The sequence below is a fragment of the Streptomyces sp. BRA346 genome (genome assembly GCF_052851135.1).
In genome coordinates this window covers 1-56218 of sequence record NZ_JAIWIH010000036.1, presented here as the reverse complement: position 1 = coordinate 56218, position 56218 = coordinate 1, and the positions used below count along the sequence as shown (strand labels likewise).

General features: G+C 71.6%; 55 protein-coding genes and 1 tRNA gene (1 of these 56 cut by a window edge). 16 read left to right on the top strand and 40 right to left on the bottom strand.

The window, feature by feature from the left end; translation table 11 throughout:
• The 8 genes from LCH29_RS33765 to clpS form a co-directional block, all read right to left on the bottom strand.
• On the bottom strand, window positions 1-277 hold the 5' portion of the coding sequence (locus LCH29_RS33765; protein WP_123104917.1) for a PLP-dependent cysteine synthase family protein. It extends 674 nt beyond the left edge of the window; only the first 277 of its 951 coding nucleotides appear in the window; its start codon is at window positions 275-277; the stop codon falls past the left edge of the window.
• Window positions 277-555: a MoaD/ThiS family protein gene (locus LCH29_RS33760; protein ID WP_446465500.1), complete on the bottom strand. Its 279-nt coding sequence runs from the start codon at window positions 553-555 to the stop codon at window positions 277-279. The genes LCH29_RS33765 and LCH29_RS33760 overlap by 1 nt, the downstream gene beginning before the upstream one ends.
• A 119-nt stretch (window positions 556-674) precedes the next feature.
• Window positions 675-791: a putative leader peptide gene (locus LCH29_RS33755; protein ID WP_342778345.1), complete on the bottom strand. Its 117-nt coding sequence runs from the start codon at window positions 789-791 to the stop codon at window positions 675-677.
• 91 nt (window positions 792-882) lie between these two features.
• The gene (locus LCH29_RS33750; protein ID WP_446465499.1) at window positions 883-1305 is read right to left on the bottom strand and encodes a Mov34/MPN/PAD-1 family protein; all 423 of its coding nucleotides are present in this window, start codon (window positions 1303-1305) and stop codon (window positions 883-885) included.
• Between the two features lie 134 nt (window positions 1306-1439).
• Window positions 1440-2957 carry an alanine/glycine:cation symporter family protein gene (locus LCH29_RS33745; RefSeq protein ID WP_446465498.1) on the bottom strand — a complete coding sequence of 506 codons (1518 nt, stop codon included), beginning with the start codon at window positions 2955-2957 and terminating at the stop codon, window positions 1440-1442.
• 367 nt (window positions 2958-3324) lie between these two features.
• Window positions 3325-4731, bottom strand: coding sequence for an amino acid permease (locus LCH29_RS33740; protein WP_446465497.1), 1407 nt, complete (start codon window positions 4729-4731; stop codon window positions 3325-3327).
• Between the two features lie 209 nt (window positions 4732-4940).
• A complete protein-coding gene (locus LCH29_RS33735; RefSeq protein ID WP_446465496.1) occupies window positions 4941-5558 on the bottom strand; it encodes a DUF2017 domain-containing protein in 618 nt (205 codons plus the stop codon).
• Entirely contained in the window at window positions 5558-5869 is a 312-nt protein-coding gene (gene clpS, locus LCH29_RS33730; protein WP_063735273.1) for an ATP-dependent Clp protease adapter ClpS, read from the bottom strand. Before clpS ends, LCH29_RS33735 begins: the two co-directional genes overlap by 1 nt.
• An 82-nt stretch (window positions 5870-5951) precedes the next feature.
• On the opposite strand from clpS, the gene LCH29_RS33725 reads away from it, so the two are divergent.
• Together LCH29_RS33725 and LCH29_RS33720 are read left to right on the top strand one after the other, a co-directional pair.
• A complete protein-coding gene (locus tag LCH29_RS33725; protein WP_446465495.1) occupies window positions 5952-7286 on the top strand; it encodes a nicotinate phosphoribosyltransferase in 1335 nt (444 codons plus the stop codon).
• Between the two features lie 121 nt (window positions 7287-7407).
• Window positions 7408-7992 carry an isochorismatase family protein gene (locus tag LCH29_RS33720; RefSeq protein ID WP_446465494.1) on the top strand — a complete coding sequence of 195 codons (585 nt, stop codon included), beginning with the start codon at window positions 7408-7410 and terminating at the stop codon, window positions 7990-7992.
• A gap of 113 nt (window positions 7993-8105) precedes the next feature.
• Here the strand turns inward: LCH29_RS33720 and LCH29_RS33715 are convergent, their stop codons facing one another.
• Window positions 8106-8417, bottom strand: a complete 312-nt coding sequence (locus LCH29_RS33715; RefSeq protein ID WP_179934716.1) for a hypothetical protein — start codon at window positions 8415-8417, stop codon at window positions 8106-8108.
• 112 nt (window positions 8418-8529) lie between these two features.
• Window positions 8530-10917, bottom strand: a complete 2388-nt coding sequence (locus LCH29_RS33710; RefSeq protein WP_446465493.1) for an immune inhibitor A domain-containing protein — start codon at window positions 10915-10917, stop codon at window positions 8530-8532.
• 340 nt (window positions 10918-11257) lie between these two features.
• Here LCH29_RS33710 and LCH29_RS33705 point away from each other — a divergent pair, with 340 nt between their 5' ends.
• Window positions 11258-11524 (top strand): hypothetical protein, encoded by a 267-nt coding sequence (locus tag LCH29_RS33705; RefSeq protein ID WP_446465492.1) that lies wholly within the window; start codon window positions 11258-11260, stop codon window positions 11522-11524.
• Here LCH29_RS33705 and LCH29_RS33700 read toward each other — a convergent pair.
• The 5 genes from LCH29_RS33700 to LCH29_RS33680 all read right to left on the bottom strand — a co-directional run bounded on the left by LCH29_RS33700 (window position 11510) and on the right by LCH29_RS33680 (window position 17036).
• Window positions 11510-12016 (bottom strand): RDD family protein, encoded by a 507-nt coding sequence (locus LCH29_RS33700; protein WP_446465491.1) that lies wholly within the window; start codon window positions 12014-12016, stop codon window positions 11510-11512. The two genes, LCH29_RS33705 and LCH29_RS33700, sit on opposite strands and share 15 nt — an antisense overlap.
• Before the next feature lie 60 nt (window positions 12017-12076).
• Window positions 12077-12655 carry an RDD family protein gene (locus LCH29_RS33695; RefSeq protein WP_446465490.1) on the bottom strand — a complete coding sequence of 193 codons (579 nt, stop codon included), beginning with the start codon at window positions 12653-12655 and terminating at the stop codon, window positions 12077-12079.
• Window positions 12656-12733: 78 nt separating this feature from the next.
• A complete protein-coding gene (locus LCH29_RS33690; protein WP_446465489.1) occupies window positions 12734-14374 on the bottom strand; it encodes an RDD family protein in 1641 nt (546 codons plus the stop codon).
• 167 nt (window positions 14375-14541) lie between these two features.
• Window positions 14542-15909, bottom strand: coding sequence for an FAD-binding oxidoreductase (locus tag LCH29_RS33685; protein WP_446465488.1), 1368 nt, complete (start codon window positions 15907-15909; stop codon window positions 14542-14544).
• A 65-nt stretch (window positions 15910-15974) separates the two neighbouring features.
• Window positions 15975-17036 carry a phage baseplate protein gene (locus tag LCH29_RS33680; RefSeq protein WP_446465487.1) on the bottom strand — a complete coding sequence of 354 codons (1062 nt, stop codon included), beginning with the start codon at window positions 17034-17036 and terminating at the stop codon, window positions 15975-15977.
• 218 nt (window positions 17037-17254) lie between these two features.
• On the opposite strand from LCH29_RS33680, the gene LCH29_RS33675 reads away from it, so the two are divergent.
• Genes LCH29_RS33675 through LCH29_RS33665 form a run of 3 tightly spaced genes read left to right on the top strand, consistent with a single transcriptional unit; the run spans window position 17255 to window position 19448 of the window.
• A complete protein-coding gene (locus tag LCH29_RS33675) occupies window positions 17255-17755 on the top strand; it encodes a SigE family RNA polymerase sigma factor (protein ID WP_446465486.1) in 501 nt (166 codons plus the stop codon).
• Complete coding sequence (locus tag LCH29_RS33670) at window positions 17748-18134, top strand: hypothetical protein (RefSeq protein WP_446465485.1); 387 nt, start codon at window positions 17748-17750, stop codon at window positions 18132-18134. The genes LCH29_RS33675 and LCH29_RS33670 overlap by 8 nt, the downstream gene beginning before the upstream one ends.
• Window positions 18135-18185: 51 nt before the next feature.
• Entirely contained in the window at window positions 18186-19448 is a 1263-nt protein-coding gene (locus LCH29_RS33665) for a mannosyltransferase family protein (protein WP_446465484.1), read from the top strand.
• Between the two features lie 42 nt (window positions 19449-19490).
• On the opposite strand, the gene hppD is transcribed toward LCH29_RS33665, so the two are convergent.
• Window positions 19491-20636, bottom strand: coding sequence for a 4-hydroxyphenylpyruvate dioxygenase (hppD, locus tag LCH29_RS33660; protein ID WP_446465483.1), 1146 nt, complete (start codon window positions 20634-20636; stop codon window positions 19491-19493).
• A 134-nt stretch (window positions 20637-20770) separates the two neighbouring features.
• Between hppD and LCH29_RS33655 the strand changes: the two genes are divergently transcribed.
• From LCH29_RS33655 to LCH29_RS33645, 3 genes are all read left to right on the top strand, one after another.
• Window positions 20771-21238, top strand: a complete 468-nt coding sequence (locus tag LCH29_RS33655; protein ID WP_446465482.1) for an Lrp/AsnC family transcriptional regulator — start codon at window positions 20771-20773, stop codon at window positions 21236-21238.
• 74 nt (window positions 21239-21312) lie between these two features.
• Window positions 21313-21906, top strand: coding sequence for a helix-turn-helix domain-containing protein (locus LCH29_RS33650; RefSeq protein ID WP_446465481.1), 594 nt, complete (start codon window positions 21313-21315; stop codon window positions 21904-21906).
• 22 nt (window positions 21907-21928) lie between these two features.
• Window positions 21929-22108 (top strand): hypothetical protein, encoded by a 180-nt coding sequence (locus LCH29_RS33645; RefSeq protein ID WP_446465480.1) that lies wholly within the window; start codon window positions 21929-21931, stop codon window positions 22106-22108.
• Window positions 22109-22115: 7 nt separating this feature from the next.
• Here LCH29_RS33645 and LCH29_RS33640 read toward each other — a convergent pair whose 3' ends face one another.
• The 9 genes from LCH29_RS33640 to LCH29_RS33600 all read right to left on the bottom strand — a co-directional run bounded on the left by LCH29_RS33640 (window position 22116) and on the right by LCH29_RS33600 (window position 30779).
• Window positions 22116-22916, bottom strand: coding sequence for a S16 family serine protease (locus LCH29_RS33640; RefSeq protein WP_446465479.1), 801 nt, complete (start codon window positions 22914-22916; stop codon window positions 22116-22118).
• Between the two features lie 251 nt (window positions 22917-23167).
• A complete protein-coding gene (locus LCH29_RS33635; RefSeq protein WP_446465478.1) occupies window positions 23168-23809 on the bottom strand; it encodes an IclR family transcriptional regulator in 642 nt (213 codons plus the stop codon).
• 198 nt (window positions 23810-24007) lie between these two features.
• Window positions 24008-25804, bottom strand: coding sequence for a DEAD/DEAH box helicase (locus LCH29_RS33630; protein WP_446465477.1), 1797 nt, complete (start codon window positions 25802-25804; stop codon window positions 24008-24010).
• A gap of 112 nt (window positions 25805-25916) precedes the next feature.
• Window positions 25917-26300 carry a type II toxin-antitoxin system death-on-curing family toxin gene (locus LCH29_RS33625; RefSeq protein ID WP_446465476.1) on the bottom strand — a complete coding sequence of 128 codons (384 nt, stop codon included), beginning with the start codon at window positions 26298-26300 and terminating at the stop codon, window positions 25917-25919.
• A complete protein-coding gene (locus tag LCH29_RS33620; RefSeq protein WP_014061073.1) occupies window positions 26301-26498 on the bottom strand; it encodes a ribbon-helix-helix protein, CopG family in 198 nt (65 codons plus the stop codon).
• A gap of 10 nt (window positions 26499-26508) precedes the next feature.
• Window positions 26509-27999, bottom strand: coding sequence for an MFS transporter (locus tag LCH29_RS33615; RefSeq protein WP_446465475.1), 1491 nt, complete (start codon window positions 27997-27999; stop codon window positions 26509-26511).
• Between the two features lie 97 nt (window positions 28000-28096).
• The gene (locus tag LCH29_RS33610) at window positions 28097-29155 is read right to left on the bottom strand and encodes a YeiH family protein (RefSeq protein WP_446465474.1); all 1059 of its coding nucleotides are present in this window, start codon (window positions 29153-29155) and stop codon (window positions 28097-28099) included.
• A gap of 34 nt (window positions 29156-29189) precedes the next feature.
• A complete protein-coding gene (locus LCH29_RS33605) occupies window positions 29190-29750 on the bottom strand; it encodes a cysteine dioxygenase (RefSeq protein WP_446465473.1) in 561 nt (186 codons plus the stop codon).
• Between the two features lie 123 nt (window positions 29751-29873).
• A complete protein-coding gene (locus LCH29_RS33600; protein WP_446465472.1) occupies window positions 29874-30779 on the bottom strand; it encodes a LysR family transcriptional regulator in 906 nt (301 codons plus the stop codon).
• A gap of 156 nt (window positions 30780-30935) precedes the next feature.
• Between LCH29_RS33600 and LCH29_RS33595 the strand changes: the two genes are divergently transcribed.
• From LCH29_RS33595 to LCH29_RS33580, 4 genes are all read left to right on the top strand, one after another.
• Window positions 30936-31820: an alpha/beta fold hydrolase gene (locus tag LCH29_RS33595; RefSeq protein ID WP_446465471.1), complete on the top strand. Its 885-nt coding sequence runs from the start codon at window positions 30936-30938 to the stop codon at window positions 31818-31820.
• A gap of 102 nt (window positions 31821-31922) precedes the next feature.
• Window positions 31923-31997, top strand: a tRNA-Cys gene (locus tag LCH29_RS33590).
• A 319-nt stretch (window positions 31998-32316) separates the two neighbouring features.
• Window positions 32317-36333 (top strand): amino acid adenylation domain-containing protein, encoded by a 4017-nt coding sequence (locus LCH29_RS33585; RefSeq protein ID WP_446465470.1) that lies wholly within the window; start codon window positions 32317-32319, stop codon window positions 36331-36333.
• Window positions 36334-36456: 123 nt separating this feature from the next.
• Window positions 36457-37227 carry a sulfite exporter TauE/SafE family protein gene (locus LCH29_RS33580; protein WP_446465469.1) on the top strand — a complete coding sequence of 257 codons (771 nt, stop codon included), beginning with the start codon at window positions 36457-36459 and terminating at the stop codon, window positions 37225-37227.
• A 1-nt stretch (window position 37228) separates the two neighbouring features.
• Here LCH29_RS33580 and LCH29_RS33575 read toward each other — a convergent pair whose 3' ends face one another.
• On the bottom strand, window positions 37229-37990 hold the full coding sequence (locus tag LCH29_RS33575; protein ID WP_446465468.1) for an SDR family NAD(P)-dependent oxidoreductase: 762 nt from the start codon (window positions 37988-37990) through the stop codon (window positions 37229-37231).
• A gap of 86 nt (window positions 37991-38076) precedes the next feature.
• On the opposite strand from LCH29_RS33575, the gene LCH29_RS33570 reads away from it, so the two are divergent.
• Window positions 38077-39306, top strand: a complete 1230-nt coding sequence (locus LCH29_RS33570; RefSeq protein WP_446465467.1) for a GNAT family N-acetyltransferase — start codon at window positions 38077-38079, stop codon at window positions 39304-39306.
• A 4-nt stretch (window positions 39307-39310) separates the two neighbouring features.
• Here the strand turns inward: LCH29_RS33570 and LCH29_RS33565 are convergent, their stop codons facing one another.
• The 11 genes from LCH29_RS33565 to LCH29_RS33515 form a co-directional block, all read right to left on the bottom strand.
• Window positions 39311-39700 (bottom strand): DUF3592 domain-containing protein, encoded by a 390-nt coding sequence (locus tag LCH29_RS33565; protein WP_446465466.1) that lies wholly within the window; start codon window positions 39698-39700, stop codon window positions 39311-39313.
• Window positions 39701-39852: 152 nt separating this feature from the next.
• Complete coding sequence (locus LCH29_RS33560; RefSeq protein ID WP_446465465.1) at window positions 39853-42174, bottom strand: xanthine dehydrogenase family protein molybdopterin-binding subunit; 2322 nt, start codon at window positions 42172-42174, stop codon at window positions 39853-39855.
• Window positions 42171-44420 (bottom strand): 2Fe-2S iron-sulfur cluster-binding protein, encoded by a 2250-nt coding sequence (locus LCH29_RS33555; protein ID WP_446465464.1) that lies wholly within the window; start codon window positions 44418-44420, stop codon window positions 42171-42173. The genes LCH29_RS33560 and LCH29_RS33555 overlap by 4 nt, the downstream gene beginning before the upstream one ends.
• Window positions 44417-45316, bottom strand: coding sequence for an FAD binding domain-containing protein (locus LCH29_RS33550; RefSeq protein WP_446465463.1), 900 nt, complete (start codon window positions 45314-45316; stop codon window positions 44417-44419). The genes LCH29_RS33555 and LCH29_RS33550 overlap by 4 nt, the downstream gene beginning before the upstream one ends.
• A gap of 275 nt (window positions 45317-45591) precedes the next feature.
• Window positions 45592-47259: a beta-N-acetylhexosaminidase gene (locus LCH29_RS33545; protein WP_446465462.1), complete on the bottom strand. Its 1668-nt coding sequence runs from the start codon at window positions 47257-47259 to the stop codon at window positions 45592-45594.
• A gap of 4 nt (window positions 47260-47263) precedes the next feature.
• On the bottom strand, window positions 47264-48157 hold the full coding sequence (locus LCH29_RS33540; protein WP_446465461.1) for a carbohydrate ABC transporter permease: 894 nt from the start codon (window positions 48155-48157) through the stop codon (window positions 47264-47266).
• Complete coding sequence (locus tag LCH29_RS33535) at window positions 48154-49125, bottom strand: carbohydrate ABC transporter permease (RefSeq protein WP_446465574.1); 972 nt, start codon at window positions 49123-49125, stop codon at window positions 48154-48156. The genes LCH29_RS33540 and LCH29_RS33535 overlap by 4 nt, the downstream gene beginning before the upstream one ends.
• Before the next feature lie 11 nt (window positions 49126-49136).
• Window positions 49137-50465, bottom strand: coding sequence for an extracellular solute-binding protein (locus LCH29_RS33530; protein WP_446465460.1), 1329 nt, complete (start codon window positions 50463-50465; stop codon window positions 49137-49139).
• 213 nt (window positions 50466-50678) lie between these two features.
• On the bottom strand, window positions 50679-51116 hold the full coding sequence (locus LCH29_RS33525; RefSeq protein ID WP_446465459.1) for a hypothetical protein: 438 nt from the start codon (window positions 51114-51116) through the stop codon (window positions 50679-50681).
• A gap of 146 nt (window positions 51117-51262) precedes the next feature.
• Entirely contained in the window at window positions 51263-51559 is a 297-nt protein-coding gene (locus LCH29_RS33520; RefSeq protein ID WP_079038663.1) for a DUF3039 domain-containing protein, read from the bottom strand.
• A gap of 15 nt (window positions 51560-51574) precedes the next feature.
• The gene (locus LCH29_RS33515; protein WP_446465458.1) at window positions 51575-52030 is read right to left on the bottom strand and encodes a hypothetical protein; all 456 of its coding nucleotides are present in this window, start codon (window positions 52028-52030) and stop codon (window positions 51575-51577) included.
• A gap of 39 nt (window positions 52031-52069) precedes the next feature.
• Here LCH29_RS33515 and LCH29_RS33510 point away from each other — a divergent pair, with 39 nt between their 5' ends.
• On the top strand, window positions 52070-52477 hold the full coding sequence (locus LCH29_RS33510) for a LysR substrate-binding domain-containing protein (RefSeq protein WP_446465457.1): 408 nt from the start codon (window positions 52070-52072) through the stop codon (window positions 52475-52477).
• Between the two features lie 10 nt (window positions 52478-52487).
• Here the strand turns inward: LCH29_RS33510 and LCH29_RS33505 are convergent, their stop codons facing one another.
• A complete protein-coding gene (locus LCH29_RS33505; protein WP_123107187.1) occupies window positions 52488-53078 on the bottom strand; it encodes a YqgE/AlgH family protein in 591 nt (196 codons plus the stop codon).
• Between the two features lie 240 nt (window positions 53079-53318).
• On the opposite strand from LCH29_RS33505, the gene murA reads away from it, so the two are divergent.
• Entirely contained in the window at window positions 53319-54662 is a 1344-nt protein-coding gene (murA, locus tag LCH29_RS33500) for a UDP-N-acetylglucosamine 1-carboxyvinyltransferase (RefSeq protein WP_446465456.1), read from the top strand.
• Between the two features lie 743 nt (window positions 54663-55405).
• On the opposite strand, the gene LCH29_RS33495 is transcribed toward murA, so the two are convergent.
• Complete coding sequence (locus LCH29_RS33495) at window positions 55406-55687, bottom strand: HU family DNA-binding protein (RefSeq protein ID WP_009717479.1); 282 nt, start codon at window positions 55685-55687, stop codon at window positions 55406-55408.
• A gap of 254 nt (window positions 55688-55941) precedes the next feature.
• A partial coding sequence (locus LCH29_RS33490; RefSeq protein WP_446465455.1) for a malic enzyme-like NAD(P)-binding protein occupies window positions 55942-56218 on the bottom strand: 277 nt, incomplete at its 5' end.

Here is a 56218-nt window from a genome sequence, read left to right as displayed (position 1 = left end):
TGACGCACACGATGCGGTAGCCCTTGAGCTTGGCCGCCATGGCGAGCGAGATGCCGGTGTTGCCGGAGGTCGGCTCCAGGATGGTGCAGCCGGGCGTCAACCGGCCGTCCTTCTCGGCCTGTTCGATCATGTGGAGCGCGGGGCGGTCCTTGATCGAACCGGTCGGGTTGCGGTCCTCCAGCTTCGCCCAGACCCGGACGTCCGGGGAGGGCGAGAGCCGTGGCAGCCGGACGAGCGGCGTGTTGCCGACCGCTGCCAGGGGGCTGTCGTACCGCATCAGTACATTCCGCCCGCGACGGCCGGGAGGATCGTCACGTTGTCGCCGTCCGAGAGCTTGGTGGAGATGCCGTCGAGGAAGCGGACGTCCTCGTCGTTCAGGTAGACGTTGACGAAGCGGCGCAGCTCGCCGCCGTCGACCAAGCGCTCCTGGATGCCGGTGTGCCGGGACTCCAGGTCGGCGAACAGCTCGGCGACCGTGGTCCCGCTGCCCTCGACCGCCTTCTGGCCGTCGGTGTAGGTGCGGAGGATGGTCGGGATGCGGACCTCGATGGCCATTCTCAATCTCCTGTGGGAGGGCGGGGTGGACTTCCGGACCGGATCGGATCGGGCCGGGGCGTCGTCGGAAGGCTTCGGCTGCGTGCTTCGGGCGGGCGTGGGGCGTCGGGAGGACGCGCTCAGGCGGCCTCGGCGCGGCGCGGACACATCGCGCTGGCGAGTCGGCACAGGTCGACGTGGAGCCGCGCCACGAGCAGCATGCCCGGCGTCTTTTCGCTCACGTCATCGGAAACCATGAACTCATCGTATCGATTCCCGATCCGCCCCTCGGAAGCGTGTCCCGCGATACGGACGGGTAACAATCGCGATACGAGACGACGTATCGGGTCAGCCCGGGATGATCTCGACTTCTTCCTCGGAGACCTCACCGTCGACGATCCGGAAGGAACGGAACTGGAAGGGCCCCTCCTCGTTGCCGCAGTCGGCGGTGGACACGAGGACGTAGTGCGCACCGGGCTCATTGGCGTAGGAGATATCCGTACGAGAGGGGTACGCCTCGGTCGCGGTGTGCGAGTGATAGATCACGACCGGTTCTTCATCGCGGTCGTCCATCTCGCGGTAGAGCTTGAGCAGATCGGTCGAGTCGAACTCGTAGAACGTGGGAGAGCGCGCCGCGTTGAGCATCGGGATGAACCGCTCGGGACGGCCGCTTCCGGCCGGACCCGCGATGACGCCGCACGCCTCGTCGGGGTGGTCGGCCCGCGCGTGGGCGACGATCCGGTCGTGAAGCGCCTGGGTGATGGTCAGCATGCCAGAAGGATATGAGGCGCGGAGTACGGCGCCTCGGCCGAGGGTGGGCGGCTGCAAGCGGACACGCAGACGGGCTCCGGAGATGAGATCCGGAGCCCGTCTGCCGAGACGAGGAGCGGAGGGGCGGGCGGCCGTTACTCGGCCGAGTGCTCCCGCTGCGGCTCCAGCGCCGGTCCGCCGCGCTTCTTGTCCCGCACGTGCTCCAGGAAGGAGTCGAGTTCCCGCTTGACCACGGGGGCGAGCAGGTACAGGCCGATGATGTTGAACACGGCCAGCATGAAGAGGACCGAGTCGGACAGGCTGATCAGCGAGTCGAGGGAGAGCAGGGAGCCCGCGACCACGAAGGCGCTGTAGACGGCCTTGAAGGTGATCTCACTGCCCCTGCTCTTGCCGAAGAGGTACGACCACGCCTTGAGTCCGTAGTAACCCCAGGTCAACGTCGTGGAGAAGGCGAACAGCAGGACCGCGACGGTCAGCACGTGCGGGAACCAGGGAAGCACCGTCTCGAAGGCGTCCGACGTGATGGTGACGCCACCGATCTCCTTGCCCTCCCGGGCCGCGACCCAGCTCGCCGGCTCCGCGACGATGATGGTCAGCGCGGTCATGGTGCAGATGACGACGGTGTCGAGGAACGGCTCCAGCAGGGCCACCAGACCCTCGCTGGCGGGGTGCTTGGTCTTCACCGCGGAGTGGGCGATCGGGGCCGAGCCGAGACCTGCCTCGTTGGAAAAGGCCGCACGCTGGAAACCGACGATCAGGGCTCCGATGACGCCACCCGTGACGCCGTCGGGGTTGAACGCGCCCTCGACGATCGCGCCGAACGCTCCCGGCACGGCGGTGGCGTTCGTCAGGATGACGGTCAGACAGGCGACGATGTATATCACCGCCATGGCCGGGACCAGACGGCTGGTGACCGATGCGATGGAACGGATGCCGCCGAGCAGGACGATGCCGACCAGTGCGGCGACCACCACACCGAAGGCGAGGGCGCCCGCGGACGTGTCGATTCCGCCACCCATGGTCGAGGAGAGCTGCACGTAGCTCTGGTTGATCTGGAGCAGGTTCCCGCCGAAGAGGCCGAAGAAGAGAATCATGGCGGAGGCGAGGCCGGCCAGGATCGCACCCAATTTCCTGCCGCGGCTGCCGAAGCGCTCACCGAGCCCCTTGGGCAGATAGTGCATCGGCCCACCGGAAACGGTGCCGTCCGGGTGCTCTTCGCGGTACTTCACGCCGAGGGTGACCTCGACGAACTTGGTGGCCATGCCGAGCAGGCCGCACAGAATCATCCAGAACGTGGCGCCGGGCCCGCCGATGCTGACGGCGACCGCGACACCGGCGATGTTGCCGAGCCCGACGGTCCCGGAGACGGCCGCGGTCAGCGCCTGGAAGTGATTGACCTCCCCGGGTGATCCCGCCTCGTCGTGTTTGCCGCGCACCACCTCGGTCGCGAGCTTGAACTTGCGGAACTGGATGACGCCGAACCAGGTGGTGAAGACCAGCCCGCCGACCACCAGCCAGGCCACGATGAGCGGCAGTTCGGTGCCGCCGATGGGCACGGCATAGAAGACGATGTCGCTCAGCCATGTGGCGACGGGGTCGAAGAAGTCGCTTACTGCCTTGTCAATATCTTGGGTCACGGACTCGAGCGACATAGGCCACCTTCATCTGATACGGGATCGGCACACCGGTTCGCGAAGCACGCGCGGAAGCAGATGGAAAAGCCCGCGCAAAATGTTTGGCCAGTTCTTACCATGCCCGGGGCCACCTGGAGTGACATCGGCCACAATGAAATACGCGACAAGAACGACAAAATTGCCAAAGGCGACCATAATCGCTCATCAATTTGCCGTGTAGAGATGCGATTGTTATCCGGAATTAGGGCTTTCCTGAGTAAGGGCAAATGCCCATATATCAAACTGAATCGATAAGACGGGGCAAATCGGCCTACATGCGACAGGCGGGTTCCGGACCGAGGTCCGGAACCCGCCTGTCGAGACGGTGCCCCAAGGGGCGGAAGCGTCAGTCCCGGGCGAACTCGGGCTCGCGCTCCGGGTCGGTGACCTCCGGCGTACGGCTCTTGAGCACGAACCAGCCGATCACCATGATCACCGCCCAGACGGCCCCGACGTACAGCGAGATCCGGGTCTCCGCGTCGTACGCGATCAGACCGGTGACGCAGATGAGGAAGACCAGCGCCACCCAGCTGAAGACCGAACCGCCGGGCGCCGGGAAGGACGAGGCGGGCAGCCGGCCGGCCACGACGGCGCGGCGGTAGCGGATGTGGCTGATCAGGATCATCATCCAGGCCCAGATCCCGGCCGCGGTCGCCACCGAGGTGACGTAGAGGAAGACCTTGTCCGGGACGGTGTAGTTCAGTATCACGCCGACGCCCATGAGGGCGGCGGAGAGGGCGATACCGGCGAACGGGGTCTTGCGGGCGTTGAGCTTGCCGAAGACGCCCGGAGCCTCGCTGTTGGCGGCCAGGTCGCGCAGCATGCGGCCGGTGGAGTACATCCCGGAGTTACAGGAGGACAGGGCCGCGGTGAGGACGACGAAGTTGACGATGCCCGCCGCGAAGGGGATACCGATCACCGAGAACGCGTGCACGAAGGGGCTCTCGCCCGCGGAGAACTCGGTCCACTTCACGACGGAGAGGATGACGAGCAGGGCGCCGACGTAGAAGACGATGATGCGGAACGGCAGGGTGTTGATCGCCTTGGGCAGGGTCTTCTCGGGGTCCTGGGACTCACCCGCGGTGATGCCGACCAGCTCGACGGCGAGGTAGGCGAACATGACGCCCTGGAGCGTCATCAGGCTGTCCCCGATGCCGTTCGGGAAGAAGCCGCCGTGCGACCAGAGGTTGGAGGCGGCCGCGGTGTCACCGGCCTCCGAGAAGCCGAGGGTCAGCACGCCGAGACCGATCACGATCATGCCGATGATCGCGGTGACCTTGACCATCGAGAACCAGAACTCGACCTCGCCGAAGATCTTCACCGAGATCAGGTTGACGCCGAAGAGCAGCACCAGGAAGACCAGGGCGCTGACCCATTGCGGGATCGACGGGAACCAGAAGTGGATGTAGATGGCCGCGGCGGTCAGCTCGGCCATACCGGTGACGACCCACATGAGCCAGTAGGTCCAGCCGGTGACGTAGCCGAAGAACGGGCCGAGGAACTCGCGGGCGTACTCCGCGAAGGACCCCGAGACGGGGCGGTACAGGAGCAGCTCACCGAGTGCTCGCATGATGAAGAAGATGACCACGCCCGCGAGGGCGTACATCAATATGATGCTGGGGCCCGCCTTGGCGATGTTGGCCCCGGCCCCCATGAACAGACCGACACCGATGGCACCGCCGATGGCGATCATCTGTACCTGGCGACTACCCAGGCCGCGCTCGTAGCCCTCTTCAGGCGCCGCTGAGGTCATGTGGTGTGCCTTTCTCCCTGTGCGGCTGGCGATCGTGAAGATTTATCACGAGCGCAGCACTGATCCACTCAGCGGAAGGTGAGGCACGCCACAGGGAGAAGCGGACAAAGGTTGCCGCACTCAACAAAGCGAGCGGCCGCATTGACCCGATCGTTATCCGGACTTGAACATCCTCTAAACGAACACTCAGTGACCATAAGCGGTAGTAATCACGTCATAAGCGTTTCGATGAGCGTCTCCTGGAGCCCGCCCAGCCAGAAGTACGCCATCACCATCGGCTTGCGCGGATCGGAGTCGGGGAGTCCGAGCAGCTCACCGCCGTCGTCATCGTCGGTGACCTCCAGCCGGGTCCCGATCGCCAGCCGCAGGTCGTTGAGGGCGCCGAGCCACTGCCGGGACTTCTGCGGGGCCAGCTCCAGCACCGCCTGGTCCTTGGCGGCCGACCCGGTGGACCCGGCAGTCAGCGAGTCCAGGTCGCGCACCATCGCCAGGGCGTCATCGCGCTTGCGGGCCCGCAGGTCGTTCTCGGTGTACCGGCGGAACTCCGCCGAGGCGGCGCGCGCCTCCTTCTCCGCGTCCCCGTCCAGCTCCTGACCCGGCCCCCCATAGGCGTCCGGGAACAGCCGGGCCAGCGCCGGGTCGCTCGGCGCCTCGCTGGGCCCCTCGGCGAACAGCGAGTCCAGCGGGTCCTCGGCCCCGGCCGGCTGGTCGCCCGGGCCGATCAGCTCCGCGAGCTGCACGGCGAGGCTGCGCAGGATGGAGATCTCCACCTCGTCCAGGGCGACGGCGGCACCGCCACCGGGCAGCGGCTCGAATCGTCCCGACATCAGCGCTCCTGCGTGAGCGTCGCCCACAGCCCGTACCCGTGCATGGCCTGCACGTCGCGCTCCATCTCCTCGCGGCTCCCGCTGGACACGATCGCGCGCCCCTTGTGGTGAACGTCCAGCATCAGCTTGTGCGCCTTGTCCTTGGAGTAGCCGAAGTAGCTCTGGAACACGTATGTGACATAGCTCATGAGATTGACGGGGTCGTTGTGGACCACCGTCACCCAGGGAACGTCGGGCTCGGGCACCTCCATCGGCGCCTCGCTGGCTTCAGGACGTTCGATCTCCACCGGACTGACACTCACACCCCCAATGCTGCCACCCGGCAGGGCCGGTCGCCTAAACCGGCACCCAGATCTCGTCACTCTGACGAGTATGCGAGGTAACATCATCAACATGGACGCTGCGGACTTGGGACTGCCGGTGGACGTGCCGTCGACTGCGCTGTTCACCGATCGGTACGAACTCACCATGTTGCAGGCCGCGCTGCGGGCCGGCACCGCCGACCGCCGCTCGGTCTTCGAGGTCTTCACCCGACGCCTGCCGGAGGGGCGCCGCTACGGCGTCGTCGCGGGCACCGGGCGGGTCCTCGACGCCGTCGAGAACTTCCGCTTCGACGGCGGCGTCCTGGACTTCCTCGCCCAGCACCGGATCGTGGACGAGCCGACGCTCGCCTGGCTCGCCGACTTCCGGTTCCGCGGCGACATCTGGGGATATCCCGAGGGTGAGGTCTACTTTCCGGGCTCGCCGATCATGCGGGTGGAGGGCACCTTCGCCGAGGCGGTGCTGCTGGAGACCGTGATCCTCTCCATCCTCAACCACGACTCGGCGGTCGCCGCAGCCGCGTCCCGGATGTCGGTCGCGGCGGGCGGGCGGCCGCTGATCGAGATGGGCGCGCGCCGCACCCATGAACTGGCCGCCGTGGCCGCCGCCCGGGCCGCGTACGTCGGTGGCTTCGCCACCACCTCGGACCTCGCGGCCGGATTCCGCTACAACATCCCCACCGTCGGCACCAGCGCCCACGCCTTCACCCTGCTGCACGACAGCGAGCGCGACGCCTTCGTCGCCCAGGTCGACTCGCTCGGCAGCGACACCACCCTCCTGGTGGACACCTTCGACGTCGCCGAGGCCGTGCGCACCGCGGTGGAGATCGCAGGTCAAGAGCTGGGCGCCGTCCGGATCGACTCCGGCGACCTGCTGCTGCTCGCCCACCGGGTGCGCCAGCAGCTGGACGATCTGGGGGCCAAGGGCACGAAGATCGTGGTCACCAGCGATCTGGACGAGTACGCGATAGCCTCGCTCGCCGCGGCCCCCGTGGACGCGTACGGGGTCGGCACCCGGCTGGTGACCGGTAGCGGCCATCCGACCTGCTCGATGGTCTACAAGCTGGTCGCCCGCGCCGAGTCCGACGCGGCGGACGCGCCGCTGGTGCCGGTGGCGAAGAAGTCCATGGGCGCGAAGACCTCCATCGGCGGCCGCAAGTGGGCGGCCCGGCGGCTGGACGCGGACGGGGTGGCCGAGGCCGAGGTGGTCGGCAGCGGCCCCGTCCCGGAGGCCCTGGCGGACCGTACGCTGCTGGTCGAGCTGGTGCGCGGCGGCGAGATCGTGGCCCGGGAGCCGCTGGACGCGGCGCGCGACCGCCATGCGGCGGCGCGGGCGGGGCTGCCCCTGTCGGCGACGCAGCTGTCGCAGGGCGAGCCGGTGCTGCCGACGGAGTACTTGCGGGCGTGAGGGGTACGTCCATGACGACCATGGCGTCGACAGCGATCACACCGATCGCGCCTGCCGCTGCTGCTACTGCTGTGACCACCTCTGCTGTGACCACCTCGGGCCGAGCCGGAAGGCGTGCGTGATGCACAGGGCACTGATCGTCGTCGACATCCAGAACGACTTCTGTGAGGGCGGAAGCCTCGCGGTGACGGGCGGCGCGGACATCGCCGCCGCGATCACCGACTACATCGGGGAGGCGTCGCCCGGTTACCGCCACATCGTGGCCAGCCGGGACCGCCACATCGACCCGGGCGATCACTTCTCCGACCACCCGGACTACGAGCGCACCTGGCCGCCGCACTGTGTCGCGGGCACCGAGGGGGTCGGCTTCCACCCCAATTTCGCCCCCGCGGTGGCTTCGGGCGCGATCGACGCGGTCTTCGACAAGGGCGCGTACGCCGCGGCGTACAGCGGCTTCGAGGGCGTCGACGAGCACGGCACGTCGCTGGCGGCGTGGCTGCGGGAGCGGGGCGTGACGGAGGTGGACGTGGTCGGGATCGCCACGGACCACTGTGTGCGGGCCACGGCGCTGGACGCGCGGCGCGAGGGGTTCGTGACGCACGTGCTGCTGGGGCTGACCGTGGGGGTGGCCCCGGTCACCACCGAGCGCGCCGTGGAGGAGCTGCGGGACGCGGGCGTCCGGCTGAGCGGCCGGCCGGTGGCCTGAGGGGGCGCCCGGCCGGTGGCCTGAGGGGGCGCCCGGCCGGTGGCCTGAGGGGGCGCCCCGGGCCCGTCGCGAGTCGCGCGGGCCCGGGGCGCCCGGCGTCCGTCAGAGGGCCGTCAGGCCGTCGCCGCGGGGCGCAGGAGGGCGGCGATGGGGTGCCACAGCTCGCCGCCGATGTCGGGGGACGTGCGCCAGATGAGGCCGTCGGGGTGGTGGAGCACCGCCGTCACCTCGTCGGGCGTCGGTGGCGCGCTGTTGCCGCGCAGGTACACGGCGCGAAGCCCAAGGTTGCGCAGCCTGGTCAGGGCGCGCGCCCGGTTCGCGGCGTGCACCAGGACGCGGACGCCGCCTTCGCCCAGTGGGCGGGGCAGGGTCAGTGCCACCACCACACTGCCGCCCGGCAGCTTGATGAATCCTCCGTCGGCCATACGGTTCATGTCCCCCGTGAGACGTCGTGTCAATAAGAAGGTCCAGGGGCATCTAAACGCGAACGGCCGCCGCCCGCTAGTGGGTGACGGCCGTCACGACTGTGACCTGCGATTACGACGACGGGCCCACCTGGACGGTCATCGTCTGGCCGTCCGGGCGCTCCCAGAGGATCCCGATCCGGGTGTTGGTGTCAGCAACCTTCACCCCCGCGGTGGGGTTGGTTTTGTCCCAGTACGTACCCTTGTGGTCGTCGAAGACCGGGGTGCCCCACTTGCCCTTGATCTTCGCGGCCTTCCCGTCCTTGTGGAGGGTGAAGCCGCCCGTCCGGTACCAGCTGAAGGTCGAGTCGTACGCCTGGATCCGGTTGCGCATGAGCGTGCCGTCCGCCCACTTCTCCGGGGTGGCGTGCGCGTCGACCGGGAGGATCAGGCCGGTGCCGGGGTGGACGCCGGTGTTGTTGTCCGGCTGCGAGGTGTCCCACTGCCAGATCAGCAGACCGTTCTGGTACGGGAAGTGCTCGACCCAGGAGGGGCGGGTGGAGGCCCAGCCGAAGTTGTACGGACCGGTCTTGAGGGTCTTGTCGTAGCTGACGTACTGGCGGTTCTCGGCGAGGTAGTACTGCGGGTAGTCCTTGGTGAAGGACGCGCCCACGCGCGAGAAGCCGTCCGTAGTCCAGCCGTTGTCGTCGCCCTCGGCGCCGTCGGTGACGACCGGCTTGCCGTCCGCGGTGAGGGTGAGGGCGTCGGCGGTGAAGCCCTTCTGGGCGACCCCGCCGTCCGTCTGGTAGCGGAAGCGGAGGTCGATCTTCTTGCCCGCGTAGGCGTCCAGCGGGAAGGAGAGCTTCCGGTACGCCCCGGAGGTGCCCGTCAGCGCGGGCTTGTCCCCGGCGTCGCGCGGGATGGCCTTGCCGTCCGCGGTGCCGTCGACCGGCGTCCAGTTGGCGCCGCCGTCCGTGGAGACCTCGGTGTAGAGGTAGTCGAAGTTCTCCTCGATGTCCCACCAGCCCTGGAGGTCCAGGCTCGCCTTGGCGGCGCCCGTGAGGTCGACGGACCGGGTGAGGGTGTTCTTCAGGTCGTCGCCCATCCCGGACCACCACTGCTTGGTGCCCTCGGCGGGTGCGGTGATCTCGGTGGTGACGGGCTTGTCGGGGAGGTTGACGACCAGCGCCTGCTTGTTCTTGGTGTTGTACTCGGCGACCCCGAGGGTGTGCCGGGACTTCGTACCGGCCTTCGCGGTGCCGTAGTTGAGCCAGCCGAGCTGGAGCTTGTCCCAGGCGGACATGTCGCCCGGGAGGTCGCCGATGGAGTCCTCGCCGGTGCCGAGCCAGGAGCCCGCGGACATCAACGACCAGTAGGCGACGGAGGATTCGCCCTTGCCCGTGGTGTCGTACTCGTCGGGCAGGCCGAGGTCGTGGCCGTACTCATGGGCGTAGACGCCGAGGCCGCCGTTCTCCGGCTGCATCGTGTAGTCGCCGACCCAGATGCCGGTGTCGCCGATCTGGGTGCCGCCCGCCTTGTTGGCGCCGGGGCCGGTTGCCCCGGCGTCGGTGCCGTACGCGTACCAGCGGTGCGCCCAGATCGCGTTCTCGCCCTGGGCGCCGCCGCCCGCGGACTCGTCCTCACCGGCGTGCACGATCTGGAAGTGGTCGATGTAGCCGTCGGGCTCGTTGAAGTTGCCGTCGCCGTCGAAGTCGTAGCGGTCCCACTGGTCGTACCGGGCCAGGTCCGCCTTGATCTGCGCGTCGGTGCGGCCGGCCGCCTTCTGGTCCTCGGCCCACTGGTTGACGCCGTCGCGGATCAGGTCCCAGGCGTTGGCGCAGTTGGTGTCGCCGCAGTAGTTGGAGCCGTAACGGGCCTCGTTCCAGTCGACCTTGACCCAGTCGGAGACCTCGCCGTCGACCGAGTAGCGGCCCGAGGACTGCTTCTCGTAGTACTTCTTCAGGGACTCCTTGCCCTTGGCCTCCGAGAAGTAGAGGTCCTGGAAGTGCTTCCGGTCGTAGTCCTTCTGCCAGGCGGTGCTGTTGTCCTCGGCACGGTCCGGCTCGGCGATCGTGTTGTGCGCCGGGCCCGCGTCGCCGCCGTACTTCTTCACCGGCGGCTTGGGGCCGTCGGCGCCGTCCGGGTCGTACATCGTGGTGTCGTCGACCTTGTCGCCGAACTCGACCAGCACGGTGAAGATCTTGTCGGTCTTCTCCCGGGCCAGCTCGACGTACTTGCCCTTGCCGAGCTTCACCACCTGCGACGCGCCGCGCCGGGTGGCCTCCTTGTCCCCGGATATGACCTGGCGCAGCGCGTCCTGCCGCTGCGCCTCCTGCTGCTTGCTGAACGGGCCCGCCAGATCGTGCTCGACGTCCGTCTTCGCGGGCGCCGGGTCATGGCGTTCGACACGCGTAGACGGCGCATCCGCCTGGGCGACACCCGTTGACAGCGCGGCCGCGCCGAGCGCGGCCACCACCGTGGCGACGGCGGCCGATCTGGCCGCCCTCCGTTGGCTGTTCACTTGTTCCTCCCCTTCCACACACCGGTGCCGCACATTTGACCGGAGTGGCAGGAGAAAAGACAGTCCTTGACTTGGTTGTGAGCGATCGTTACGTTTCCCGGTCCGCCATGTACCGGTTACCGGACACCCGCGGGCCGCGCCGACCGATGCGGGCCCGGCCCGGTGGAACACCGTTGCACGCGCCGGTGATTCCGTGCGCCCCCCGTGCTCCGCTCCCGTGGGTGAGGTCACGCTTAGTTCGGCTCCCCATCGGGCATCCAGCACCGTAGAGTCTTTTGGCGGCGCACGTCAGCCGACTCATGCCCCCGCATATCGATGCCCCCTGAGGACGGATCCCGCCATGCCGCGTCCGACTTCTGCCCAGCTCGCCTACGGTTCGGCCACCGTCGTCCTGTCGACGCTGGCCATGCTGCTGCTATCCGAAACCCGCTCGGGCCTCGGGGTCGGCCTGGTGACCGTGGCCGGTCTCGCGCTCGGGCTGCTGGTGGCCCTCACCGTGCCGGTGTCCCGCCCGGCCCGCGCGGGTCGCACGGTGCGCACCCACCGCCCGCTGGCCGGGTCCGCGGTGGCCGCCGAGCCCCCGCGGGAGCACTCACTGCACGGCTGACACCACGACCGTCCGCGCCGCCTTGTCGTGCAGGCAGCGCCCGAACGGCTTGTCCCACAGCTGCCACACCACGTTGAGCACCCAGAACAGGGTGCCGACGAGCACCGGGATCAGCAGGCCCGGCAGCGTGTAGACCGCTGCGCGCACCCAGCCCTGGCGGCCCGGAATGTCCCCGTTCGAGAGCACCGCGACGCGGATCCGCATCGCCTTCTTGCCGAGCGTCTGACCGCTGCGGGCCAGCATCGTGCCCTCGTAGGCGAAGTAGACCCCCATGGTGATGATCAACGCGGCCATCACCTTGCCCAGGTCCTGCTGGCCCGGGTGCTCCATGCCGTACCGGAGCGCGCCCGTCATACCGAGCGCCAGCGTCCAGATGACGCCGAGCACGAGGCCGTCGATCAGCCGGGCCGCGAAGCGCTGGCCGGGGGTGGCCAGCGGGGGCATCCCGGCGAGGTCGGGGTACGGGGGCGACGACAGCTGGTCGGGGCTCATGCCCCCGATTACATCAGCAGCCGCCCGGGCGCCCCTCGGCGGGCCGATACCGGGTCGTCCTCAGGGCGTGGTCGAGACCACGACCGTCTTGGCCACCTTGTCGTGCAGACACTGCCTATACGGCCGGTCCCAGGTACACCACAGGACGTTGACCAGCCAGAAGACAAAGCCGCAGCAGGGCACGACCTCGGGGAGCGCATACGTGGCGGCGCGCGCCCAGCCGGCGCCGCCCGCGGGGAGCTCGCCGGTCTCCAGCATGGCCACCCGGATCTTCATCGCCTTCTTGCCGAGGGTCTGGCCGTAGCGGGTCAGCATCAGCCCCTCGTAGACGAAGTACGCCAGGACGTAGACGAGCGTGAACACGGACGAGCGGGCGTCGCTGCCGTCGCCCATCGGGTAGTACGTGCCCCAGATCAGGGCCATGATCAGACCGACCGGGATGCCGATGATCAGCCCGTCGACGATCCGGGCGAGCAGGCGGCGGCCGAGATGGGCGAGCGGGGGCATGCCCGCGAGCGGATCGGCGCCGTCGTCGTGATCACCGTACGGGGAGCCGTTCGCCCGGGACGGCGGCTGCTTGGCGAACGGATCCCGGTCGCGGGGCTCGTCCCCCGGTGGCGGCGGCTGGTCGGTGCTCATGGCCCGAGTCGACCGCCGATCGAGGTCGATCGCATCCGGATCGCCCCGTTCGGGCGACCCGGATGCTCCATCCGAGGATCAGTCGGCCGTCGCCACGAACGTGCGGGCGGCCTTGTCGTGCCAGCACTGCCGCCAAGGGCGGTCCACCAGGCACCACAGCACGTTCACCACGCCGACCAGCAGCACGCCCAGCACCCCGTAGACCAACCAGCGGCGCAGGGCGGCGCCGAACGACGGGGTGTCGTGCTCCTCGATGTCCAGGACCCGCACCCCGCACAGCTTCTTGCCGAGCGTACGGCCCCATACGGCCGTCGGCAGCGCCTCCAGGAGGATCCCGCCGAGCAGCAGCACGCCCAGCACGATGGCCAGATAGCCGCTGGTGGTGCCGTCGAGGAAGTAGACGGTGACGGTCTCGCCGGACTGCTTGGCCGTCTCCACCTTCTCGTCGATGTGGTCAGCGGCCTTCCCCCACAGCGGGAACGCGGCCGCGCCGGTGATGGCGAGCAGCACGACCATGTCGATCAGCCGGGCGGAGAAGCGGCGGCCGAGCCCGGCGGGCCGCCCCTGGGCCTGGGCGGCCTGGAGGAACGGATTGTCGACCGGCGGCTTCCAGGGGATGACGCTCTCGGGCGCGCCCTGCTGGGGCGCCGGGGGCTGGGGGGCCTGCGGCTGCTGGGGCTGCTGGGGCTGCTGTGCGAGCTGGTGCACCTGCTGCTGCCAGCCGCCGCCCCCGGGACCGCCGGGACCGCCGTGGGACGGCTGGGCCGGGATGCCGCCGTAGGGCTGCTGCGCCGGTTGCTGCTGCTGAGGAGGCTGCTGGGGCTGCGGCTGGGGCGGCTGTTGCTGGGGGGACTGCTGGGGGCCTTGCGGCGGTGCGTCGCGGTCGAGCGTACGGAACGTCATCGTGCCCTCGTCGCGGCCGGTCGGCCGCAGCGCGCGGATCGCCATCGTGCCGTCCGCCGCACCGGCACCGGCACCGGCCTCGGCCGAGGGGGAGGGCGAGGGCAGCTCCGGGGTGTTGCGTACGGCGGGGAGGGCGTGGGTGGCGCGATCCTTGCGGTCGCCCGTACCGCCCGTACCGCCCGCAGCCTCCGCGCCGCCGCGCATCGTCAGCGTGCCCTCGTCGCGACCGCCTTCACCACGGCCACTCCGGTCACCACCGACGTCGCCGTCCGCCGCGCCGCGCGGGTCGGGCACCCCCGCTCGCGGATCCTCCGGCTCCGCACCCCACGAGATGCGGCGGTCCTGCTCACCGCCGAATCCGGCCTGGTGGGACGCGTCGGCCTGCCAGGCGGCCCCGGCCCCGGGGCGGGTGCCGTGCAGCCGCTGCGGATCGTCCCAGTCCACCGGGGCGGCCGTCCCGCCGGGCGGCACCGGCTCGGTGCCCATGACGCTGCCCGGGCCGGACTCCCGTACGTCCATCTCGGCACGCCGCCGCACCTCGGGCAGGGCGCCGCCGATCTCCACCGCGGGCCCCGGCTCCGGGTCCTCGTCCAGGAACATCGGGCCGGTCTCGTCCGGCACCGGGCTGGTGACCTGGGTGTGGGTGACTCCGGGTGGCGCGGCGGGCATGGCCTCGCCCTCGGCCGGGGCGGGGCGGCTGGTGCCGGGCACCCAGGCAGCGCCGTTCCAGTACCGGATGTAGTTGGGAATGGACGGATCCGGATAAAACCCAGGAATGGAGCTGCCGTCAGCGGATCCTGAGGAAGGGGCGCTCATGATCTCCGATGTCCCGTATCTGTGCTCGCCGTGCTGCTGTGCTGCGCTGCCGCAGTGCAACCCGGAGCGCGCTGTCAAGGTCTATCAGACGGGCCCGAGGCCCGTACCTACTGTGGCACCGCCTCGCAACTTTTTGGCGGTCAATACGGGAAGCCGCCTACCGGCCCCTAGAACAGCTTGCCCGGATTGAGCAGACCCAGCGGGTCGAAGACCTGCTTGATGCCCTGCTGCAACTCCACCCCCACCGGTCCCAATTCGCGCGCGAGCCACTCCCGCTTCAGGACGCCCACCCCGTGCTCCCCCGTGATCGTGCCGCCCAGCTCAAGACCCAACGCCATGATCTCGTCGAACGACTCGCGCGCCCGCCGCGACTCGTCCGGGTCCGCGGGGTCGAAGCAGACCGTCGGATGGGTGTTGCCGTCCCCGGCGTGGGCCACGACGCCGATCGTGAGCCCGTACTTCTCGGCGATGGCCGCCGTGCCGTCGATCATCTCGGCGAGGCGGGAGCGCGGCACGCACACGTCGTCGATCATCGTGACGCCCTTGACCGCCTCCAGCGCGGTCAGCGTCATGCGGCGGGCCTGGAGCAGCAGGTCGGACTCGGCCGCGTCGTCCGCCGGAACCACCTCGGTCGCCCCGGCGGCCGTGCACAGCTCGCCCACGGCGGCCAGGTCGGACGCGGGGTCCGGGGTGTCGAACGCGGCCATGAGCAGGGCCTCGGTGGACTCGGGGAGTCCCATGTCGCCCAGGGCGTTGACGGCGCGCACGCTCGTACGGTCCATCAGCTCCAGCAGCGAGGGCACATGGCCGCGCTCCATGATGCGGCAGATCGCGTCGCACGCCGCCGCGGTGGAGGGGAACTCGGCGGCCAGGACGAGCTGTTCGGGCGGGGCGGGCTTGAGCGCGAGGACGGCCCGTACGACGATGCCGAGGCTCCCCTCGGAGCCGACGAAGAGCCGCGTCAGGTCGTAGCCCGCGACCCCCTTGGCGGTGCGGCGGCCGGTGGACAGCAGCCGTCCGTCGGCGAGGACGACGTCCAGGCCGAGGACGTACTCGGCGGTCACGCCGTACTTCACGCAGCACAGCCCGCCCGACGCCGTGCCGATGTTGCCGCCGATGGTGCACTGCTCCCAGCTGCTGGGGTCCGGCGGGTAGTACAGCCCCTTCTCCAGCACCGCGCGCGACAGCGCCGCGTTCACCACGCCCGGTTCGACGACCGCGATCCGGTCGACCGGGTTGATCTCCAGGATGCGGTCCATCTTGATCAGGGACAGCACGATGCAGCCGTCGGACGCGTTGGCCGCGCCCGACAGGCCGGTGCGCGCGCCCTGCGGAACGATGGGGACGCGCAGCGCCGTGGCCGTACGGCATACGTGCTGCACCTGTTCGACGGTGCGGGGGAGGACGACCACGGCGGGCGCGCCCGCATCGCAGAAGCTCGCCATGTCGTTGGCGTACGCCGCCGTGACATCGGGGTCGGTGAGCACTGCCTCCTCGGGGAGGCCCTCCCGCAGCGACTCGATGAGGTCGGTCATACGTCCAGGCTCGCACTCGGGCGGGCGCCAGGGAAGATCGGCGCGGCGACCGGGTTAGGCGGTACTCACTGCGGCTTGTAGTAGACGCTCAGTTCGCGGGCGCCGGACGCGCCGGAGGCGAAGCCCATGCACAGCCGGCGCGGGCTGGTGAGCTGGACGGCCATGCCCTCGGGCTCGCGGTAGTCGAGCGAGTATCCGGCCTCGGTGCGGGCGCGCTGGACCAGCTCGCCGGTGCGCAGATCGACGCAGGAGACATGCGCGTTGCCGTGGCCGGAGGGCGGGTTGGGGCCGTTCTCGTCCGTGTACGCGGTGCCGGTGAGCTGGTACACGTAGTCGCCGAGCACCGTGAAGCCCTGGAAGACCTCGCCGTCCTCGACGCCCACCTGGGGTATGTCGTCGTACACGGCGGAGTAGTCGCCCGCCGTGACCCCGGCCAGGCTCATCAGCCGGTAGCGGACCTCGCCGCCCTGGCGGTAGCGCAGCAGCAGCCGCTTGTTGAGCATGTCGACGGCGGGCTGGTTGCTGGTCGAACCGGCCACCGGGCGGTGGGTGGCCAGGGCGGACGAGCCGTTGTCGAGGACGGCACCGTCCTTGAACACGAAGCGGCTGATGGCGCGCCCGTAGCCGGAGTCGGGGTTGGCGTCCGACTCGGTCCACAGCTGGGCGGTGGTGCCGGTCGGCTCGCAGCCGATCGAGACGCCGTGGCCGAAGCCTCTGACGTACATGTGGCCCAGCTCGCTGCCGGTGAGGGACAGCTGCGTGATGCACATGTCGCCGCGCGCGGCCCGGTCGGCGCCGGAGACGGGGGCGGATTCGCCGCTGAGCCGGATGCCGCCCTGCATCAGCTGGATGGTGTAGAGGTGGCCGTTGGCGTCGTCGAACGCAAAGGACTGGAGCACGGTGTTGTTGTGCGGTGCCTTCTCACGGATGAGCTGCGTGGAGGGCACCGAGAGGTCGAACCGGCCGCCGGCGGCGGCGATCCCGGCGGAGGCCTTGGCGGCGTGGGCAGCGTGGGCCTCGGTGGGCCGTACCGCGAACGCCCCGAGCGCACCCGCGGCGGCAGCGCCCCCGGCCAGGGCGAACTTACGCCTTGTCAACCGACCCGCGGCGTACTTGTCCGTCTGCATGCGAGATCAACAACTCCCAAGAGAAAACACCGTGTTGGAGTGGACATAGGAACGCCGTGAGTGTAGACGGTGCGATTCTCCGACCGACCTGGTGTTCAATTTTTCTGGCACGAGCGGCGCATTGTGGTCTGTATCACTCTCTTTCTGCCTGCTTCGGGTAGACCGGATGCCCTCCGGCGGGCGTATACCCGGCGAAGACACGGATCCGGGAGTGACAGGTGACCGTCGAGGAGTTCGAAGAGTTCTACGCCCACGCGGTCACGCGTCTCACGGGGCAGCTGTACGTGATGCTCGGCGACCTGCACGAGGCGCAGGACGTCGTCCAGGAGGCGTTCGTCAAGGGGTGGAGCCGAAGGCGGCAGCTCGACCGCGGCGGCCAGCCCGAGGCGTGGATCCGCACGGTCGCCTGGCGGCTGGCGGTGAGCCGATGGCGGTTCCGGCGGCGCACGGCGGACGCCTGGCACCGCGGCGGCGTCTCACCACCCCATGTCGCGGGCCCGGAACCGGACCAGGTGGTGCTGGTCGACGCGCTGCGCGAACTGCCGCCCCAGCAGCGGCGCACGCTCACCCTGCACTACCTGTGCGACCTCACGGTCGAGCAGATCGCCGCCGAGACCGGCCTGTCCACCAGCACCGTCAAGACGCATCTGGTCCGCGGACGCGCCGCGCTCGCCCACCGCCTGCGGGACCCGCGCATCGAGGAGAGCGCCGATGTCTGAGATCCAGGATCCGCACCGGGATCCGCTGCGGACGCTGTTCCGGCAGGCCGGTGACGTCGGGCAGGCCCGCGCCGGGGCGGCACCCGTCGCGCGCATCGCCGAGCGCGGCAGACGGGCGCACCGGCGCCGCCTCGCCGCGCTGGCGGCGGGGGCCTGCCTGGTCATCGCGGGCGGCGGCGCGGCCGCGGCCGCCCTGCTGCCGGGTACGCCGCCGCCCGCCACACCGGCCACCAGCCCCTCGACGGGTGAGGCGTCCACCGGCCCACCGTCGTCCGGGCCTTCGTCGTCCGAGCCCACACTCGGGGCGTCCGGCGATGTGACGTACCCGCCCACGACGACATCTCCCCCAGGGGGCAGCGCCTCCTCGACCGGCCGCTGATCCCCACTCACGCAACCCCCATCGGCTCACCTCCACGCGAAAGATTCCCGCATGCCCGTCGCACCGCCCGAGCCGCGCCACACCGCGCCCAGCTCCACGCCCCACCACCCCGCGTGGTCCTCCGCGCCGCGGAAGCGGCCCTCGCCCCGCCAACGGGTCATGCGCTTCGCCCGGCTGCCCTCCCGGCTGAGCCCGGGCGACCGCGAGGTGCTGTGGCTGTATCTGCTGACCCGAATATCCCTATGGATCACCGCCTACTGCGTCCGGTGGCTGTTCCCCCCGAACGGCGACGCGCACCAGCCGTCCGCCCTCCTCGAACCCTTCGAGCGGTGGGACTGGGGGCACTACCTCCACATAGCGCGCGACGGCTACTTCCCCGGGGAGAGCGGCCCGTGGGACGAGAAGTGGGACAGCCGGGAGGCGTTCCTCCCCGGGTTCCCGATGCTGCTGCGCGCGTTACACACCGTCGTCCCGAGCTGGACCGCGGCCGGGCTGCTGATCTCCTTCGTCGGCGGGGCCGTCGGCGTCCTGGCGCTGGCCCGGATCGCCCGGCTGTATCTGTCCGACCCGGACGGCGACCGGCGCACCGTGCTGTTCTTCCTGCTCTCACCGTGCGCGATCTTCCTGGCCGTCGGCTACACCGAGGCGCTGTTCCTCGCGTTCGCCCTGCCCGGCTGGCTCGCCGCCCAGCGGCAGCGCTGGGCCGCCGCCACCGTTCTGACCGCCCTGTCCACCACCGTGCGGATCAGCGGCCTCTTCGTCGCCACCGCCATCGCCATCCACTTCACCCTCACCGCCGCCCGCGCCCGCGGGCACTGGCGCTCGCTGCCCTGGCTGGCCCTGCCCGCTCTGCCCGCCGCGTTGTTCACCTGGTACCTGCACGCGCACACCGACGACTGGATGGCCTGGAAGCACGCTCAGGAACGCGGCTGGTTCCGCACCTTCCACACCCCCTGGGAGAGCTGGTCCCACACCTGGAACGCGGCCTTCGACGAGACGCAGACCACCGGATACGCCGCGATGTTCCAGGCGGAACTCGTGGCCGTGGTGCTCGGGCTCGTCGTCCTCGGCGTGCTGCTGTGGCGGCGCCGCTGGGCCGAGGCGGGCTACATCGGCATCACCCTGTGGGCGCTGGGCACCTCGTACTGGTTCATGTCCATCCCCCGCTCCACCCTGCTGTGGTGGCCGCTGTGGATCGGGCTGGCCGGGTGGAGCCTGCGCAGGCCCCGGGTCAAGACCGTCTACATCTGCCTCGCCGCGCCCGTGAGCACCGTCTTCACCCTCGCCTTCCTGTCGGGACGGTGGGCGGGCTGACCACGGGGCGGCGGGGCGTGCGGTCCGCGTCGGATCTTCGGGTCAGAGGTTGCCGCGCTTCTCCTGCTCGCGCTCGATCGCCTCGAACAGCGCCTTGAAGTTCCCCTTGCCGAAGCCCATCGACCCGTGGCGCTCGATCATCTCGAAAAAGACGGTCGGCCGGTCCTGCACGGGCTTGGTGAAAATCTGCAACAGGTACCCGTCCTCGTCCCGGTCCGCGAGGATCTTCAGCTCCCGCAGGGTCTCGATCGGCACCCGCGTGTCCCCGACCCAGTCCCCCAGCGTGTCGTAGTACGAGTCGGGCGTGTCCAGGAACTGGACGCCCGCGGCGCGCATCGCGCGCACCGTCGCGACGATGTCGTTCGTGGCGAGGGCGATGTGCTGGACGCCCGGGCCGCCGTAGAACTCCAGGTACTCGTCGATCTGCGACTTCTTCTTGCCCAGGGCGGGCTCGTTCAGGGGGAACTTGACCTTCCGGGTGCCGTCCGCGACGACCTTCGACATCAGGGCGGAGTACTCGGTGGCGATGTCGTCGCCGACGAACTCCTTCATGTTGGTGAAGCCCATGACCCGGTTGTAGAAGGCCACCCACTCGTCCATGTGGCCCAGTTCGACGTTGCCGACGCAGTGGTCGATGGCCTGGAACAGCCTCTTCCCGGGGCCCTGGACGATCGGCTTGGCGGCGACGTACCCGGGCAGGTACGGGCCGTCGTAGCCGGAGCGCTCCACGAACGTGTGGCGGGTGTCGCCGTAGGTACGGATCGAGGCGAGCACCACCGTCCCGTGCTCGTCCTTGACGTCGTGCGGCTCCTCGATCCCGGTGGCGCCGTGCTCCACCGCGTACGCGTACGCCGCCCGCGCGTCCGGGACCTCGACGGCGAGGTCGATCACGCCGTCGCCGTGCTCGGCCACGTGGTCGGCGAGGAAACGGCCCCAGGGGCCGGTCGGCTTGATCACGGACGTGAACACGAAGCGGGCGCTGCCCGAGACGAGGACGTAACTGGCGGTCTCCCGGCTGCCGTTCTCCGGTCCAGAGTAGGCGACGAGCTTCATGCCGAAGGCGGTGGCGTAGAAGTGGGCGGCCTGCTTGGCGTTGCCGACGGCGAAGACGACCGCATCCATGCCCTTCACCGGGAAGGGGTCTGCCTGCCGCGCGGTGGTCGGGGTGGGGTTCAGGATCTCAGTCATATAGGCAGCGTCTCCCCGCGGCTCAGGGTGCGCAACAGTTCGCGGATTCGCTGAGCAGAGTGCATAGCGTGCTGCCGGAACAGGGCAGCATTCTGTACAGAGTGACCACCATCACAGCTCCCCCAGGAGGCTCCATGGGAATCGACGCGCTCGACGCCCGCCTGATCGAACTGCTCGCCCGCGAGCCCCGCATCGGCGTCCTGGAGGCCTCCCGCCGCCTCGGCGTCGCCCGCGGCACCGCCCAGGCGCGGCTGGACAGGTTGCGCGCCCAGGGCGTGATCCGCGGCTTCGGCCCGGACGTGGACCCGGCGGCCCTGGGCTACCCGGTCACCGCCTTCGCCACGCTGGAGATCAAACAGGGCCAGGGCCCGGACGTCCGCACCCACCTGGCCGGTGTCCCCGAGGTCCTGGAGCTGCACACCACCACGGGCGAGGGCGACATGCTCTGCCGCCTGGTCGCCCGCTCGAACGCCGACCTCCAGCGCGTGATCGACCGCGTGGTGGGCATCGAGGGCATCGTGCGCGCCTCGACGGCGATCGTGATGGAGAACCCGGTCCCCCTGCGGATCATCCCCCTGGTGCAGCAGGCGGCCGAGGACTGATCCGCCTGACGGGCCCGGGAAGGCATGCAAAAAACCCGTTGCAAAGGATCCTTTGCACGCTTACTGTGCTCCGCATGGCCCAGAACGACGACGCGGACGACGACGTACGGGTGCTCGACCCGCGCTCCCTGCGCGGGCTCGCCCACCCCCTGCGGATGCGGCTGCTCGGCGCGCTGCGCGAGTACGGACCGGCCACCGCATCCCAACTGGCCGACCGACTGGGCGAGTCCAGCGGCGCCACCAGCTACCACCTGCGGCAGCTGGCCGCGCATGGGTTCGTCACGGACGACCCGGAGCGCGGCAAGGGGCGCGAGCGGTGGTGGAAGGCGGCGCAGCGCGGCACGCGGTGGGGCACCGAGGAGCTGCTGCGGCATCCCGACCCGTCGGTGCGCGGCGCGATGAACACCATGATGCACGAGGTGGCCACCGTGCACGGCCAGGAGCTGTCCACCTGGCTCGGCACCCAGCACGAATGGCCCGCGAAGTGGCGCACGAACTGGGACATCAGCGACTTCACCCTGCGTCTGACGCCCGAACTCGCGCGGGAAATGATCGACAAAGTGCACGAAGTGATCAACGGCTACCGCGAGCAGGAGCTCGACCCGGACACCGAGCACTCCGCCCGGTTCCGCGTCCATCTGCACGGCTTCCCGCGCGACGAAGATTGACCCGACCCCTGGGGGAGAGCGTATGTACGGCGACCACGTCCACCACTTACTGCACCACCTGCGCGCCCAGCAGCTCCGGTGCGATACCGCGCACCGGCATCGGCGCGCGCAGCCGCTGCGGACCCGGCTCGGCTGGCGGCTCGTGGAGGTCGGGCTGCGGCTGGCGACGCCGCGGGTGCCCCACGTACCGCGCTTCGACTGAGCAGCGCCTAGCAGTGCGGGACCGCGCCGCCCGACCGGAGGTTGTTCAGGGCCTTCACCGCTCCGTCCAGGGTGGTGACGGGGATCAGCCGCAGGCCCTCGGGCTGCTCGGCCTCGGCGTCCTCGCACTCGGCCTTCGGGACCAGGAAGACCGTCGCACCGTCCCGCTTGGCGGCCTGGGTCTTCAGCGGGACGCCACCCACCGCGCCGACCTCGCCGCGGGCGTCGATCGTGCCGGTGCCCGCGATCGTGCGGCCGCCGGTGAGGTCGCCGCCGCGGCCGTCGCCGTCCAGCTTGTTGACGATGCCGAGGGCGAACAGCAGTCCGGCACTGGGGCCGCCCACATCCGCGAGGCGCAGCTTCACCTTGACGTCGCCGGGCGACTTGTGGAGGTAGCCGAGGGCCGCGCTGGTGGCGGTGTTCTGCGACTTCCGCATCTCGTCCGCGTTGTGCTGCTGGATCTCCTCGGTCGTATCGCCCACGTACACCGCCTCGCGCGGCAGCACGGCGCGGTCGGTGCGGAACCAGCCGCTGAGCACGTCCCCCAGGCGGACGGTGGCGTCCGGTCCGGTCGCCGCGATCGTCGTCATCCGCAGTTGGCCCTTGGTCTTACGGGTGTCGCTCCCCGAGATGGTGATCACCTGCTTGCCGCCGTCCGTACCGAGGACGTTCACGGTGGTGCCCGGCTGGGCCACGGTGAACGGCAGCGGGGCGAGCGCGGCGACCGCCAGCAGGACGACCACGAGCGCAGTGCAGACGGCGAGGATCCGGGCGCGGGGGGAAAGAGCGCGGAGGGAGACGGCAGGCATAGGATTGAACCCTCCCCCAGCTGAAGCAGGAGGATTCCTGGCTCACGTCGCCTGCCGGTCCAGCGGAACAGCGGGTCTTACATGATCAACACCAGTCGGGACGGAACCTGCCCGGGTTGGTACGGCAAAGTTTGGGGTGCTCGTGCCAGCTTGGTTCTCGCTCAGCACCACGTACGCGCTTGGTTCTCGCAACGCACGGCCGTAAGCGTACCTGATCTCGCGAGCGGAATCCGACCTGACGGCGAATCCCGTCACCGCAGGGCGTCCGCGACCTCCCGCGCCGCGTCCACCACCCGCGGGCCGACCCGCTCCGGCACCGCGTCGCTCAGCATCACCACGCCCACGCTGCCCTCGAGCCCGGTCACCCCGGTCAGCGGGGCGGCCGCGCCGCTGGCGCCCGCCTCCAGCTCGCCGTGGGTGAGCGCATACCCGGGGTCGTCGGGACGGCCCGCGCGGGCGGCGAGGATCGCGCGCCCGGCGGCGCCCCGGTCCAGCGGATGCCGGAAGCCGGGCCGGTAGGCGACGTGGTAGTCGGTCCAGGTCGGCTCGACGACCGCGACGGCGAGCGCCTCGGTGCCGTCGACCAGGGTGAGGTGGGCGGTGGCGCCGATGTCCTCGGCGAGGGACCGCAGCGCGGGCAGCGCCGCCTCCCGCACCAGCGGATGCACCTGGCGGCCGAGCTGGAGCACCCCGAGCCCGACCCGCGCCCGCCCGCCGATGTCCCGGCGCACCAGGGAGTGCTGTTCGAGGGTGGCCAGCAGCCGGTAGACCACGGTGCGGTTGACGCCGAGCTTGGTGGACAGCTCGGTCACGGTCAGCCCGTGGTCGGTGTCGGCGAGCAGTTTCAGGACACGCAGTCCCCGGTCGAGCGTCTGTGAGGTCTCCGCGGTCACGACGCCCCCTCCTCGGTGATGAGTGGCGGCTCCCCGCGAAGGTGCTCCGCCGGTCGCGGTGATACGCACCGGCTGCACTCCGCGGCGACGCTGCCACGGGGCGTGTGCGTGCACGAACCGTAGCGAGCGGGTCCGCTCAGCGGAAGTGGTTGTCCAGAATCCGAGCAGATCCCTCGCTCACCGCACACATCACGGAGGTCACCGCATCCGGGTGGCCCACTCCTGCACCTTCTTGATGCGCTCGCGGATCTGCCCGGCCGTCGCCTCCGCGCTCGGCGGCCCGCCGCAGACCCGGCGCAGCTCGGTGTGGATCACGCCGTGCGGTTTGCCGCTCTGGTGGACGTACGCCCCCACCAGCGTGTTGAGCTGCTTCCGCAGCTCCAGCAGCTCCTTGTGGGTGACCACGGGGCGCCGCTCCGCGGGCATCTCCAGCAGATCCGCCTCCGCGTCCGGCTTCTTGCGGCTGTGCGCGATCTGCTTGGCCTGCCGCTTCTGGAGCAGCATCTGCACCTGGTCGGGTTCGAGGAGCCCGGGGATGCCGAGGTAGTCCTGCTCCTCGTCGCTGCCGGGGTGCGCCTGCATGCCGAACTCGGCGCCGTCGTACAGCACCCGGTCGAAGACCGCGTCCGACTCCAGCGCCTCGAAGGGCAGCGCGTCCTGCTCGCCGGTGTCCTCGTCCTGCTGCTTCTCGGCCTCTTCGAGGAGCTTCTCCTCCTCCGCGTACGGGTTCTCCTCCTCGCCGTCCTTCTTCGGCTTGTCGAGGACGTGGTCGCGCTCGACCTCCATCTCGTTGGCGAAGCCGAGCAGCATCGGGATGGTGGGCAGGAAGACGGACGCGGTCTCGCCGCGCCGCCGCGACCGTACGAAACGGCCGACGGCCTGGGCGAAGAACAGCGGGGTGGAGATGGTGGTCGCATACACCCCGACCGCGAGCCGCGGCACGTCCACGCCCTCGGACACCATGCGGACCGCGACCATCCAGCGGTCGTCGGAGTGGGTGAAGTCCTCGATGCGCTGCGAGGCGGCGTCCTCGTCGGACAGCACCAGGGTGGCCTTGCTGCCGGTGATCTCGCGGATCAGCTTGGCGTACGCGCGCGCCGAGTCCTGGTCGGAGGCGATGACGAGGGCGCCCGCGTCCGGGATGGCCTTGCGGACCTCGGACAGCCGGTGGTCGGCGGCGCGCAGCACGTTCGGCATCCACTCGCCGCGCGGGTCGAGCGCGGTGCGCCACGCCTGGGAGACCGCGTCCTTGGTCATCGGCTCGCCGAGCCGGGCCGCGATCTCGTCGCCCGCCTTGGTGCGCCAGCGCATGTTGCCGCTGTAGGAGAGGAAGATGACGGGCCGCACGACGCCGTCGTTCAGCGCGTTGCCGTAGCCGTACGTGTAGTCGGCGGCGGAGCGGCGGATGCCGTCGTTGCCCTCTTCGTAGGTGACGAAGGGGATGGGGTTGGTGTCCGACCGGAAGGGCGTGCCGGTGAGCGCGAGCCGGCGGGTCGCGGGCTCGAACGCCTCCAGGCACGCCTCGCCCCAGGAGCGGGAGTCACCGGCGTGGTGGATCTCGTCGAGGATGACGAGCGTCTTGCGCTGCTCGATCCGGTTGCGGTGCAGCATGGGCCGCACGCCGACGCCCGCGTACGTCACGGCGATGCCGTGGTACTCCCGGCCCAGCGGGCCCGCGCTGTACTCCGGGTCCAGCTTGATGCCGATGCGGGCCGCGGCCTCGGCCCACTGCTTCTTCAGGTGCTCGGTCGGCGCGACGACCGTCACCTGCTGCACGACGTGGTGGTGCAGCAGCCAGGAGGCGAGCGTCAGCGCGAACGTCGTCTTACCGGCGCCGGGGGTCGCGACCGCGAGGAAGTCCCGCGGCTGCTCCTCGATGTACTTGTCCAACGCGCCCTGCTGCCAGGCGCGCAGCTTGCTCGCGGTACCCCAGGGCGCCCGTCCGGGAAAGGCGGGCGAGAGGTGATGGCTGGTGGAGGCGGCAGTAGTACTCACGGTCTCCGTCAGGCTGGCTCGGCGGGGTCGATCGGGAACCGCGTCAGCCTACCGGTGCCGCCCTTCATGCTTCGGGGGTACGCCCCGATCCCACCCGAGGGTGGGATCAGGGTCACACCGATTCGTGCAGCGCCTTCAGCTGTGCGGTGATGTCACCGACTTCGTCGAGCGCGCCCGAGGCCACGCCGACCACCAACTTGTACGCCTCGTCCTGGTCGACGTCGACCATCTCGACCCCGTTGAGGTCGAGGAAGACGACCGTGCACATCCAGGCCATTCGCTTGTTGCCATCCACCAGCGGGTGGTTGACGGCGAGCGACTGGAGCAGCGCAGCGGCCTTCTCGAACAGCTCCGTGTACGCCTCTATGCCGAACATCTGTGACTGAGGACGATGCACCGCGGAACTCAGCAGCCCGAGATCACGCACCGCGATCTGCTGCCCCCCACAGGCGATTTCCGCCAGGTCCAGCACTTCCTGGACCGTCAGGTACTTCACTTACTCCCCCAGCCTCCGCAGCAGGTCCGCGTGGCGTGCCGCGTACTTTGCCCCCAGTCGTTGGACGGACTCCCGGTCCGCCTCCTGCTCCAGATACCGGTCGATCGCCTGGAGCACTATGGCGTGCATGCTGCGGCCCTCCTCTTCGGCCCGCTGCTTGAGCGCCTCTTGCTGGTCGTCGCGCAGTCGGAGATTCATTGCCATACCATTACGGTACCACTTTTGGGGCCATCGTGGTACCAGAAGGACTGTTGGGCCGCAGGCGGGTGGTGACCCACGCCCCCGCCAGGGCCACCGTCGCCATCGCGGCGTACACGGCGGTGAAGGCGGCCGGGTGGGAGGAGGCGGCGGGGGTGGGAGTGGCGTCGGTGGTGGGTGCGATCGCGGCGCCGCCGAAGGCGACGAAGAGGACGCCGCTCAGGCCGACCAGGGTGATGTTGCCGAGCGCGTCGGAGACCTGGAGCGAGGAGGAGTTGCTGCCCGCCTCCTCGGGCCGGGACAGCTTCAGCATCAGCACGCTCGCGCTGGAGATGACCATCCCCATCCCGTAGCCGCCGACCGCCCAGGCGACGGCGACGGTCCACACCGGGACGGAGGCGACGAGCGCGAGCGGCACCAGGGCGATGGCCACGGCGATCAGCAGCATGCCCAGACCCATCAGCCGCTCCCGGTACGGCTCCAGCCGGGCCCGGCTCTGGGTGTACGAGCCGAGCGCCCAGGTCAGCCCGCCGCCCGCGAGGGCGAGCCCGGCGGCGGTCGCGGACAGGCCGCGCTGGGTGACCAGCATCAGCGGGACGAAGCTCTCCGCACCCAGGAAGGCGCCCGCCGCGACCCCGCGCAGCAGCACCACCGACGGCAGCCCGCGGGCGGCGCGGAAGGTGCCCGCGGGGAGCAGCCGCAGCACGCACGGCACGAGCAGGGCGAGCCCGGCGGCGGCCGGGAGGAGGGAGTGCCAGACCAGGTCCTGGGCCGCGTACTGGAGCAGCCCGGCGCCGCCCGCGACGGCCAGCGCGAGCAGGATCCGGCGGCGGTCCATGGCCGGGGAGCGGCCGCCGGGCGGCAGGGTGCGCAGGGCCGGGAGCATCACCGCGAGCGGCGGCAGCACCAGCACCGGGATGGACAGGAACACCCAGCGCCACCCGGCCTGTTCGGTGACCGTCCCGGCGACGACCGGCCCGACGAGGACCGGCAGCACCCATGCGGCGGAGAAGGAGGCCAGCACGGCGGGCTGGAGCCGCCGCGGATAGGCCCGGCCGACGACGACGTACAGCGCGACGATCACCAGTCCGCCGCCGATGCCCTGGACGGCGCGCCCGCCCACGAACATCCACATCCGCTGCGCCGTCCCCGCGACCACCAGCCCCGCGCCGAACGCCACGATGCCGCTGAACAGCGGCGCGAGCGGCCCCTTGCGGTCGCACCACTCCCCCGACAGCGCCATCGCGAACAGGCTCGCGGTGAAGTAGGCGGAGAAGGCGTACGCGTACAGCTCGACCCCGTCCAGGGCGCGGGCGGCGATCGGCATGGCGGTGTTGACCGCGCTCGCCTCGAAGGCGATGAGGGAGACGACGGTGACGATGCCGAGGGTCAGCGCGCGGTGGCGGCGGCCGAGGATGGTGTCATCCGTGAACCCCGTCTCCGGTTCGGCCAGGGGTGCGGTGGTGCTCCGTTCGGCGTCGGGCGGGTCGAGAGCGGTCATGCCGGTCAGCGTAAGAGCCGTGGACCGGGGTGACACCTGTCGGAAGTCGGTGTTGCGCCTCGGGCCTTGGACGTACGCCGTCGGGTCCCCGGCCGCGTCAGGTGGTGAGCAGCACGCCCGCGTACGAGACCCCCGCGATCACTCCCCAGGCGCACAGGCCCAGCGCCGCGACCCGGGCGCCGGTGCGGGTGAGGGAGGGGAGGTGGACCGCGCTGCCGAGGCCGAAGAGGGCGGCGGCGAGCAGGAGTTCCTGGCCGGTGGCGGCGGCGTCGAGCGCGGCGGCGGACGGCAGACCGGTGCTGCGCAGCGCGACCATGCAGAGGAACCCGGCCACGAAGAGCGGCACCAGCGGGGGCCGCCGCGTCGCGGTGGTGGTGCGCCGGGCTCCGGCCCGGGCCCGTACGGACACGGCGAGCGCGGCGACGAGCGGGGCGAGCAGCGCCACCCGCATCAGCTTGACCAGCACCGCTTCCTTCAGCGCCGCGGGCCCGGCGGTCTGCGCGGCCGCCACGACCTGGCCGACGTCGTGCACGCTCGCGCCCACCCAGCGGCCGAACTGCGCGTCGCCGAGGCCCAGGGGCTGCTGGAGCAGGGGCAGTACGGCGATGGCGAGGGTGCCGCACAGCGTCACCAGCGCGACGGAGGTGGCCACGTCCCGTTCGTCGCTGTCGGACACCTCGCTGACCGCGCCGATCGCGGACGCGCCGCAGATCGAGTAGCCGGTGGCGATCAGCAGCGGCTGGTCGCCGCGCAGCCCCATCCGGCGGCCGAGCCACCAGGTGCCGCCGAAGGTGGCGGCGACCACGCAGAACACCATCGCGACGGTGGCCCAGCCGAGACCGAGGACGTCGTCCAGGCTGAGCTTCAGGCCGAGCAACACGATGCCCAGCCGCATCAGCCGCTTCCCGGCGAGGGAGAGCCCGGCCCGCCCGCGGCCCCGGACGAGCCCCCGGGTGCCGGGCAGGTGCGCGGCGCCGATGCCGAGCACGACGGCGGCGGTGAGCAGCGGTACGGCGGGCACGGCCCGGTGCACCGCCCACGCGGCCGCGACCCCGCAGACGGCCAGCCCGAGCCCGTACGCGGCGGGGGGCATCCGGCGGCGGGGAGCCGCGATCGCCCCGGCAGGCGTCCCTGCGGGCGCCCCGGTCACCGCCATGCCGTCACCCGCCCGGCGTCACGCCCCGGCCCGGTCACAGGTCGTCCACCGCGGGGGCCTCGTACACCCGCCGGACGCTGCTGCCCAGCCGCACGATGTCCGCGCCGTAGACGTGGATCGAGATCGCCTTGGTGCCGCAGGCGTTCCACACCCTGTGGATATCGCCGGGCGGGGCGAAGCCGCAGACCGCGCCCTGCGGGTTGATCACGTCCTCCACGGCGACCAGCCGGGAGGCCGGGCCGTCGGGGACGAGGCGGTAGCGGCGCTCGTGCTCCTCGCCCTCGTGGACGCCGGTGACGCACCAGGACACATGGTCGTGGACGGTCGTGCGCTGGCCGGGCAGCCACACCAGGGCGACGACGGAGAAGCTGCCGTCGGGCTCGGCGTGCAGCACGTGCTGGCGGTAGCGGTCGGGGTCGCCCTCGCGCTGGGCGGGGGTGAGCAGATCGGGCGTGCCGAGGTAGGGGGCGAGGCGTTCGCCCACCAGGTAGGCGGTCACATCGGGCGGCAGGCCGCGTCCGACGGCCTCGCGGACGCCGTCGACGAAGGCGCCGAGGGGGGCCGTGACACGAGAGGACGGATACGCGGTGGTCATATCGGCAGCGTGCGGACGGACCGTCCATCACGTCCAACGACGAATTGTTGGACGGGGGTCAACTTCCGCTTATATATGGGCCCTTGTGCGAGACCTCGTGCAAGCCCTCGTACGAAGGGGGCGTCAGCAGCCGACCCGGTTCCCGGCCACCGTCTTCAGCTCCTCCAGCACCCGCGCCGTCGCCGGGATCTCCAGGTGTTCCCGCAGGACGTACGCGGAGACATGGCGCCGCGACGCCGGTTCGAGGGCGCGCCCGGTGACCTTGTGGTGGCAGAGGAAGGACAGCACAAGACCCGGCATCATCGCGACGCCGAGTCCGGCCGCGACCATGCTCTGCACCACCAGGTTGTCGTCGGTGGTGAAGGCGATGTCGGGCGCGAAGCCCTGTTCGGCGCATTCGTGCAGGAAGTTGGCGCGGCACCGCAGGCATCCGGCGATCCACCGCTCCCCGCTCAGCTCGGCGAGTTTGACGGCGCGCCGCCGGGCCAGCGGATGCCCGCTCGGCAGCAGGACCGTCAGCTGGTCCTCCATCAGCGGGATCTCGACGAGTTCGGAGGGCGTCTCCTCGCGCAGCCCGGGATAGGTGAAGGCGAGGGTGATGTCGCATTCGCCGCGGACGACGCGGTCGAGCGAGTCCGGCGGCTCCCCCTCCAGCAGGTCGACCCGCACCCCGGGGTGGGCGGCGGCGAGGCGGGCCATGGCCTCGGGGATGAGGGTGGCGTTGGCGCTGGGGAAGGCGCACACCCGTACCCGTCCGGCGCGCAGCCGGGTGATGGCGTTCATCTGGGCCTGGGCGGCGGAGATGGAGGAGAGGATGGTGTCGGCGTGCCGGGCGAGCGTCTCGCCCGCCTCGGTGAGCCGCATGCCGCGGCCGACGCGGATGAACAGCGGGCTGCCGACGGCCCGTTCGAGCGCCTTCATCTGCTGCGTTATGGCCGGCTGGGTATAGCCGAGCTCACGGGCGGCGGCCGAGTAGGAACCGGCGCGGACCACCTCGTGGAACGTCCTGATGTGCCGGGAATCGAACACACGGGCATCATAGAGGGAAACATAAGCGCGTTTTGGGGGAACGGAACATCACCCCTCCTGGCGCTTTTGAGTCATCCTGCCCCTCCCGCCCCCTCACATCACCCGATCTCCGACGTCACACCGCCGGCATCCCCTCCGATCAGGCAGGCTGGCCCTATGCCGCACTACACGTCGTACGACCAAACGGAGCTGGCCTACCGCGTCCTGGAGGCCCGCGACGGGTCCGCGCGGCCGCCGCTGATCTGCCTGGCCGGCGGTCCGGGGCGGAACGCCGCGTACCTGGGCGACCTCGGCGGTCTCGACGCGCACCGCACCCTGATCATCCCCGACAGCCGCGGCACCGGGGACTCGCCCCCCGCAGCCGATCCGAGCCAGTACGCGTTCCCGGGACTTGCCGAGGACCTGGAGGCGCTCCGCCGCCACCTCGGGCTCACCCGCTTCGCGCTGCTCGCCCACGACGCGGCGGCGGCCACGGCGCAGGCGTACGCGGCGGCCCACCCGGACCACCTCACTCATCTGGTCCTGGTCTGCCCGGGCGCGCGGATGCAGGGCGAACTGCCCGAGGACGCGCGGGAGATCTTCGAGTCGCGCGCCGACGAGCCGTGGTGGCAGGAGGCGTACGTGGCGGTCCAGATGCTGCCGGACACCACCGACCTCGCCGAGGTGCGGGAGCTGCTGCTGAAGGCCGCCCCGATGGCGTACGGCCGCTGGGAGGAGCCGCAGCGGGCGCACGCGGCGGCCGAGGGCGAGCAGCTGGGCCCGGTGCCGCGCGCGGGCTTCTGGCAGGGCGTGGACGAGGCGGGCCGCCGCGCGGTGCTGGCGCGGCTGCGCGAGGTGCCGTGCCCGGTGCTGGTGATCACCGGGGACCGGGACGCGGTGACCGGGGTGCGGGCCGGGGAGCTGGTCGCGGAGTCGTTCCCGGCCGGGCGCGCCCGGCCGCTGCACGGCGTGGGGCACTACCCCTGGGTGGACGAACCGGAGCTGTTCGGCCCCGTGGTGGAGGACTTCCTGGAGCACCCGCACGCGCCCGGCGGCCCGTAACGGGCGCGTATGAACGGCGTATGTCAGTCGTATGGCAGCGGCCGCCGAACCGTTGATGCCCCCTGAACCGCTCCGTATGGTCATAAGCACGAGCACGACATCGGCCGTGTGCCCGAGTGGTTCAGGGGCTCGCCTGCAAAGCGAGTTACGCGGGTTCGAATCCCGCCACGGCCTCCACAGCGCCCCGCGCTCCCGCACCCCTCTCCGGGGCCGCTCATCCATGCCGTCCGGTCTCTCTCGCGGTGAACTGGCGGAAACCCTCTGGACACAGAGGCCTTACGAGGCGCATGCTCAGTTTTGCGAACGGCGTTCACGCAACTGGTCCCCTGACCTTTTTCACATTCTCCCCACTGAATGGTCTCCGACCCCCCGCAGTGAGTGCATTTTCGACGCATAGGGTCACAGTGGTGCCTGCAGTCCAGAGCGGAGAACCCGCGGTGACTGAACAGGCACCCTTTGTTTCGACCTGTGATCCTGTGTTCCGTCTGGGGGAAATGTGCAGCCCGCCGTACCGGCCACCCATCTGCCACTGTCGACCGGCCAGAGCGAGATCTGGTTCATTCAGCAGCTGGAGCCGCCGGAGAGCACGACGTTCAAGGTCGGCGAATACCTTGAGATCCAAGGCCCCATAGACACCGCGATATTCGAGAGGGCACTGCGTCAGGCGGTCGCGGAAGCCGAGCCGTACAACGTCCGGATCGGCGAGGACGACGGGGTTCCCTGGCAGGTTCTCGACCCGGTGACCGACTGGGACTTCCCGGTTCTCGACCTGAGCGGCGAGCCCGACCCGCACGCCGCCGCGGTCCGCTGGATGAAGCACGACCTGGCCACCGGCCTTGAGCTGGACGCCCACCCGCTGTTCTCGTTCGCCCTGCTGAAGCTGGGCGACGACTGCTTCCTGTGGTACCAGGGCACCCACCACATCGTGTCGGACGCGGGCAGCGCCGCCCTGCTGGGCCGGCGCACCGCCGAGATCTACACCGCGCTCACCGAAGGCGCCGACCCGGCCGCGGGGGAAACCGTCTTCGGCTCCCTGCGGACCATGCTCGACCGGGACGAGGAATACCGGTCGTCGGAGGATTTCGCCAAGGACCGCGCGTACTGGATGGAACACTTCGCGGATTCCCCGGAACCCGCCCGCCTTTCCGGCCGCCCCGGCGACGACCTCTCCAGCGTGCTGCGGGAGACCGCTTACCTGACCGAGGAGGAAGCGGTCGAGCTGCGCGCCGCGGCGCGTAAATACGCGACGCACTGGTCGGCGATGGTTATCGCGGCGACCGCCACCTATCTGCATCGATTGACCGGTAAATCGGACATCATTCTGACGCTGCCGGTCACCGCCCGGACCGATGCCACGCTGCGCGGGATTCCGGGGATGTTCGCCAATGTGGTGCCGCTGCGCATCCAGGTGCGCTCGGATATGCGGATACGGGATCTGGTGCGGCAGGTCTCGCGGGAAGTCCGGCAGGCGCTGCGGCATCAGCGCTACCGCCATATCGACCTGGCCCGGGATCTCCACCTCCCGGACGGCGGAAACGGCTTCCTCGGCCCGCACGTCAATATCATGACGTACGACTACGACTTCGACTTCGCGGGGCATCGCGTCATCGGACACAACCTGTCCAACGGAACCGTCGAAGACCTCTCGATCATGGGATACGACCGCTCCGACGGCAGCGGTATCCGCATCGACCTCAATGCGAACTCCAACCTCTACACCGCCGACGGTCTGATCGCCCACCGCGAGCGGTATCTGGAACTCCTGCGCACCCTCTCCGACACCTCCGACAAGGAGCGCACCGTCGGCGCCATCGAGCTGCTTTCCGCCGAGGAGCGGCGGCGCGCGGCCGAGGAGTGGAACGACACCGCCCACCCCACCTCGGGCACCACGCTGCCCGGGCTGTTCGCGGCGCAGGCCGCCCGCACGCCCGACGCCGAGGCCGTCGTCCTCGGCGACACCCGGCTGAGCTACGCCGAGCTGGACCGCGCCGCCGACCGGCTGGCCCGCCGCCTGACCGCGCGCGGCGCGGGGCCGGAGCGCACCGTCGCCGTCGCCCTGCCCCGCTCCCCCGAGCTGGTCGTCGCCCTGCTGGCGGTGCTCAAGTCGGGCGCCGCGTATCTGCCGCTGGAGCTGGACTACCCGGCCGACCGGCTGGCGTTCATGCTCGACGACGCCGCGCCCGCGCTCCTCGTCACCCGCGCCGAGCACGCCGGGCAGCTGCCCGCGGCGGAGGGGCCGGAGGGGGTCGAGCGGCTGCTGCTGGACGATCCGTACGACGAAACGGGTACGGCCGACGCGCCGCGCGTGGCGCTCGACCCCGAGCACCCCGCGTACGTCATCTACACCTCCGGCTCCACCGGCCGCCCCAAGGGCGTCCTGGTCCCCCACCGCGCCATCGTCAACTGCCTGGAATGGATGCAGGGCAGCCACCCCCTCACCCCCGAGGACCGGCTGCTCCAGAAGACCCCGGCCGGATTCGACGCCTCGGTCGCGGAGTTCTTCTGGCCGCTGGTCAGCGGCGCCACCCTGGTGCTCGCCCAGCCCGGCGGCCACAAGGACCCCGCGTACCTCGTGCGCACCGTCCACGAAGAGCACATCACCACCCTCCAGTTCGTGCCGTCGATGCTCCGCGCCTTCCTCGCCGAGCCGGACGTCGCCGAGCGGTGCGCCGCCAGCCTGCGCCAGGTGTTCTGCGGCGGCGAGGCGCTGCCGCGCGAGACGGCCGACCGCTTCCACCGCCTGCTGCCCGGCATACCGCTGCACAACGTGTACGGGCCCACCGAGGCCACCGTCGACATCAGCGCCCACACCTGCGAGCCCGGCGCCACCGGCCCGGTCCCGATCGGCGCCCCGGTGTGGAACAGCCGCCTGTACGTCCTCGACTCCGCCCTGCGGCACGCCCCCGCCGGGGCCGTCGGCGAGGTCTACCTGGCCGGGCCGCAGCTCGCCCGCGGCTACCACGACCGGTCGTCGATGACCGCCGAGCGCTTCGTCCCCGACCCGTACGGCCACCTCTTCGGCACGCCAGGCGCCCGCATGTACCGCACCGGCGACCTGGCCCGGCGGCTGCCCGACGGCGGCGTCGCCTACCTGGGCCGCTCCGACGACCAGGTCAAGCTGCGCGGCTTCCGCATCGAGACCGGCGAGGTCGAGGCCGCGCTGCGCGCGCTGCCGGACGTCGCGGAGGCCGCGGCCATCGTCCGCGAGGACCAGCCCGGCGACCAGCGTCTGGTGGCCTATCTGACGGCCGAGGGCGGCACCGCGCCGTGCGTCGCCACCGCCCGCGAGATGCTGCACCGCGACCTGCCCGAGCACATGGTGCCCACCGCGTTCATGGTGCTCGACACGCTGCCGCTGAGCCCCAACGGCAAGCTGGACCGGGCCGCGCTGCCCGTGCCCTCCCACGAGGCCGCCCGCGGCGGCCGGGCGCCCCGCACCCCCCGCGAGGAGACGCTGTGCGCGCTCTTCGGCGAGGTGCTGGGCGTCCCCGACGTCACCATCGACGACGACTTCTTCCTGCTCGGCGGCCACTCCCTGCTCGCCTCCAAGCTGGCCAGCCAGGCGCGGACCGCCCTGGACACCGAGCTGTCGATGCGGGACCTGTTCGAGGCCCCGACCGTCGCCCGCCTGGTGGCCCGCCTCGACGAGGCCACCTCCGCCGACGCGTCCCAACTGCACCCGCTCGACACCCTGCTGCCGCTGCGCGGCGAGGGCGGGCGCCCGCCGCTGTTCTGCGTCCACCCCGGCGGCGGCCTCGGCTGGTCGTACACCGGCCTGATGCGCCACCTCGCGCCCGACCAGCCCGTCTACGCCCTCCAGGCGCGCGGCCTGACCGAGCCCGACGTACTGCCCGCCAACGTCGAGGAGATGGCCGCCGACTACCTGGACCAGATCCGCACCGTCCAGCCCACCGGCCCGTACCACCTGCTCGGCTGGTCCTTCGGCGGGCTCATCGCGCACGCCATGGCCACCCGGCTCCAGGGCGAGGGCGAAGAGGTCGCCACCCTCACCGTCATCGACGCCTACCCCGACAACGACCAGGCCCTGCCCGACCTGCCGGACCTGGGCAAGCGCCAGTGGCTCGGCGTCCTGCTGGACAACATCGGCGGCGGCGACATCTTCGCCCCCGGCTGGCTGGCGGCCCACCCCGACGGCCTCGACGACGGCGACCAGCTGGTCGCCGACCTCAGCCGCGAAACCGGCCTGCCGAAGCGGCTCCTGGAGGGCGAGCACAGCTTCCCGCTGCTCGACATCTTCCTCAACGACCAGGAGCTGATGCGCAAGTTCGCCCCCGACCGCTTCGAGGGCGACCTGCTCCTCTTCACGGCCGACGAGGACATCCCGGGCTACGAGCGCGACGCGCTGCACGTCCCCGAGGCCTGGCAGCCGTACGTGTCCGGCGAGGTCACGGTCCACGGCGTCCCGGCCCACCACTACCACCTGCTGCGCGAGGAAGCCCTGAACCTGATCGGCCCGAAGGTGGCCCAGGCCCTGGACGCCCCCCGCGCCTGACCGAAGCCCGGGCGAGGGGCGCCGTGGGGCGCCCCCGCCCGGGGTTCGGCGGACAGCGAAGCGATCACCGTCTAGCGTCAGCCCCATGAGACGTGCAGCAGGCAGCGAACAGGAGGTGGCGGCGTGACGCCGTGGGAGATGGTGGCCGTCTTCGCGGCGGGAGTGGGCGCGGGTGGGATCAACTCCGTGGTCGGGTCCGGGACGCTGATCACGTTCCCCGTGCTCCTCGCCACCGGGCTGCCGCCCGTCACCGCCACGGTGTCCAACGCGCTCGGCCTCATACCCGGCTCCATCAGCGGAGCCATCGGCTACCGCAAGGAGCTGGTGGGGCAGGGGCGGCGGGTGCTGAAGCTGAGCGCCGGGGCCCTGGTCGGGGGCCTCGGAGGCGCCACGCTGCTGCTGACGCTGCCCAGCACGGCGTTCGAGCGGATCGTGCCGACGCTGGTGGGCCTGGCGCTGGTCCTGGTCGTGCTCCAGCCGCTGATCTCCAAGAAGGTGCGCGCCCGCCGCGAGGCGCGGCCGCACGGCTCCGCCCGGCGCGACGTCGGTCCGCTGCTGCTGCTCGGGCTGACGCTCGCCAGCGTCTACGGCGGCTACTTCGCCGCCGCCCAGGGCATCATCTACATGTCCATCATGGGCATGCTCCTCGACGAGCCGATGCAACGCCTCAACGGCATCAAGAACGTCCTGGCCGCCGTCGTGAACTCCGTCGCGGCGCTGTTCTTCCTCTTCGCCGCCCACTTCGACTGGACGGCCGTCCTCCTCATCGCGGTCGGCTCCGCCCTCGGCGGCATGACCGGAGCCGCGGTGGGCCGCCGCTTCAGCCCGACCGCGCTGCGGGCCCTGATCGTGACGGTGGGGACGGCCGCGATCGTGCAGCTGGTGCTGCGGTGATTCACCGCAGGGTGATCGTGTTGCCGGTGACGAGCCCGGCCGCGTCGGACGCGAGGAACACGATGGTCTCCGCCACTTCCGCCGGTTCGGCGACGTGGAAGTGCGTGCCGCTCGACGCGACGAACTCCCGCACCTCGTCCGTCACCCACCCGGTGTCGGTCACCGGCGGATGCACCACGTTGGCGGTGATGCCGAGTCCGGCCAGCTCCACGGCGGCGGACAGGGTGTAGTTGGCCTGGGCGGCCTTCGCCGCGCCGTACGAGACCTCACCGGGAAAGCCGAGCTCGCCGCCCGACGTCAGCCCGACGATCCGCCCCCACCCGGCGCCCCGCGCCCGGTGGCGCCGGGCCAGCTCGCCGATCAGCAGGGCCGGGGCCATCGCGTCCACGGCGAACTGCCGCGACCAGGTCTCCGCGGTGACGGGCTGGAGCGGCCGTCCGAACCGGTCGACGGGATCCGGGGTGAAGGTGTCCTGCACCCACCCCGAGGCGTTGTTGATCAGGATGTCGACCGGTCCGAGGCGCTCCTCGGCCCGGTCGAAGAGGGTCCCGGGGGCCGCCGGGTCGCTGAGATCCGCCTCACATGCCTCGGCCCGCCCGCCCGCTCGGCGGATCTCCCCCGCCACTTCCTCGCCACCCGGCCCCAGGTAGGCGCAGAACACCGCGACGCCGCGAGCGGCGAGCGCTCTGGCGGCCGCCGCCCCGATCCCGTGGTTCGCTCCGGTCACGATGGCGACATGGTCGCTCTGCAACGTCTCCCGCATGCGGAACAGGACTAGCAAACGAGGGCCGCGGGGCGAAACCGAATAATTCCCGTGCGGTGCACCGGCCGCAGAGGTACACATGCCCGATGACCGATTCCCCGTTCCGCCTCCGCAGCGTCCTCGACGAGGAGTTCGCGCCCTGGGCGCGCATGATCGCCGATACGTACGGCACGGACCGGTCGGACGAGGAACTGGCCCACCAGCGGGAGGCGACCGACCTCGACCGCACCCTGGCCGCGTTCGACGACGGCGTGCCGGTGGCCGGGGCATCCGTCTACCGCCGGACGCTGACCGTCCCCGGCGGCGTCCTGCCCGTGGCGGGGATCGCTTCCGTCGGCGTGGCCCCGACGCATCGCCGCCGCGGCATCCTCACCGCGATGATGCGCGCCCAACTGACCGACCTGCACGAGCACCAGCGCGAGCCGATCGCCGTGCTCCGCCCCTCCGAGGCCGGAATCTACGGGCGCTACGGCTACGGCCCCGCGACCCTCGGGAACCAGATGCGCTGCGACCGGCGCGCCCTGCGCTTCCGCCCCTGCACCGACTTCGGCGACGGGACCATCCGACTCCACCCCGCCGACCGGGCCCGCCCGCTCCTGGAGAAGGTCTACGACCAGGCCCGCACCACGACTCCCGGCTGGCCCGACCGAGAGGCGCCCCACTGGGCCGTACGCCTCGCCGACCACCCGCACCGGCGCGGCGCGGCGACCGCGCTCCGCTTCGCCGTGCACCACGAGAGCGACGGCCAGGCCACCGGATACGCCCTCTACCGCCACGGCGGCGCCGACGACATACACCTCGTGGAGCTGGCGGCGCTCTCCCGTCAGGCGTACGCGGCCCTGTGGCGCTTCCTCGCCGGGATCGACCTGGTGACCTGGATCGACTACGAGGGCGCCGTGGACGAACCGCTGCCCCACCTGCTGACCGACCCGCGCGCGGTCCGGTCCACCCCGGTGGACCGCCTGTGGCTGCGCCCGGTCGACATCGACCGGGCCCTGACGGGCCGGAGTTACCGTCTCCCCTTCGACCTCGTCCTGGACATACGCGACGACTTCTGCCCCTGGAACACCGGCCACCACCGGCTGAGCTGGGACGGCGAAACCGCGGCCTGCGAACCCACGACCGCCCCGGCCGACCTGCGCCTGACGGCGGCCGAGCTGGGCGCCGCCTTCCTCGGCGGCACCGCCCTCACCACCCTCGCCGCCGCGGGCCTCGTCGAGGAACTGCGCCCCGGCGCGCTCCCCCTCGCCTCGGCGGCCTTCCGCGGCGACCGCGAGCCCTGGTACCCGGGCGGCTGGGCCTTCCCCCTCTGTTGAGCGGCTACGGCAGGTGCGGCACCAGCGCCGTCATCCACATCACGCCCAGCAGCAGGAACGCCAGATACGACCGGGTCGCCCGCCAGGTGTACGTCAGCATCCGGGCCTCCTCCGGACGGTCGGCGGGATAGCCGACCGGGACGCGGGTGCCGACGTCCGGGGCGGCCCGCGTGGTCAGCAGGCGGGTCTCGAACTCGCGGTGGCGGCCGTCGTGGTCGGTGAAGGCCAGGGTCAGCTCGGTGTGGTGGTCCTCGCCGCGGTCGACCACCCGGCGCCCGGTCACCTGGCCCTCCGCCTGCCGGCCGGTCCGCCTCAGCCAGTGGGCCCGGGCGGGGGTCCAGAGCGCGATGGCCAGGAGGAAGACCGTACTGATCGACATGAGCAGGAGGGGCACGAGCGGACACCTTCCGAAACCGCGGCCAAGGGGATCATGCAGAAGGACGCGTCCCCTTCGGGCTTCAGTTGCTCCTGCGGCGGCCCAGGCGGCGGAAGTCCGCGTCGACGCCGCGGTACGGCCGTAGCGCGTAGGGGTCCATGGGCATGTGGCTACGTCCGGTTGACCACCGCTGCCTGGGGGCGGATGGGGAGGCGGTTGACCGGGCGGCCGGTGGCGGCTCGGACCGCGGCGGCCACCGCGGCCGGGGAGGTGACGACCGGGACCGCGCTGGCGGCCTTCGCGCCGAAGGGGGCCACCACGTCGCGCTCCTCGACCAGTTTGACGATGCGGATGTCGGGGACGTCCACGGCGGTCGGGAGGGCGTAGCCGGTGAGGTCGGGGTGGCGGATGACGCCGCGGGAGGTGCGCAGGTTCTCGGTGAGGGCGGCGCCGATGCCCTGGGCGATGCCGGACTCGATGCGGGTGCGGAGCTGGCGCGGGTTGAGGACCCGGCCCACGTCCTGGGCGACGGTCATCTCCACGACCCGGACCGCGCCGATCTCGATGTCGACGTCCACCACGGCCCGTACGGCGCAGAAGGCGAGGCCGACGAAGGCGTCGCCCTGGCCGGTCTCGTCGAGGGGTTCGGTGGGGTGCGGGCGGCACTGGGCGGTGGCCCACAGCTCCTTGCCCTCGAGGGCCTCCTCGACGGTGGTGCTGAGGACGCCGTCGTACGAGGTGATCTTGCCGTCGGCGATGGTCAGCAGCTCGGTGGACATGCCGAACTTGTGCGCCAGCGGCTGGAGCAGCTGGGTGCGGACCATCTTGGCGGCACGCTCGACCGCACCGCCCGAGACCCAGGTGTGGCGGCCGCGCGAGGCGGGTCCGGCCGGGGGCTGGTCGGTGTCGACGGGGGCGACGTGGACCTCCTCGATGCCGAGGACGTCCTGCACGATCTGGCGGGCCAGGGTGGTGAAGCCCTGGCCGGTCTCGACGGCCGCGCAGATGACGGTGGCGACCGGTCCGGTGACCTTGACGGTGGCGGTGGACACCTCGTCGGCGCCCTCGGCGCCCAGCATGTGCACCATGCCCACCGCGTAGCCGACGCCGCGCCGCACCGCGGCCGGGTCGCCCGCGCCCTCGGGGCCGCCGGGCAGCAGCCAGTCGTCCTCGGCGTCGTCGCCGGGGAGGTCGGGCAGCGGGGCGTCCCGGACGGCCTGGAGTACCTCGGCGACCGGCGCCGGGCAGGTGACGGTCTGTCCGGTGGGCAGCAGATCGCCGGTGGCCATGGCGTTGCGCATCCGGATCTCGGCCGGGTCGAGGCCGAGCTTGGCCGCGAGCTTGTCCATCTGGCCCTCGTACGCGGCGCACACCTGCATCGCGCCCTCGCCGCGGACATGGCCGGAGGGCGGGTTGTTGGTGCGGACCGCCCAGCCCTCGATGAAGGCGTGCGGGACGACGTACGGGCCGCAGGCGAAGGACACCGCGGCGGCCAGGGTGTCCGCCGAGGAGTCCGCGTAGGCGCCCGCGTCCAGCAGGATCTGCGCCTCGATCTTCACCAGCTTGCCCTGCGCGTCCGCGTGGTGGCGGTAGCGCAGCAGGGTGGGGTGGCGGTGGGCGTGCCCGAGGAAGGACTCCTCGCGGGTGGCGGCGAGCTTGACCGGATGGCCGGTGCGCAGCGCGAGCAGCCCGAGAGGCAGCTGCATGCCGGGGTCCTCGCGCTCGCCCATGGCGCCGGGGACGCCGGTGACGACGACCTTGACGCGCTCCGGCTCCAGCCCGAAGCAGGCGGCGGCCAGATCGCGGTCGGCGTGCGGGTCGGTGGAGGCCGTGTAGATCTCCACCCCGCCGTCCGGGCGCGGTACGGCGAGGCCCGCCTCGGCGCCGATGGGCGCCGGGTCCTGGCGGCCGATCCGGTACAGGCCCTCGACGATGACGTCGCCGACGACCTCCGGGTCGCCGAAGGACAGCGGGATGTGGCGGACCAGATTGCCGTCGGGGTGCAGCGGTTCGGCGGCGAACGCCTGCTCGGGGTCGGTGACCGGCTCCAGCACCTCGTACTCGACGGCGATGGCGGCCGCGGCCAGCCGGGCGGTGTCGGGGTGGTCGGCGGCGACGGCGGCGATGGGCTCGCCGTGGTGGCGCACCAGGTCCTTGGCGAACACCGGCCGGTCGGCGACCCGGCGGCCGTGCGAGGCGTCACCGGGGACGTCGGCGTGGGTCACCACGGCGTGCACCCCGGGCATCCCGGCGGCCGGGGAGGTGTCGATGGAGACGATGCGGGCATGCGGATGCGGTGAGCGCAGCACGGCGGCCCACAGCAGCCCCTCGGCCCACAGGTCGGCCGCGTACGGGAAGGTCCCGGACGCCTTGGCCGTCACGTCGGCGGGCTGGAGCGACACGCCGAGCCCCATGTGCGGCGGCGGGGGGACGGGCGTTCCGGCGGAGGGGGTTGCGGTGACGGCTCCCGCGCCGTCCGCGATTCCGGTCATGATGCCCTTCCCATACCGCTGCCGTTGCCGCCATTCCCCGTGCCGGGCGGACCCGCCTGCCGCGGGATGCGGGCCGGGTCGTGCGCCGCCGCCTCGTCCTCGGCGGCGTCCGCGGCCTCCGCCGCCTCGTCGGCCGCCTCACGGGCCGCCACGACCTCACGCACGGCGTCGACGACTCCGCGGTAGCCGGAGCAGCGGCACAGGTTGCCGCAGATCGCCTGGCGGGTCTCCTGGTCGGTGGGGGCGTGGTTGCCCTCCAGCAGGTCGTGCACGGTCATCGCGAGCCCGGGCACGCAGAAGCCGCACTGGACCGCGCCGCACTCGGCCAGCGCGCGCTGGACGTCGGAGGGCTGGCCGTCCTGGCCGAGGCCCTCGACCGTACGGACCTCCGAGCCCGCGGCGGTCGCGGCGGGCACCAGGCAGGAGGCGACGAGCCGCCCGTCGACCTGGACCGAGCAGGCGCCGCACTCCCCCTGCGAGCAGCCGTCCTTGGCGCCCGCGAGGCCGAGCCGCTCGCGCAGCACGTACAGCAGCGACTCGCCGATCCAGGAGTCGGTGACGGGCCGGTCGGCGCCGTTGACGTGCAGCACGTACGACGCCTGGGGGTGCTCGCTGTGGGCCGGGTCCAGGGCGTCGGCCGGGGCCGCCCGGTCCTCGTCCCCGGCGGGGGCGGGAAGGGGCTCGGCGGGGGTGTCAGCGGCCTCGGGGGCGTCCGCCGGGGTCTCGACCGGGGCGGATTGCTCCGGGACGTCCGTGAACCCCTCCTCGGCCGCGGGCCGTTCGGCCTCGGCCGGGGTCTCGACCTCATGCGCGGACTCGCCGGGGGCGTCGGCCCCGGGCCCGTCGGGGACCGGACTGCCGTGCGGCGGGGTGCCGTGCGCCGGGGCGTGCGCGCCGGGGTGCGGGGCGTCCACCGCGAACTCGCCCGAGTCCATCGCGAACTCGCCCGAGTCCCCCGCGGCGGGGCCGTGAATCCCGGTGCCGTCGGTGAACTCGTCGTGCCAGGCGGCCTCTTCGGGCAGGGCGCCGGGCGCCGCGGGGTCCGCGTGCCGGTCGTCCTCCCGCGCCGGCTCCCGTTCCCGTACGAACGCGTCGGCGGCGTCGGCCGCCGCCGCACCGTGCCAGCCGTGGCCGTCCGTGCCGTGCGGCGGGGTGCCGTGCGCGGGGGTGCCCTGGGGCGGCGTGCCCTGGGGCGGGGTGCCGTGCGGCGGGGTCGCCGGGGCGGAGTGCTCGCGCGGCGCGTCGTCGTCGGGGATGCGCAGCGGGCGGCGCGCCGGAGCGCCCGTCCGGGCGGCCGGGCCGGGGTGGCCCTCGACCGCGTACTCCCCGGAGTCGTCCACGCCCTCGTCGGCCGTCGGGACCGACCACTGGCCGCTGTGTCCCGCCTGGTCGGCAGGGACCTGGTCGGCGTGCGGCTGCTGCGGCTGCTGCGGCGCGTACGGGGCGGCCTGCTGCTGCCGCGCGTTGCGGCCGAACGGCAGCCTCAGCTGCGCGGTCTCCTGCGGATCGCCGACGTCGCCGGGATCACCCGGGGCGACCGGACCGGGACCGGCCGGGGCGCCGTGGCCCGGCTGGGCACCGTACGGCGGGGCCGCCGGGCCGGGGTGGTCGTCGACCCGGTACTCACCGGTCTCGTCCACGCCGTCGTCGCCCGCGACCGGGATCGTCCACTGGCTGGTCTGCACCGGGACGCCGTTGCCGTGGGACTGCCCCTCGGGCAGCGGCCAGTCGTCGACCGGCTCCTCGGTGCGCACCGGCCAGTGACCGGTGTGCGGCACATGTCCGGCGTGACCGGAGGGGTCCTCGGCGGGCGCCGGCCACTGGGGGGTGCCGTGCGGGTCCTGGTGGCCGCCGTAGGCGTAGCCGGAGCCGCCGGTGTCCGTGTGGGGCATGGCCCAGTGCCCGGTCCCGGAGTGACCGGACTGACCGGACTGGCCGGACGTCGCGGAGGACCCGGCGTGACCGGCGTGGTCGTGCCCGGACGTGCCGTACGGACCGCCGTGCTCCGCGGGCTGCCACTGGCCGCCCTGCGACGGCGCGCCGGGCATCGGCGGCGGGGTGTAGCCGGTGCCGGGCGCGGCGAGCGGGTCCCAGCCGGTGGCCGCGGGGTCGCCCGGCTCCGGGAACTGGAAGTCGGGCGGAAGCTGGACGAAAGCCGTCGACTCCGCGTCGTACTCCGGGCCGTGCGGCATCGGCTGCCACCCGCTCCCCGGGTCCGGCCGGTGCGGCTGCTGTTCGTCACTCACGCGAGTGCCCTCCCCAATGCTCGGCGGGCCAGGGCTGCCACCGTACGCCTCAGATGGATCGCCGCGGGCGGCAGGGGCACCGGGTCGGAGCCGTCCTCCGGCGGCGGCGGGTCGGGGATGCAGGCGGCGGCCACGTACTCCCCGAAAGCCGTGGTGACCTGCGGATCGAGATGGCCGCGGTCGCCGTCCCAGTCGATGAGCGAGGCGACCCAGCGCTCGGCCTCCAGCGGGCGCAGCGGCATCGGCGCGACCGCCCCCACCGCGCAGCGCACCCCGCGGCGCGCCGGGTCGAGGACGATGGCGACGGACGCGGCGGCCCGGCCGGGTCCGGTGCGCCCGGTGGCCTTGAGGAAGGCCTGCGGGGCGTGCAGCAGCGGAACCCGGACGAATCCTACGAGTTCACCGGGCCTCAGCATCTCGACTCCGGCGAGGAGATGGCTGACCGGGATCTCGCGGCGCGCGCCCTCGGGCCCGGCGATGACGAGGGTGGCCTCCAGGGCGGCGAGCACGGGCAGCGCGTCGCCGGTGGGGGCGTTGCTGACGATGTTGCCGCCGAGCGTTCCGGCGTTGCGGATCTGCGGGGGTCCCGCGGCGCGCGCGGCCGCGGCCAGGGCCGGGATGAGCGCCGCGAAGTCGGGGCGGCCCATCCGGGCGTGGGTGAGTCCGGCGCCGAGCAGGGCGTGTCCGTCCAGGTAGCGCCAGCCGCGGATTTCGCTGATCCGGCCGAGCCCGACGAGCGCGGCGGGCCGCAGCAGGCCGGAGTTGACCGCGGCCATCAGATCGGTACCGCCGGCGACGGGCACGGCGGCGGGCATGGCGGCCAGCGCCGCCACGGCCTCATCGAGCGAGCCCGGCAACGTCACCGTGTGCGCCGCCTGCGGTGCGTGCGTGGTCAACCCAGCTGCCCCTTCCCCGGTGTCCCGGCTGTTGCGCCGTACGGTACGTGCTCACAGCCCGGACGTGGCAACTCTGGCACATCTCGCACGCCTGCCGTCGCGAGGGTCCGGGAAGCGCGGTTCCGTCCCTGACCTGGGGGATGGTACGGGTTTCGGGTGACGTCTCCGTCGGGTGTGGATTGCCACGTTTCAGGGACCCTTGTACGAACTTGCGTAACGGCCGGATGACCACCGTCCCAGGGGCGGGTCGCGGGGGCGAGCACCTTGCCGTGGGCTCACACGATCGGGGGCGATCCCTCGATCGGACGTCCGAGCAGACCGGGGCGGCGCTGCCAGGGGTGCGGACCGGAGGGCGGGCGGTAGCTGACGCCCAGCGCATCCAGACGGGCGTAGTGTGCTTCCATGCGCCCCTCGAATTCCGCGAAGTCCCGCTCGGGCGGCGGCGGAAGGGCGGACCATACGGCTTCGGCGAAGGCGGCGAGACGGGGGAAGGTCTGGTAGTCGACCCGCCGCCGGTCCTCCATGACCTCGGTCCAGACGTTGGCCTGCGCGCCCAGCACATGGCCGGCCTCGGCCGCGGTGAGCTGCGGCGGAACCGGCTCGAAGCGATAGACGTCCTCCAGGGTGCGGACGTAGCCGATGGGGACCGGCTCGTCCGTGCCCGGGGCCTGCCGGTGATCGAAGTAGACCTGCTGTTCGGGGCACATGACGACGTCGTGACCGGCCCGGGCCGCGGTGATGCCGCCCGCGTAGCCGCGCCAGGAGGAGACGGCGGCGCCGTCGGGCAGCGGGGCGTCCGGTGCGCCGCCCTCCAGGATCTCGTCCCAGCCGATCAGCCGTCGGCCGCGGGCGGCGAGCCAGTGGCCGAAGTGGCGGAGGAACCAGCTCTGGAGCTCGTCCTCGCCCGCCAACCCCAGCTCGCGGATGCGTTCCTGGGCGGCCGGGGACGCCTTCCACTGGTCCTTGGGGCATTCGTCGCCGCCGAGGTGGACGAAGGTGCCGGGGAACAGGTCCAGCACTTCTTCCAGCACGTTCTCGAAGAAGCGGAGCGTGGTGTCGGTGGGGGAGAGTACGTTCGGGTTGATGCCCCAGGTGGTCCAGACTCCGAGGGAGGCGGTGTCGATGACGTCCGTGTTGCCCAGCTCCGGGTAGGCGGCGATGGCGGCCTGGCTGTGCCCGGGAATGTCGATCTCGGGGACGACGGTGATGTGCCGTTCGGCCGCGTAGGCGACGATCTCGCGGATGTCGTCCTGGGTGTAGTAGCCGCCGTGCGGGCGTTCGTCCCACAGCGGGGAGGCGCGGTGGCCGAGCTTGGTGCGCGTCCGCCAGGCGCCGGTGGCGGTCAGTTCCGGGTAGCGGCGGATCTCCAGCCGCCAGCCCTGGTCGTCGGTCAGGTGGAGATGGAGCACATTGAGCTTGTGGGCGGCCAGCAGGTCGACATAGGCGAGCACGCCGTCCTTGGGCAGGAAGTGCCGGGCCACGTCCAGCATCAGCCCGCGCCAGGCGAAGCGGGGCGCGTCCTCGACGTAGAGCGCGGGCAGGGACCAGGCGCGCCGGTCCGGGTCGATCGGCGCGCGCCGGAAGGCGTCCGGGCCGAGCAGCTGGCGCAGCGTCTGGGCGCCCCAGAACAGGCCGGGCTCGCCGCCGCCCTGGATGACCACCCCGTGGCCGTCGATGACGAGGCGGTACCCCTCGGGGCCGAGCCGCTCCCCCACGCCCGGGTCGAGCTCCAGCACGATGCGGTTCGACGCGTCGGTGTGCGGGGCCAGCGGCAGACCGGTGGCCGCCCCGACGGTGGCGCGCAGCCAGCGGGCGACGCGCTCGGTGCCGGGCCGGGCGTCGATCTGGCTGTCCTCGTCCAGGACGTAGCCCTCGCCGCCGCCGGGGTTGGGGGCGGCCCGCAGTGGGGCGGGGAGGAGGCCGGTGGCGGGCTCTTGGGGCATCGCGTCAGTCCTTTACCGCTCCGCCGAGGCCGGAGACCAGGCGGCGCTGTACGAGTACGAAGAAGATCAGCACCGGGATGGTCATGATGGTGGACGCCGCCATGATGCCGCCCCAGTCGTTGCCCTCGTCCTTGAAGAAGACGAGGAGCGCCATCGGGAGGGTGGAGTTCTCGGTCGCGCTGATGATGAACGACTTGGCGAACAGGAAGTCGTTCCAGGCGGAGATGAACGAGAAGACGCTGGTGGCCACGAGCCCGGGGAGGACCAGCGGGAACAGGATCTGCCACAGGAAGCGGGAGCGGCTGGCGCCGTCCAGATAGGCCGCCTCCTCCAGGGACTCGGGCACGGCCTTCACGAAGCCGCGCAGCATCCAGATGGCGAACGGCAGCGAGAAGGCGATGTGCGGCAGGATCAGCGAGCCCAGGGTGTTGAGCCCGACCCCGGGCACGGTGTCGCCCACATCCCGCATCAGGAAGAACATCGGGATGGTCAGCGCCTCGATCGGCACCATCTGGGCGACCAGGAACATCACCAGCAGCGTGGTGCGGAACCTGAAGCGGAAGCGGGTGACGGCGGTCGCGGCGAGGAAGGCGATCACACCCGAGGCGATCACCACCGCCCCGGCGACCAGCAGGCTGTTGAGGAAGTAGCGGCCGAAGTCGTGCTGTTCGAAGACGCGCCGGAAGGAGTCCAGGGAGGGCGCGGAGGTCCACGGCCGGGGGTGGGTGGACCGGATCTCCCCGGCCGGTTTGAAGGCCGAGAGCACCATCCAGTAGAGCGGGAAGGCGACGACGGCGGCGACGGCCAGGGCGGTGGCCTCGGCCGCGAGCCGCCAGGGGCGGCGGATGCGGAACGCGCGGCGCGGCGGCGCGACACCGGCGGCGCTGGAGTGGCTCACAGTTCTTCTCCCTGCCGTCGCAGCAGCCGCAGATAGACCAGGGTGACGGCGAGCAGGATCAGCAGCATCACGACGCCGATCGCCGAGCCCAGGCCGTACTCGGAGGACGCGAACGCCTCCTGGTAGGCGTAGACGTTGAGCACCATGTTCTGGCCCGCGGTGCCGCCGCCGCCCGTCATGACGTAGATCTGGGTGAAGACCTTGAAGTCCCAGATGATGGACTGGATCGTCACCACGACGAGGATCGGCCGCAGCATCGGTGCCATGATCCGGCGCCAGATCCGCCAGGCGGAGGCACCGTCGAGGGCGGCGGCCTCCAGCACCTCCGCCGGGATGGCCTTGATGCCCGCGTACACGGTGACCATGACGAACGGGAACGAACACCAGACGATCTCGAACAGCACCAGGGCGAAGGCGCTGTAGCGCCCGTACGTCCAGGAGTAGTCGTGGAAGCCGGAGAGTCCGAACCAGGTCAGCACCTGGTCGACGGGACCGTAGTCGGGGTCGAACAGGAACAGCCAGACCGTGGAGCCCGTCACCGCCGGGGTGGCCCAGGCACCCAGCGCGGCCAGCATCAGCGCCAGCCGCGGGATCGCCCGGACCCGGGTGAGCAGCACGGCGAGCGCACAGCCCACCGCGAGGGTGGAGACGACGCACACGGCGGCGAAGACGACGGTGGTGAGGGTGACGCTCCAGAACTCGGTGTCGCGGAACAGCTCCGCGTAGTTGGCGAAGCCCTGGAAGCTGGTCGGCTTGCCCCCGCTCACCTGCGCCTGGGTGTACTCCAGGAACGAGATGAGGCCGAGCTGATAGATGGGATAGATCAACAGCCCGCCGAGGACGACGAGGGCCGGGGCGAGGTAGAGCCAGGGCGTCCGGCTCCCCCGCCCGGTCCCCCGCCGGGCCCCTGGTGCGGCGCCCCGGGGCGGGTGTTCACGGGCCGGTTCGGGCCCGGCGTGCTGGGTGATGGTGCCCGAGGTCACTTGCTGAATGCCTCGTCCATCTTCTTCGCCGCCTCGGCTGCCGCGTCGTCGACGCTCTTACGGCCGCTGATGATCTGCTGGAACATGGTCGGCAGCACCATCTGGGAGTCGATGGCCGACCAGCCGGGCGAGGCGGGCACGAACGTGGAGCTGTCGTCCAGCGTCTTCACGAAGGGCTTGAGGAACGGGTCCTTGCGCGCGATGTCCCCGCGCACATCGGTGAAGGTCGGCAGGAAGCCCATGGCGTCGTAGAGCTTGGTCTGGGTCTTCTTCCCGGCCAGCTGCTCCAGCAGGTCGACGGAGAGCGAGCGGTGGGTGCTGCTCCTGAGCACGCCCAGGTTGTTCCCGCCCGCGAACGCCGGAGCGATGCTGCCCTCCTTGACGCCGGGCAGCGGCACGACCGCGTACTTGCCCTTGACCGACCCCGCCTCGATCGCCGCGTGGTTGAAGTCGCCGCCGATCGTCATGCCCGACTTGCCCGCGGCGAAGGCGGCGACGCTGTCGTTGCCGCCCCACTGTGCGCATTTGGCGGGCGGGCAGTTGTCGTCGGCGATGAGCGAGGTGTAGCTCTTGATGCCCTTCTTGGCGTCGGCGCTGTCGATGGCCGCCTCGTACTCGTTGGAGCCGAACGCGCCCTTCTCGGTGGCCAGCTCGCCGCCGTTGGCCCAGATGAAGGGCAGCGCGCCGTAGGTGTAGGCGCCGCCGACCGATATGCCGTACAGATCCGGCCGCCGCTCGCGGATCTCCTTCGCGGTCGCGATGAGTTCCTTCTGGCTGGTGGGCGGCTTCAGGCCGAGGTCCTTGAAGACATCGGTGCGGTAGTACAGCGCCCGCACGCCGACGAACAGCGGCACGCCGTACACCTTGCCGCCCACGGTCACCGAGTTCTTGGCGGTGGAGTCGATGTTCACCGACTCGTCCCAGGCGCCGAACTCCTTGCTGATGTTGGCGAGTCCGCCGTCCTCCACATAGCCCGCCGTGTCGGTGTTCCCGTACTCGATGACGTCGGGGGCGCTCTTGGGGTCGTTGAAGGCCGCCTTGATCTTCTGCGCGCGGGTGTCGACCGGGATGTAGGTGACGTCCACCGTGACCCCGTCGTGCTTCTTCTCGAAGGCGGACACGACGTCGTCGACGACGCGTTGCTTGGGCTTGTTGTCGACCTCCTGGAAGAGCCAGACCCGCAGTTTGCCGCTCTTGTCGTCTTTCTTGGCGGTGTTGTCAGAGGTGGAGGGGGCGCAGGCGGTGACGGTGAGCCCGGCGAGGAGGAGCGCCACGGTGGGGGCGGCGAGGCGACGTGAGAGGAGGAGGGGTCGGGAGACCTTCATGGAAACGCACCCTTGGGGAGGGCGTTGCACGACATGCAACGCGTGTTTCGCACAGCACAATATGCGGCAGGCTAGGGAACGTTCCGGGCCCGGACAAGAGGTCTCGACCAATCTTTGACCGGGAACCCGGGCCCGGGGAAGCGCCAGAGGACCGGACAGGCACCGGAGCCCGGGGCAAGCACCGGGGCAAGCACCGGGCCGGGGAAGCCGTCGTTACGAGTGCGTCAACTTCTCGCCCGGGTAGGCGGGCTCGGGATACGGCACGGCCTCCACCCGCGTCCCCGCCGCCGCCAGCCGCTCCACCACCTGACCCCAGTCCGGCCAGGTCTTCTCGATCCGCCCCAGAATGCGGGCACTCGGCGCGAGGACGATCTCGCAGCCGGGGTCGTCCGCCCACTCCAGCAGCCGCGGCAGCCCCGGTTGGGCGGCCGACATCACACAGCTGCCCGCGGGCCGGTAGCCGCGCTCCTCGGCCAGCCGCCCGCACTGCTCCAGCTGGGCGTCCCAGTCCTTCTCGAACTGGCAGTAGAGTCCGGCGCCTTCCGCGTCCGGCTCGTCGACCTCGCGCGCGCCGAACACCAGATACGCCGCCCGCGGCGCCCCGTCGTTCCCCGCCGCGTCCCGTGCCCCGTTCTCCGTACGCCCGCTCATGGGGCCGACCCTACTGGGATCACCCGCCGCGCGACACGGGGCCGGACGGGGCCGGACAGCACGGCACGTCCGACCCGCGGCCCCATCTCGGGCCACGGGTCGGACGTGCCGTCTACGCGAAGCTCCGGCGCGGCCGGGCAGGGAGGCTACTTCTTACCGTCGCCGCCCTTTCCGTCCTTGCCCTTGTCACCGCCGGCGCCCATGCCCTCGAAGATCTCCTTGCACATCGGACACACCGGGTACTTCTTCGGGTCGCGGCCCGGAACCCAGACCTTGCCGCACAGTGCGACGACGGGAGATCCGGAGAGCGCGCTCTCCATGATCTTTTCCTTCTGTACATAGTGGGCATAGCGCTCGTGGTCGCCGTCACCGTGCGACACCTGCGGTGTCGGCTCAACGAGGGTCCCCGTGCCTGCCCCGCGCTCGGGCTCAAGAGTGCTCATACAGCCCTAGGGTACTCATGCCCGCGACGTGCAGCGGGTGCGCGCCCCGCGGGCCGACCCGCCCCGGACCGCCCTCAGATGCCTGGCCACACCGAGGGCCGCGACCCCGGCCGCCGCCCAGGGCAGCACGCCCCCGGGCAGCCCGGCCGAGAGCGCGGCGCCGCCCAGCGCCGAGCCGACCGCGCTGCCCAGGTACAGCGCCGGGTTGTTGAGGGCCAGGGCGCCGGTGCCGCGCTCCTCCTTACAAGCCGGCAGCCGGTGCTGCTGCGGCACCTGGAGCGCCCAGCCCGCGGCGCCCCAGAGCACCAGCGCCGCCCCGGCGAGCAGCGGTACGGGGGCGAGCACGGGCAGCACCGCCTCGGCGCCCGTGATCACGGCCATGATCACGCCGACCAGCGCCGCCACGCGGCCCGTCCCGGCCGCCCGGACGACCCGGTCGACCAGCCTCCCGATGAGGAGGCTGCCCGCCACCCCGCCCAGGCCCCAGGCCCACAGCTACGGCGCGACCTCGTGCTCCCCGCCCGCCCGCCGACGGCGCGGGTGGCCGCGGTGGCGCGTACGGCACCGGACGCCGTGTGGGGCCCGGTCGCCCGCAGGCGCGTCCTGGACTGGGCCGAACCGGCCCGGTTCCCGCTGGTGGTGAACACCGTCAGCGGCACCCCCCGCCCCGAGCTGTGGCCCGAGCACCACCGGCCGCAACTGGGCTGCACCGCGGACAACTTCGACGAGTGGCTGGAGGCCGTCGCGGCGGGCCACGGCATCGGCGTGGTGCCCGAGGCCGCGGCACAGCGCCACAGCCACCCCGGAATCCGGTTCCTGCGGCTGAAGAACGCACCGGCGGTCACCGTGCGGCTGGCCATCCCGGCCCGTAGCCCGCACCCCCTGGCGGAACGCTTCTTCGCGCTGGCGGCGGCGTGACGCCGGGCGGCTAGTTGAGCGAGGGGTCGTCCGGGTACGTCGCGACCATCGCCAGCTCACTGCGCTGGCGGCGCAGCACCGACCGCCACAGCCGCTCCGGGGACGGCGACGACACGTCCCCCGGCTCCGACTCCACCACGTACCACGCGCCGTCCGACAGCTCGTCCTCCAGCTGCCCCGGGCCCCAGCCCGCGTACCCCGCGAAGATCCGCAGCGACCCCACCGCGGCCGCCAGCAGCTCCGGCGGCGCCTCCAGGTCCACCAAGCCGATCGCCCCGTGCACCCTGCGCCAGCCGAGTGGCCCGACGTCCTCGCCGCGCGCCGGGGAGCGGCCCGCCTCGCCCGGCACCACGGCCACGCCCAGCGCCGAGTCCAGCGACACCGGACCGCCCTGGAAGACCACCCCCGGCTCACCGGCCAGCTCGGCCCAGGACTCCAGGATGTCCCCGACGCCCACCGGGGTCGGCCGGTTCAGGACCACGCCGAGTGAGCCCTCCTCGTCATGGTCGAGGAGCAGCACCACCGCGCGGTCGAAGTTCGGGTCAGCAAGCGCCGGTGTCGCGACAAGCAGCCGTCCTGTGAGGGAGGACACCTCGGTCATGGCCACATGATCCCGCATATCCGGCCCGGACGGGGAGTGGAAGGCGAGACCCGTATGAGAGCAGGTCGGGGCGTACGACAGCAGGAGCGGCGCACGTGACGGTCGGTTCCCGAAGCGGAACGGAGTGTGGTGCGACACATTCCGATCCATTTCGAGGGTGCAACAGCCTTACGGAGGGGGACTCGGAGCCCATTAGTCTTGCCTTTTGGCCCATCGACCGTCCCAGGAACGCGAGACCAGATGACCCGCTCGAACGATGTCCTGCTCGTCCATGGCGGCACCCCGCTCGAGGGCGAGATCAATGTCCGCGGCGCGAAGAACCTCGTGCCGAAGGCCATGGTCGCCGCCCTGCTCGGCAGTGCGCCGAGCCGACTGCGCAACGTCCCCGACATCCGCGATGTGCGGGTCGTGCGCGGGCTGCTCCAGTTGCACGGTGTCACGGTGCGCCCCGGTGACGAGTCCGGTGAGCTGGTGATGGACCCCACGCACGTGGAGAGCGCCAACGTCGCCGACATCGACGCGCACGCCGGCTCCTCGCGCATCCCGATCCTCTTCTGCGGTCCGCTGCTGCACCGCCTCGGCCACGCCTTCATCCCCGGCCTCGGCGGCTGCGACATCGGCGGCCGGCCGATCGACTTCCACTTCGACGTGCTGCGCCAGTTCGGCGCGACGATCGAGAAGCGCGCCGACGGCCAGTACCTGGAGGCTCCGCACCGGCTGCGCGGTACGAAGATCCGGCTGCCGTACCCGTCGGTGGGCTCCACCGAGCAGGTGCTGCTCACGGCCGTACTCGCCGAGGGTGTGACGGAACTCTCCAACGCCGCGGTCGAACCGGAGATCGAAGACCTCATCTGCGTGCTCCAGAAGATGGGCGCCATCATCTCCATGGACACCGACCGCACGATCCGGATCACCGGCGTCGACAAACTCGGCGGCTACAACCACCGCGCCCTCCCGGACCGCCTGGAGGCCGCCTCCTGGGCGAGCGCCGCCCTGGCGACCGAGGGCAGCGTCTACGTCCGCGGCGCCCGCCAGCGCGAGATGATGACCTTCCTCAACACCTTCCGCAAGGTCGGTGGCGCCTTCGACATCGGCGACGAGGGCATACGGTTCTGGCACCCGGGTGGAAAGCTCAACGCGATCGCCCTGGAGACCGACGTCCACCCCGGCTTCCAGACCGACTGGCAGCAGCCGCTGGTCGTGGCCCTGACCCAGGCCTCGGGGCTGTCCATCGTCCACGAGACGGTGTACGAGTCCCGGCTGGGCTTCACCTCCGCGCTGAACCAGATGGGCGCGCACATCCAGCTCTACCGCGAGTGCCTCGGCGGCTCGGCGTGCCGCTTCGGCCAGCGGAACTTCCTGCACTCCGCGGTCGTGTCGGGCCCCACCCGGCTCCAGGGCTCCGACCTGGTCATCCCCGACCTGCGCGGCGGCTTCTCGTACCTGATCGCGGCCCTCGCCGCCCAGGGCACGTCCCGGGTCCACGGCATCGACCTGATCAACCGGGGCTACGAGAACTTCATGCACAAGCTGGTGGAGCTGGGCGCCAAGGTGGAACTCCCCAACGGCAGCGAAGCCGTCTGACGCCCCCGCCCCGCGCGGCGGGCCCGGCGGGGTCTCGTCCCCACCCCGCCCCTTCCCGAACCGGGGGCACAGCCCCCGGGCCCCGGCCCTGAACAGGTGCGGGACGCGGTCGGGGAGCCCGCACCCCGGCCTGCCCCACCGCGCGGCTGGGGGCGGGGACCCGCGATGGCTCCGCGGCCGCCCGCAACCCGGCTCTGCCACGCCGCGCGCGGCGGGCCCGGCCCCTCGGCCGCCGCAGGCACGCGAAGCGGGCGCAGCCGGGTTCTCCCCCACCCCGCCCCTTCCCGAAACCGGGGGCACAGCCCCCGGCCCCCCGGGCTGCCCCACCGCGCGCCCGAACTCGCGCCCCCTCCGGGGCGGGGAAACAGGCCGCAGGGCCACAGGCCAGGCCGACGCCGTGTGGCGCATCGACCCCAGGCCCCCGCGCCTCCGCCGCACGGCCGCGTCACGTGGTGGCTCCGCAACCCGCCACAACAGGGCTGCGAGCAGGGAAGACGGGCCCGCGGGCCCCCGACGCTTCGGCCGCCGGAGCGGCCCCGGGCCCCGCGCCTCCGCCGCGCGGGCGGGCCGGGCGCGTCACGGCGGGGCTGGGGGCCGCGGGAGGCTCAGGCGGGGCCCTGGGGCGGGCCGCGGGGCGGCGGGGGCCCTGAGCAGCCGCTACGGGCCGTAGGACGGCGAAGGGCGGCCACCCGCACCGGGTGGCCGCCCCATTGTTGTTCGCCAGGCGCTTGCGCGCCTTCGGCTTACTTGCCCTTGGCGGCTTCCTTCAGCTTGGAGCCCGCGGAGACCTTCACGCTGTAGCCGGCCGGGATCTCGATCGGCTCACCGGTCTGCGGGTTACGCGCGGTGCGAGCGGCACGGTGGGTGCGCTCGAAGGTCAGGAAGCCGGGGATGGTGACCTTCTCGTCGCCCTTGGCGACGACCTCACCGGTCACCTCGGCCAGGGCCGCCAGAACGGCGTCGGCGTCCTTGCGGGTCACCTCGGCGCGCTCGGACAGAGCGGCCACCAGCTCACTGCGGTTCATGTTGTACTCCCGTGTTCATCTTGCCATTAGGCGTGAGATCGAAGCCGATGCTGCCAGGGCCCTCGGACAGTCCCCGGACCCGGGTCTGCTGTTCAGACCCTCGCGCCCGGAACGCATCCTGCCCCCACCTGTGGCGGGAAAGCCAATCCGGAACCCCGGAGAGTCACACGAAAAGCGCCGTGGCGGTCGTTTTCCTGCCCGCCACCCTATGGCGGCCCCAGGTAGCCCAAGGGCCGCGACGCGCCGTGCCCGGCTCAGACCGCAGTGGTACCGGTCACAGGCTTTGCCGCTTCACGCACGGCTCCGGCGACCGCCCCCGCGACCTTGTCGTTGAAGACGCTCGGAATGATGTAGTTGGCATTCAGTTCGTCGTCGTGGACGACATCCGCGAGCGCACCCGCCGCGGCCAGCATCATGTCGGTGTTCACCGTACGGGACTGGGCATCCAGGAGGCCACGGAAGACACCCGGGAAGACCAGTACGTTGTTGATCTGGTTCGGGAAGTCCGACCGTCCGGTGGCCACCACCGCG

Bases quoted from the DNA above. Each gene is read 5' to 3' on its own strand.
- LCH29_RS33760 (WP_446465500.1), bottom strand. From the start codon at position 555: ATGGCCATCGAGGTCCGCATCCCGACCATCCTCCGCACCTACACCGAC.
- LCH29_RS33755 (WP_342778345.1), bottom strand. From the start codon at position 791: ATGGTTTCCGATGACGTGAGCGAAAAGACGCCGGGCATGCTGCTCGTG.
- LCH29_RS33750 (WP_446465499.1), bottom strand. From the start codon at position 1,305: ATGCTGACCATCACCCAGGCGCTTCACGACCGGATCGTCGCCCACGCG.
- LCH29_RS33745 (WP_446465498.1), bottom strand. From the start codon at position 2,957: ATGTCGCTCGAGTCCGTGACCCAAGATATTGACAAGGCAGTAAGCGAC.
- LCH29_RS33740 (WP_446465497.1), bottom strand. From the start codon at position 4,731: ATGACCTCAGCGGCGCCTGAAGAGGGCTACGAGCGCGGCCTGGGTAGT.
- LCH29_RS33735 (WP_446465496.1), bottom strand. From the start codon at position 5,558: ATGTCGGGACGATTCGAGCCGCTGCCCGGTGGCGGTGCCGCCGTCGCC.
- LCH29_RS33725 (WP_446465495.1), top strand. From the start codon at position 5,952: ATGGACGCTGCGGACTTGGGACTGCCGGTGGACGTGCCGTCGACTGCG.
- LCH29_RS33720 (WP_446465494.1), top strand. From the start codon at position 7,408: ATGCACAGGGCACTGATCGTCGTCGACATCCAGAACGACTTCTGTGAG.
- LCH29_RS33715 (WP_179934716.1), bottom strand. From the start codon at position 8,417: ATGGCCGACGGAGGATTCATCAAGCTGCCGGGCGGCAGTGTGGTGGTG.
- LCH29_RS33705 (WP_446465492.1), top strand. From the start codon at position 11,258: ATGCCGCGTCCGACTTCTGCCCAGCTCGCCTACGGTTCGGCCACCGTC.
- LCH29_RS33700 (WP_446465491.1), bottom strand. From the start codon at position 12,016: ATGAGCCCCGACCAGCTGTCGTCGCCCCCGTACCCCGACCTCGCCGGG.
- LCH29_RS33695 (WP_446465490.1), bottom strand. From the start codon at position 12,655: ATGAGCACCGACCAGCCGCCGCCACCGGGGGACGAGCCCCGCGACCGG.
- LCH29_RS33690 (WP_446465489.1), bottom strand. From the start codon at position 14,374: ATGAGCGCCCCTTCCTCAGGATCCGCTGACGGCAGCTCCATTCCTGGG.
- LCH29_RS33685 (WP_446465488.1), bottom strand. From the start codon at position 15,909: ATGACCGACCTCATCGAGTCGCTGCGGGAGGGCCTCCCCGAGGAGGCA.
- LCH29_RS33680 (WP_446465487.1), bottom strand. From the start codon at position 17,036: ATGCAGACGGACAAGTACGCCGCGGGTCGGTTGACAAGGCGTAAGTTC.
- LCH29_RS33670 (WP_446465485.1), top strand. From the start codon at position 17,748: ATGTCTGAGATCCAGGATCCGCACCGGGATCCGCTGCGGACGCTGTTC.
- LCH29_RS33665 (WP_446465484.1), top strand. From the start codon at position 18,186: ATGCCCGTCGCACCGCCCGAGCCGCGCCACACCGCGCCCAGCTCCACG.
- hppD (WP_446465483.1), bottom strand. From the start codon at position 20,636: ATGACTGAGATCCTGAACCCCACCCCGACCACCGCGCGGCAGGCAGAC.
- LCH29_RS33655 (WP_446465482.1), top strand. From the start codon at position 20,771: ATGGGAATCGACGCGCTCGACGCCCGCCTGATCGAACTGCTCGCCCGC.
- LCH29_RS33650 (WP_446465481.1), top strand. From the start codon at position 21,313: ATGGCCCAGAACGACGACGCGGACGACGACGTACGGGTGCTCGACCCG.
- LCH29_RS33645 (WP_446465480.1), top strand. From the start codon at position 21,929: ATGTACGGCGACCACGTCCACCACTTACTGCACCACCTGCGCGCCCAG.
- LCH29_RS33640 (WP_446465479.1), bottom strand. From the start codon at position 22,916: ATGCCTGCCGTCTCCCTCCGCGCTCTTTCCCCCCGCGCCCGGATCCTC.
- LCH29_RS33620 (WP_014061073.1), bottom strand. From the start codon at position 26,498: ATGAATCTCCGACTGCGCGACGACCAGCAAGAGGCGCTCAAGCAGCGG.
- LCH29_RS33615 (WP_446465475.1), bottom strand. From the start codon at position 27,999: ATGACCGCTCTCGACCCGCCCGACGCCGAACGGAGCACCACCGCACCC.
- LCH29_RS33610 (WP_446465474.1), bottom strand. From the start codon at position 29,155: ATGGCGGTGACCGGGGCGCCCGCAGGGACGCCTGCCGGGGCGATCGCG.
- LCH29_RS33605 (WP_446465473.1), bottom strand. From the start codon at position 29,750: ATGACCACCGCGTATCCGTCCTCTCGTGTCACGGCCCCCCTCGGCGCC.
- LCH29_RS33595 (WP_446465471.1), top strand. From the start codon at position 30,936: ATGCCGCACTACACGTCGTACGACCAAACGGAGCTGGCCTACCGCGTC.
- LCH29_RS33575 (WP_446465468.1), bottom strand. From the start codon at position 37,990: ATGCGGGAGACGTTGCAGAGCGACCATGTCGCCATCGTGACCGGAGCG.
- LCH29_RS33570 (WP_446465467.1), top strand. From the start codon at position 38,077: ATGACCGATTCCCCGTTCCGCCTCCGCAGCGTCCTCGACGAGGAGTTC.
- LCH29_RS33560 (WP_446465465.1), bottom strand. From the start codon at position 42,174: ATGACCGGAATCGCGGACGGCGCGGGAGCCGTCACCGCAACCCCCTCC.
- LCH29_RS33545 (WP_446465462.1), bottom strand. From the start codon at position 47,259: ATGCCCCAAGAGCCCGCCACCGGCCTCCTCCCCGCCCCACTGCGGGCC.
- LCH29_RS33530 (WP_446465460.1), bottom strand. From the start codon at position 50,465: ATGAAGGTCTCCCGACCCCTCCTCCTCTCACGTCGCCTCGCCGCCCCC.
- LCH29_RS33525 (WP_446465459.1), bottom strand. From the start codon at position 51,116: ATGAGCGGGCGTACGGAGAACGGGGCACGGGACGCGGCGGGGAACGAC.
- LCH29_RS33520 (WP_079038663.1), bottom strand. From the start codon at position 51,559: ATGAGCACTCTTGAGCCCGAGCGCGGGGCAGGCACGGGGACCCTCGTT.
- LCH29_RS33505 (WP_123107187.1), bottom strand. From the start codon at position 53,078: ATGACCGAGGTGTCCTCCCTCACAGGACGGCTGCTTGTCGCGACACCG.
- murA (WP_446465456.1), top strand. From the start codon at position 53,319: ATGACCCGCTCGAACGATGTCCTGCTCGTCCATGGCGGCACCCCGCTC.
- LCH29_RS33495 (WP_009717479.1), bottom strand. From the start codon at position 55,687: ATGAACCGCAGTGAGCTGGTGGCCGCTCTGTCCGAGCGCGCCGAGGTG.